The sequence below is a fragment of the Enterococcus sp. BSD2780061688st2 D3 genome (assembly GCF_005844145.1).
Classification (GTDB): Bacteria; Bacillota; Bacilli; order Lactobacillales; family Enterococcaceae; genus Enterococcus_B; species Enterococcus_B durans.
Genome location: NZ_SPHN01000018.1, coordinates 1 through 48,969 on the forward strand (window position 1 = coordinate 1; position 48,969 = coordinate 48,969).

The window sequence follows — 48,969 nt, forward strand, 5'->3', positions numbered from 1 at the left end:
CCGAACACAGAAGTTAAGCTTCTTAGCGCCGATTGTAGTGAGGGGTTGCCCCTTGTGAGAGTAGGACGTCGCCACGCAAATGGTAAAAGCAGATGAACGAAAGTTCATCTGCTTTTTTGTATGTTTTTTTGATTAGAGAAAAAAACGATGGGAACAAATTTTCGGTTTTAGATGAAAAAAACGAAGGAAAATGGTATGATAAATAGGATAGATAGCTCGAAATATCACTAGTTTTATTAAATAGAAAAATGAAAAATGCTCTAGAGGAGCTTACTTTGATCAAAAAGGAGGATTTTCGATGATTCAATTCATTCACGCAGCTGATTTACATATGGACCGTTCATTTGAGGGATTAGTAAATTTGGATAAGCGAGTACAGGAAAGGTTATTAATAGCCAATTTAAATGTTTTATCAAACATTGTGGATGAAGCAATAAAACATGCGGTTGATTTTGTTTTATTGGCTGGAGATAGCTTTCACCAGCCTCGTCCTTCATTGAAAATCCAAAAACATTTCGTTGACCAAATGGAACGCTTGAACCAAAGTAATATTGATGTATATATGATATTTGGGAATCACGATTATTACCAACAGGAAAGGTATTGGTTTAAATTCCCTGATAACGTACATCTCTTTACTTCAGAGAGTGTTGAAACTAAAAAGTTGATCAGTAAATCAAAAGAAGAAGTAGCAATCAGTGGATTCAGCTATCTTCATCAGTGGATCCAGCAGAATAAAGTAGTGGATTTTCCATTGAGGGATTCAGTAGACTATCATATAGGAATGTATCATGGGGAGATAGGAGCAAACGAAAAAGGAAATTATGCTCCTTTTCATGTTTCACAAATGCAGGATAAAGGCTATGACTATTGGGCATTGGGACATATCCATGTGCCTATGGACTTAAATGAGCATGGAACGATCAATTATCCTGGAGCACCTCAAGGACATACACAAAAAGAAACGAGTGCGCGCTCAATTTTACTTGTGGAATTAGACCAAGGGAGAAGTCAAATCGAAACGCTCGAAGTGGCAGAAGTTTATTGGGAAGAGAAAACGATCTCTTTGAAATTGGCGAAAACTACCCAAGACATTTTGAGTATCTTCAAAACACAACTTGAAACTACTTCCACCAAACTGTCTTTGCTAGATATCAAAGTGGTTGATTACACTCATTTGAGTCATGAAGTCATCGAAAGGATCCAATCAGGAGAACTATTGGACTACTTAACAGATAAATTGTCTGCCAATCTGATAAATATCTATGTATGGCGTATTTCTATTGTGAATGAAGAATTGCCGAATCGAGTTTCTTTATCGGTGTCAGAAGATTTATTGGAACAACTATTTGAGACATATCATTCACCTGAGATTTTTCAACAAATCTTAAATGAAATGTACAGCCATTCAGAAGCTCTTCGATTAATCCATGAAATACCAAACTATCAGGAGCAAACATTAAATAGAGCAAAAGAATTACTCGATCGAGATTTTGTGTTCGAGGAGGATAAAGAATGAGAATCTTAAGAATTGAGATTGCTGCTTTTGGCAAGTGGCGACAAAAAAGCTTTGACTTTACTTCTGGGAATCAGTTGATTTATGGGGAGAATGAGGCTGGTAAATCAACAATCTACCAATTTATTCAAGCCATTTTATTTGGCTTTCCTTCAAAGGGAAAGAAGAAAAAGGATTACACTCCTAAAGATGGCTCCGCTTATGGAGGAAAGCTTTGGCTTGAACATCCTGTTTATGGAGAGATCATGGTTGAACGCTACAAGCAACAAAACCGAGGCAAAGCTAAGGTGCGTTTTAATGAGCAGGTAGGCAGTGATGAATTATTAGAAAAACTGATCACGCCTTTAACAAAGGAACTCTTTCAGCAGGTTTTTACTTTTCAACAAGAACAGTTGACCGAGCTGGAATACCTGAGAGAAAAGGAACTACATGATGCTTTGATTTCTTTAGGTATTACTGGTAGCTCGCAAGTTTTCCAAAAAAGACAGGATTATTTTCAAGAAGCCCAGCAGCTATTTAAAAAGAAGGGCCAAAAATTGCTCATTAACCAGAAATTGAATGAATGGAAGTTGTTGCAAGAAAAAGTTCAACAAAAACAAAATCAAGAAGCTTATTTCAGCCAATTAGTGCAACAAGAGCAGAGTTATAGTCAAGAACAAACAGTATTACAAGAAAAACTTCAAAAAATAAATGAAAAAATCAGTCAGATCAAACAGCAAGAACTTAATTATCCTTTATATGAAGAATGGCAAACTTTAAAAAGCAAGTCATTATCAGAAGTTCCAGAAGAAAAATTATTGATAGACCTCGAGGATTTTTCTAAACGGTATCAACAGATGACGGAGCGCCTAGATGAATTAGAAACGACTCTCGAAAAACATAGTGGCATGGATCAACAATCTGCTCGCTATTATTTTTATTTAGAAAATGAAGAAACATTAAAAGAAATACTAAAGCAACAAAATCAAGTGGAACAATCTCTCAAAGAGTGGGAAAGACTTCAAATAGAAGAAAGAGAGACAGAATCTGAACTGAAAATTTTAGAGCAACGTTGGCACTGGTTGAGGCAGCAAGCACCAAAAGAATTCTTGTATACTGAAGAATGGCAGCAACTTTTAACGGAGCACCGATCATTAAGTGAAAAAAGGAATCAATTGTCTATTCGCTCTGAAATCGTAGAAGAACAGCAACTAGCACTTGAAACGGAAATAAATAAAATAGAAGAAGAGCATCCAGAATTGATAAATAGCCAACCGGTAAGTAGTCAGCCAAAGATGAACCTACAATTGATTGTCATTTCGGCAATATTCATAGTGATTGCGTTTTTTATTCCTATGCCTTGGAAGCTCGTGCCGTTCTTATTTGTAGTAGGAAACGTGGCTTATTATTTGTACAAGCAAAGAGAAATAGGACAAAAGAGCAATCTAGCTGAAGTTAAAGGAATGTGGCAAGAAAAACTGGGGCAATTAGACAGTGTACTTGCTCAAATAGAAGAACTTAACCAGAAGAATAAAAAATGCTTCACTGAACAGCAAGTATTCGAAAAAAAAATAGGAGAGTTTTCTTCTAGGAATCACTTGGCACAGATGAATACATTTGAAGCGATGAGAACTTATGGGCAGGAAGTATCCGATTACCAAAGGTTACTGGAGCTATTTGAACAAAAACAGGTACGTGTAAAGGAAATCAAACAAAAGCTATTGCTAGTCGAAAGTAAATTGGAGATCGTGAAGGAATGGCTACCGATACATGATCGGCAGTTGACTGAAAAAATGGGATTACTTGCTCAGTTTGTCGAAACGATGGAACAGTTGAAATTTGCGAGAAGTTATCAACAAAATACCTTATTGAAGCAAGAAATCAATCAGCTTAAAAAGAAACAGAAAACATTGTTGGCTGAGTATAACGGACAATTACAAAAAGCTGGACTTATGTATCCATCAGAAGTACCTGTGTATCTGCAAAAGGCAAAACAAACAAAAACGCATCTTAAGCGATTGACTGAATTAACCGAAATGCTAACGTCTCTTTTTCCAAAGAGCAAGACAAGAGAACAATTGAGCCAAGAATTGCGTACGTATCAGCAAGAACGGTACAGCTATCAATTAGAGGAAAAAGAAAGCATCGAAAAACGCCAACGCTTGAAAATACAAGTAGAGGAACTTCAAAGAGATGGGACACTAGATGAGTTATACCAAGAAGCTAGTTTAGTAAAATCACAATTGGAACAGTTATTCGAAGAGTGGGGTGGCTTAGCGATTGCAGCGACATTTTTAGGTGATCTTTCAACCGAAATGAGTGAACGGCAACTCCCTCAGTTATTAAAAATTGCAGGTGATTATTTAGGAGTATTGACTAAAGACCATTATCACGAAATTTTATTACAAAATGACACATTGACATTAACAGATGGTAGTACGGAGTATCCAATTTATGAGCTATCAACGGGTACGAAAGATCAGCTGATCATGGCTATGCGATTTGCTTATCTATCATTAGAAGCTAAGCGTTCCATTTGTCCGATCATCATAGATGATGGTTGGTTGCATTACGATCATCAGCGGAAGTACCAATTGGCAAAACTTTTAGCCGAATTTGGGGAAAAGTATCAGGTAATTTGTTTTTCTTCTGACCAAGAAATGGTAAGCTATTACCAAGAGCTAAAACAAGCTGTAAATATACTAGAAGGAGCAAATAATGAAAAAAATTCGTGAATTAGTTATTGATGAACAGTTTGAACTGTTTGTTCTAATAAAAAATGCTGATGTTAGAATCGCAAAAAACGGGAAAAAATTTATCGCATTTACTTTTCAAGATACATCGGGAACAATTGACGGAAAATATTGGGATGCCTCCGAAGATGAAATAAAGAAATTTACTGCTGGGACAGTGGTGTTCCTTAATGGTAAAAGAGAAGTTTATCAAGGAAACCCTCAGGTGAAAATTTTACACATGCGTTTAACGAAAATCGATGAACCAAGTGAACCAAGTCTTTATATGGAACGAGCACCAATGAAAAAAGAAGCAATGGAAGAAGAAATCAATCAATTATTGTTTGAAATCACAAATGCGCATTGGAATCGAATTGTTCGTCATTTACTCAACAAGTACCAAAAACAATTTTTTGAGTTTCCGGCAGCTAAACGAAATCACCATGCATTCGCTAGTGGGCTAGCTTATCATACACTGACCATGCTTCACTTAGGCAAATCCATTGCAGATGAGTATCCGGAATTGAATCGGGCACTATTATATGCAGGAATCATTTTGCATGATCTTGGAAAGGTTATTGAACTATCAGGGCCAATGAGTACCGAATATACGTTGGCTGGTAACCTTGTAGGCCATTTGGTATTAGTGGACGAGGAAATTACAAAGGCCTGTGTGGCGTTGAAAATCAATGAGGCGGATGAAGATGTTTTAGTTTTGCGACATATGGTGTTGGCTCATCATGGGTTACTAGAATATGGATCGCCAGTAAGACCTCGGATAATGGAGGCAGAAGTTCTACATCAAATCGATAACATCGATGCTTCAATGCAAATGATGCTGACTTCTATACGACAAACAGAGCCAGGTAAATACACAGATCGTATTTTTGGGATGGACAATCGTAGTTTTTATGTACCTAAAGATATATAAATAGAAAGTACGTAGTCAACTTTGCGGGAATAAAAGGACCACCAAGAGTTAGATTTTTGATTTAACTCTTGGTGGTCCTTTTAGCAGGACACGTGCTTTTATTTCGTCTTAAACATTTTTTGTATTGTAAAACAAGTATGTGTATGATTATACTTATTTAGAGAATCATTCAGTTGGGACGTGGGACGATTGGAACAAGTTATTCAAAGTTTTGATGATCGGAAAAAGTTATTATTGATTTGGCTACTAGGATTATTGTTTGCCCTTTGTCTGCTATACACGGCGTATAAAATCAGAAATCATTCAAAAATCGGACTGATTGCATTGACAACGATAGGGATATTTCTAGGAATCGTAATGACTTTTTCACTCATCGTTACTGTAATGTTAGGAATCAATTGGTAAAAAGAGGTCGAGACAAAAGTCGTTTAGGCTTGAGAAATTGGAAAAAAAAACGAACAATACGTTTTTTGTATTGTTCGTTTTTTTTTTGATATTTCCGAAAGGCTTGACTTTTGAACGCCGTTTACTCAAGAGTTTGTAGCAAAACTGATGTTTAGATTTGTCCTACATTCCCTTTGTTTATTTGCTTGATGATTCTGTAGTGCTTTCTTCAGTATCTGAAGCTTTTGTTGATTCAGTTTCTTTTGTTTCAGAAGATTTAGTTGATTTAGTTGATTCTTTTTCTGAATCGGAAGTGCTCTTGCTACCTGACTCTGTAGTAAATGCACTTAGGACATTTTTGAAGGAATCATCTTTCACTTTAACATTCGCTGCTTTTAATTCTTCTGAAATGACTTTTGTTTGGAAAGCTTGGTCATTCAGTTTTGTATCAGTAGCGATTTGTTTTACTTCATCTTTGTACTTGTCCATATCATTGCCTTTATTTTGGTTTTTCACCATTTTTACTACATAGTAATCAGTTGCGTAAGTACTTGCATTTGTAGCAGTGATGACATCAGATACTTCGCCATCTTTCAGTTTAAATGCAGCTTCTTGTACTTCTGTAGGAACAGTCTTGCTTTGAGAATCAAACTTGACTTTTCCGCCGTCTTCTTTTGTTGTTGTGTCAGTTGATTTTTCTTTTGCTAATTTTGTAAAATCATCACCATTGTCAGCTGATTTTTTCACATCTTTCGCATCATCTTCACTACCTAATTTAATGATTTGAGCTTCTACTTCTGGATGGAAAGATTTCCATGCAGTTTTCAAATCTTCGTCAGTCAGCTTGATGTGATCCTTGATTCCAGCTTGTAAGACTAGATTATTTTTGATTGTTTGTTTGTAGCTGTCTTTTGTATAGCCAGCTGCTTCCAATTGAGATTCAAATGTATCGCCGTAGCTTTTTGCTTGTTTGTCATACTCGGCATTGACTTTTTTGTCAGATACTTTATCTTCATATTTGTTATTGAAAACCTTATAAATGATCATGTTTTGAACTAACTGTTGATTGGCAGAAGAAGTTTTTGCTTCATCGTAAAAATCTGAAACAGTAATGGTTCCACCTTTCATTGTTGCAATATCTTTATCTGTACTACCTGAACAAGCTGCTAGTGCCAACACAGCCAACGCACTAGTTGCTGCTAAAATTATTTTATTTTTTTTCATTCAATTCTGCTCTCCTGTAATTTATTATTATTTTTACATATATAACTATACCACATAAAATTCTCAATAAAACCGTTCTTACGATAGTTTCAAATAAAATTCAAATTTTCATCACATTCACCATTTAAATTTTAAAAAATGATAAAATATGTCCCATGATTATTAAAAAAAACGTATTATTGTAAGTCGTTCGGAAGTTCTTGAGACAATTTTTCTACCTGTTCTTGGATTTGAGCAATCCTTGGTTCTGCTTGAAATTTAAAATTTTCAATATCCTTTTTCATAGCATTTTGGAAAGCAGGAATAACAGAATTTGCGGTTTCTTTTGTTTCTACTAAGGCATGCTTAAAATGATTAAGACTGTTATTTAATTCGTTCGTCAAAGCAGTTGCTTCGTCGACTTCAGTGATTAGTTTTTTTCTTGTCTCATTGCCACTTCTGGGTGCGAATAGTAGACCCGATGTTGCACCTACTGCTGCGCCAAAGATAAGACCTTTGAGAAAATTTTTAATCATGGGTATTCACCTGCTTTTGGATAGCATTTTGGATACTAGCTAAGGTCTCAGCTGTATAATCTTCTTGATGATTGCCAAAATGAATAGAGAAGTCATCCTTTTTGCTGTATCTAGGTACCAAGTGGATATGTGAATGAAAGACAGACTGATAAGCAAGTTCTCGATTATTGTTTAAGATATTTAGACCTTCCATTTCTGGGAAAGCTTTTTCGATTGCGCGGGCAATTTTAGGGATTCGTGAAAAAACATTTGCTGCTAATTCTTCATCATAGTCAAAAATATCTGAAACATGTTTCTTGGGAACGACAAGGGTATGACCTTTTGTTGTTTGAGAAATGTCTAAAAAGGCATATACTTTTTCATCTTCATAGACTTTATAGCTAGGAATTTCTTGATTGATAATTTTGCAAAAGATACAGTTTTCCATTTGAAACATCCTTTCCATTAGAAATAATTCTTTAGTTTAACTTTACCATAAGTTCAAAGGAATGTATGAAAAAAAATAAATTGACTCGATTTTCTTCGTGGTATAATAATAGCAGTATACTTACGGAGGGAAATTTATGAGTTTAATATTAGAAAATGTCACGGGGGGCTACGGTCATCTACCCGTTTTAAAAGATATCAGTTTCAGAGTGAACCCAGGTGAGATGGTGGGAATGATCGGGTTGAATGGTGCTGGGAAAAGTACAACGATCAAACACATTATCGGGCTTTTGGAGCAAAAAAAGGGAACGATCTCAATCAACGATCTTACTTTGAATAAAAATACGGAAGCTTATCGAAAACAAATCGGTTATATTCCCGAAACACCTTCTCTCTATGAAGAACTCACTTTAAGAGAACATATTGAAATTACTGCGATGGCGTATAATATCCCACTTGAAACTGCGATGAGAAGAGCGAAAAAATTATTGCATACTTTCCGCTTAGAGAATCGCTTAGAATGGTTTCCAGCTAACTTTTCAAAAGGAATGAAGCAAAAGGTAATGATTTTATGTGCTTTTTTAATTGAGCCTTCCTTATATATCATTGATGAACCTTTTTTAGGGTTAGACCCTTTGGCAATCAATGCGTTACTGGAATTGATGGTGGAAATGAAAAATGAAGGATCTGGCATCTTGATGTCCACACACATTTTAGCAACAGCAGAAAAATATTGTGATCGCTTTGTGGTGTTGCATAATGGAGAGATACGTGCGAATGGAACGTTGAACGATCTGCAAGAGGAATTCCAACTACCTGGTTCTTCGTTAGATGAAATCTATCTTTCTTTAACAAAGGAGCAGCAAGATGAATAATTTTTTTCAATTACGATTAGCGAAGCATCAGAAGAAAATGATGAAATATATGCGATATGTCCTAAATGATCACTTTGTACTGATCTGTTTATTTCTAATCGGTGGGGTAGGTTTCTATTATTCTAATTGGCTAAAAACGCTAACGACCCCTTTTCAATTAGGCGGAGTGATCCTTTCTGTATTTTGGCTTCTTTGCCTATATTTTGGAAAGTTTGCTTCTTTTACTCGTGCGGCTGATATTGTTTTTCTATTACCTAAAGAAGAAGAAATGCGCGGCTATTTACAGCAAGCCTTTCGCTATTCATGTATTTTTCCGTTCATCTTTTTAGGCTTGATCTGTGGCTTTTCTATGCCTTTACTCGTTGTTTCTACGGGGCGACCTTTTACAGTCTTCTTTTTTTATTTGATCATGCTCTGGTGTATGAAAAGTAGTCAGTTACAAATTAAAAGAGCAGAAGTGTTTCGGATCGACAACCGCCAGTTACTTGTGTGGAAAGCCGCATGGGCTGTATCTAGCTTACTCATGCTCTTTTTCTCTTTTTACTGGATTTGGATAGGACTTGTAGGTGCAATCGCTCAAGCTATTATCTATGGCTGGTTCTTATGGAAAAAAATGGATCGTCGTTTGGATTGGGAAAAAATGGTGCAGATCGAAGAACATCGTTTACATCAAATTTATCAATTCATCAATCTTTTTACGGATGTTCCAGAAATCACTTCCAAAGTTAAAAGAAGAAAGTACTTCGATCCTTTGTTAGAAAGAATCAGTAAAACACCAGCGAACACATATTATTACCTTTATATGAGAAGATTTGTTAGAGGAACTGATTTTAGTGGGCTTGTTTTTCGATTGACGTTGATCGGTGGTATTCTGATAGCCAGTATGTCTGACGTTTATTTTATCAGTGGTATCGGAGCATTATTCATTTACCTGATTGGATTTCAGCTTCTTCCTTTATACAATCAATTTCGCTATATGACACTCGTTAAACTATACCCAGTTCAAGAAGAGCAGAAGAAACGAGCGATTCAAAAATTATTATTAGGAGTACTTCTTGCAGTAGCAATTCTTTTTGGGTTGCTGGCTGCCATTGTCCTAAGTGGAGTAGAAAAAGTGATCCCTCTGATCATTTATCTAGTGGTTGCGGGACTGTTTGTTGGGCTGTATGCTCCCGCTAGACTCAAAAAAATGGATGATTGAAGAGATACAAGAATAAAAAACGGAAAAAAGAAGATGAAAGAGAGCATGGGACAAAAGTAAGAAATACTTTTGTCTCATGCTTTAAAAACGAATAAACGGTGGGAGCAGAAGCAACTCCTTCTTAAATAAGCCGAAATCCACAAAAATTTGAAAAGCCATTTTCGTTGATTTCTTCTTATTTCTCAGAGTTAAACACTTCTGTCCCAACCTCTTTTCGTTCTCTTTTTTTGATAAAAGATGGTTTTTTGAAGCTGAATGATGGAAAAAGAACGTATATGTGCTTGACGTTCGCGGCTTAGGCGACTAGAATAATAAGTACTGCAAAACATAGAGTTAAGAGGACGGGAGAATGCATGATGGAGTTTCAGTTAGACCAAGAATGGCGTTTACGCCCCATCAAAGGTGATACGGGAAAAACATACATAGGCATGCGTGATGAAGACAAGGTCTTTATTAAACGAAACACGACTCCAATGCTTGCTGCACTATCCCGAGAAGGAATCACGCCAAAGCTAGTATGGACAAAACGTACTGGGAATGGGGATACTTTAACAGCACAAGAATGGTTAGAAGGACGTTTATTGACACCCAATGAAATCGGGCAAAGAAATGACGTCATTGATGTATTGTATCATTTGCATCACTCAACATCATTGAAGACAATGCTGACACGTATTGGCGGTAAAGTAATGACTCCAGAAAAAATGTTGAAGCACTATGAATTAGATTTACCTGAGATGCTTAAAAACAATCAATTCTTACAAATTGTTCATCAGTTTTTACGTCAACAGCTTCCACATACGGATAAAGAAGATTTTGCAGTGGTGCATGGAGATGTGAATCATCGTAACTGGTTAGTATGTAAAAATTATTTATATCTAGTTGACTGGGATTCAATCATGTTTGCGGATCCTGCGGTCGATCTCGCCACGATTTTAGGGAATTATGTACCGTTGTCTAATTGGAATCAGTGGCTTATCAGTTATGGCATCAGACCGACAGATGAAATACTTGAGAAATTGCATTGGTATGCTGCAATGAATCTGCTTCAAGAGATCACTAGATATTGTAAACGGGATGATCATCGGAGAATGAACGAAGAAATTCTACAGCTGAAGCGGGTATTCAGCGGTTGATAAAAGTCGTAAATACCGATGCATCACCAGAAAAAAACAAAAATAAAACATGTGTATTTTTAATTTGAGATCAGAAGAGTTTAACTTCACTTTGTCTGATCTTTATTTTTTTAACTAAGAAAGGAATGGAAAGTTTCATGCGCGTACGAAATCGCCCAGGAGCTGCAGAAATGTTAGCAGCACACCCAGATCTTGTCATCAGTGAGCCTACCAAATGGAAAGGGAAATGGCACGAACTATTTGGAAATGATCAACCAATCCATATCGAGATTGGTATGGGAAAAGGACAATTCATCACAGGAATGGCAAAAGCACATCCAGAAATCAATTATATCGGGGTGGAGATGCAAGTGAGCGTTGTGTCGATCGCTTTAGACAAGCTTCTTGAAGAACCATTACCTAATTTGAAACTATTGCATGTCGATGGCTCAGCACTGACGGAGTATTTTTCAGATAGTGAAGTAGACCAAATCTACTTGAATTTCTCTGATCCATGGCCTAAAAAAAGACATGAAAAGCGTCGCTTGACCTACAAAACTTTTTTAGCTGTGGATGAACAGATTTTACGTCCTGAAGGGGAGATCCACTTTAAAACAGACAATCAAGGGTTATTTGAATATTCACTAGCAAGTTTTTCTCAATATGGAATGGTCATCAAGCAAGTATGGCTTGATCTGCACCAAAGTGATTTTGCAGGAAATATCATGACTGAATATGAAGAAAAATTTTCTTCAAGAGGACAAAGGATTTATCGAGTTGAAGCACAATTTAAAGATAAAACAAAATAAGTTGAAGTATCGTTTATCATGATTTAGCGGTACGGAAAAATATAAAGTGGTCGAGAAAAAAGTCGTTTAGGTTTGAGAAATTGGAGAGAAAAGAGGTTGGGACAAAAGTGTTTCTTACTTTTGTCCCACGTTTTTTTTGAAATTTCCGAAAAACCTGATTTTTAGATTTGTCCCACCTTGTTTGTATTTTCAATTTTTATTTATTAAATACCTAGAAAAGTAGATTATCCTTTTTTGATCGAAGGTTCGATCAAATTGAATTTAGAAAAGGAGAACAACCCTTTATCAGTGATTTTTAACTCGGGAATGACAGACAAAGTTAAAAAAGAAAGAGTCAAAAAGGGATCGAAGGCTTGACTTGCTCCTAATTTATAGGCTTCTTTGGTTAGAGAAACCAACTGTGTGGTCACCTCTAAAAAAGGATCTTGGGACATTAGGCCGGCAATTGGTAATGGGAGGCAAGCTAATTCTTTTTCAGCTTTGACAGCAATCATTCCTCCACCTTTTTTGATCAACTGGTTTGCCGCATAGAGCATATCCTCATCGTTCGTTCCTACCACAACTATATTGTGGGAGTCATGAGCGACTGTCGTTGCAAGCGCACCGTCTTTCAATTGGAATCCTTTGACGATACCGACACCGATATTTCCTGTTTGATGGTGGCGTTCAATAACTGCGATCTTTAACCAATCATTTTCGATCGAAGGTTCAAAGAATCCGCCTTTTACAGAAACCGTTTCTATCAAATCATTCGTCAATAAGCTGTTGGGAATGATTTCAATCACATGTGCTTGCTCTGAGTGTATCGGTAGAGCAAAAGAGGTGTTAGATAAGGGTTTGACATTCATTGCTGGTAAGTTATCTGTAAATGGATTTGGTTGTGTGGGAAATCTATCTTGGATTATCTCGCCTTGTTCCACTACTAAATTTCCTTGGGTGAAGACATCAACGATCGGTAAAGTAGTTAAATCATCGGTTAAGAAGAAATCAGCTTGATATCCAGGAGCAATCGCCCCTAAATGGTCAAGTCCAAAGCATTCTGCTGCATTTAAAGTAGCCATCTGGATAGCTTGTAGTGGGTCCATTCCCAATTGGACCACCTGCCGAATAATATGATCGATCGATCCTTCAGAAACGAGATCGTCAATCAATTTATCGTCAGTGACAAATAAGCAGCGACGTGAATTTTCGGGAGTGATTGCCGGATATAATGCGTGAAGATCTTTTGCAACGGTTCCTTCACGAATCATCAAATACATGCCTAATGCTAGACGTTCTCTTGCTTCCTCAGCAGTTGTTGCCTCATGGTCTGTACGGATTCCAGCTGCCAAGTAAACATTTAGATCGTCTCCATGGATACCAGCAGCATGACCATCGATTTTTTTATTTTTATTCTTCATTAATCGTAATTTATCGATGATTGTTGCCTCGTTCGTTGCGACTGCTTGATAATTCATGACTTCTGCAAGACCGAGGACTTCCGGCCGTTCCAGAAATGGGATAAATGAAGCAGCATCGAGAGTCGCTCCATTTGTTTCAAATGGTGTGACTGGGACGCAAGAAGGCAACATGACAAATATATTCATCGGAACACTTCTAGCATCATCGATCATAAAATCAAGGCCTGTACTTCCAGCAACATTTCCAATTTCATGAGGATCAGTAACCACGGAAGTAACCCCGTGGATCAGTGAAACTTTCGCGAATTCTTTTGGTGACAACAAGGAACTTTCAATGTGTACATGGCCGTCGATTAGACCTGGTACCAGATATTTATTTTTTGCATCATAAATTTGTTTTCCCTCGTAGTCTCCTACTCCAACAATCATCCCATCACAGATAGCAACATCAGCCTCCATGACTTCTTTTGTAAAAACATTGATAATTTTTGCGTTTTTTATGACTAGATCTGCGAGTTGTTTTTTTCCAGCGATTAAAATATGTTTTTCGAGTAATGAATCCACTTTAGACCCTCCAAAATAAATTTTTACTAGTATAACATAAATTCGGATTTTGCCAATGATTTTTAAAAGAATAATTCAGAATACAAATAAAAGTTGGAAAAAGACGTATGTTTTTTATGGAGGGAAGCGAATGGACATAAAAGTTTTTTCGAATGAACTAATCAAAGAAAGTTTTGAAAAAAATGTACAAGATATCTATATTTTACCAAGTGGATCAGGGTTTACGATTTATTATCGATATAGTAAAAAGCGAACATTTCAACAAGAAGTATCTTTTGAATTAGGACAACAATTGATTTCTCGATTTAAGTATTTAGGAGAAATGGATATTGGTGAAAAGCGAAAATCACAACTAGGTTCGTTGACCTATCCGTTGGAAGAAAGACAAATTAGATTACGTTTGTCTTCGGTGGGTGATTATTTACAAAGAGAAAGCTTAGTTATTCGTTTATTGTACGATTTGTCAGCAAAGCATTTTCGTTGTTTTTGCCCACGTGATTTCAAAATGATCGATACTTATACGAAAGAAAGAGGTCTCTATTTATTCAGTGGTCCTGTTGGTTCAGGAAAAACATCCTTGATGTATTATTTAGCACGTGAAACGACCCTCCAAGTCATTACAATTGAGGACCCAGTAGAAATCGAAGAACCATTATTTCTGCAATTACAAGTTAACAATAAAATCGACCAAACGTATGAACAACTCCTAAAACTTTCATTGCGGCACCGTCCGGACTTATTGATCATAGGGGAGATAAGAGATAAACAAACAGCGGATACTGCGGTAAGAGCAGCATTGACTGGACATCGTGTCTATGCTACTGTACACGCCCGTTGTCTAGAGGGAGTAGAAGCCAAGATGACTGAATTGATGGGAAAGAACCAAGATTTATTTGAATGTTTAGCAGGAGTGATCTATCAAGAAATTTTGTTGGATCAATTTCAATCGGCAGCAGTTTTGTGGGCCTATGATTTCTCATATAGTGGATTTGTAAAGAAGGGGTGGGAAGAAAGTCGTGAAGAGGCAAAAAAAGCGTGTTGGCAGACCACAACGTTTTAAAAAAATGTCTATCAAAGAACAAGCAAAATATATTCAATTGATGGGAGAATTACTCTTGAATGGATTCAGTATCCAAGAGGCAATAACGATCCTCTTAAAAATCCAAGCAATAACCCAGATCCATTTACAAAATGCACAGCGGTTGCTACAGGAAGGACATCCATTTTATGATGTATTGCAACAAATGGGATTCAGCTCTGAAAAATTAGTGCAAGTCGAGTTAGCAGAGACGCATGGGAATTTAATTGAAACATTGAAAGGAATAGCTGAACAATTTCGATTGGTTGAAGAATTTCGTAAAGAATTGAAAAAAATGATCAGTTATCCCTGTCTATTATTGATTTTTTTACTGGGAATACTTGCTGCTTTACGGCAAATGGTTTTGCCACAACTCCTTGCTACGGATATGGTCGCAGCTTCACATTGGGGGATAGTATTTCTAAAAACTTTCCATTGGTATTTGCTTGGAACATTTTTGGTCGGGGGACTTCTACTGATTTTTATTCAGGTTCGATTGACTAAAATGGATGTTATACAAAAATATACTTGGTTTAGTCAACTAGTATTTTTCGGGCGAATGTTCTCACTCTATCAATCTTCTTATATTGCTCTTGAATTAGGAAAATTATTCTATGAAGGATTAGAATTACGTCAAATCATTTATTGCTTGAAGGAAACAAGACAAGGAAGTTTGATCCAATTACTGGCTTTTCGACTAACTAAAGGACTTGAATTAGGGATTCCTTTGGCTGAACAATTTCAAAGTTATACATTCTTTACCGAAGATTTTAGTCAAATTATTTTACAAGGTGAAGCAAAGGGACAACTTGGAAAGGAGTTATTATTTTATAGCTCATTGACCAGACGGCATTTTTTTCAAAAGATCAATCGAATACTCCATTGGATACAACCACTGTTTTTTTTCGGGATCGCTGGTTTGATCCTACTGATTTATGCTGCAATTCTACTGCCTGTATATGGAAACATCGAGGAGGTTTTATTATGAGCGTGACCAAGAAAAAAAGACTTTTTCTTAATCGGGAACTTGCCAGTTTCACACTGATAGAAATGCTTATTGTGTTACTAGTGATCAGTGCTTTAGTTTTGTTATTTATTCCTAATATTTCGCGGTATCGGGATCATGTAAATAAAGAAGGAAGGGCGGCTGTGCTTCAATTGATCGATGCACAAAAGGAGCTATACTCGTTACAAAATAACGGAAAGGTCCCTACGATAGCTGAGTTATTGAAAGAAGGGTATATCAAACAAGAACATGCAGATGCTTATAATAAAAAGTAAGCATGACCCACCTGGGCACACATTACTAGAAACTCTACTTGTTCTATTCATTATATCAAGTTTGTTTATCTTTCCATTCGTTTCTATTTCATCGTGGCAAACACGATTAGCTGCCTATCAGTTCTTTGATCAATTTGAAAGAAGAATTTATGCCACACAAAAAGCAGCAATCGTTAACCAGGAAAACACAACGATCGCCTATGATAACAAACAAGCTCAGATCATTTTTACAGTTCCACAGCAAATGAGCAGTTGGACAATATTGAAGATACCTAAAGAAATTGAAGTGAGAAGGGCCCCAACACTTATATTTGCTGCAAAAACTGGAAACGAAAGTTCCTTAAATGCGTATCAGTTTTACTGGAAGGAAGAAAAACAGTTGATCAGCTATCAATTCCAAATGGGAAGTGGTCATTATCTTAAAAAAGTCGAATAAAAGTGGTTTTGTATTATTAGAAACGCTGATGGCGTTAACAGTCACAGTTGCCTGTATCTATTTGGTAAGTTCAAGCAATCGATTTTTATTACAGTTAGACAAGCAGAACAATCGAAGAGTTTTGCTAGTACGTAGATTATATGAAGATGTCAAAACTTTTCGGAAACATCAACAGTTACCTAGTAGGACAATCGTTGAGCCGAAAAGTAAAACAGTGATTGAGTCAAACCAAAATGGGATACAACAAGTGAAAATCACGCAGGAGGAGGATACCATTGAGATCCTCCAAAAATAAACCTACCTTTACACTGATCGAATGTCTGATTTCATTAGTTGTTTTAAGCAGTATCTTCCTATCGATGACTTTGTTGATCAATCAAGCAAATCAAGTAAATAAGTATTTACAAAGAAAAGACCAAAAAGAATGGTTGATTTTTTTAGTGCAGTTTGAAGAAGAAATAAAACATGGTGAAAATATCCTAGTCAAAGATGATCGTGTCTATTATGAAATCTCCGATAAAGCTTATTCTATCGAGCAATACAAAAATATGATACGCAAACGAGGTCGAAATGGAGGCCATCAACCCATGCTGACAGCTGTCAATACATGGATCGTAAAAGAAAATGAGACGACAGTGTCTTTTTTGATATCTTTTGAAAATGGGGAGGAGTATGAAGGCGTTTGGACAAAAAGCAAAGATGGAACGGCATAATCAAGCGAATATCTTGATAACTACACTTTTGATTTTCTTAGTGTGTAGTTCCTTGATGTTAGTTATTTTAGAAAATTATCGGCTGACTATCGATATCAATCAGCGAACTGAGAAATATTATATAGCCAAAATAATGAAACAAATAGCATTATCAAAAATCACCAATGAAAAAGTAAAAGGGAAATATCAATATTCTACTGGTATCGTTTTTTACACTCAACAAAATAACGAAGTAGAGTTCCACATTGAAGTTCTACCATATACCTTCAAATTTACGGAAAAGTTAAATAATGGTACAGATTGTGATACAGTTTGTGACTAAATGTATGAAAACGCCCTCTTTTCTGTTATAGCGCTGTTTTTCTGATATATGTGTTTATTATTTCACAAATAAAAAAGTGTGAAAACGATTGAAATTTTGTCGATTCTTCGTTAAAATTAAACAGGTAAAATAATTGTTATAATATATCTAGAAATGAGGTGCACCATGTTACCAGAAAAAATGGAACAGGGTTTTGAACAAAACCTAAAAGCGATTCAGCTTTTACAAAATGCATTGGGAACTTCCTTTTTAGAAGCCTATGTCGAAAATGCTGAGAACTTAATCGACAACTATCAAGTACGTGTGGTGGATGGGGTGCCGACTGAAGAGATCACAAAACAGATTTCAGCGATCTATGAAGAATTCAGTCAATTATCTTTTGAGCCAGAAGAATGGCGTCGTCTGTCTCAACTACTGTTACTAAAGGGGGCACAGACTGAACATCTGCAAGCAAATCACCAGTTGACTCCAGATAGTATTGGTTTTTTATTCGTCTTCTTAATTGAACAACTGTTCACAAAAAAGACAGAGCCAGTCAGAGTTTTAGACATTGCGGCAGGAATGGGTAACTTGTTATTAACAGTTCTTTTAAATCTAACGAACGCAGGATATCAAACGGAAGGGTTTGGTGTAGAGATCGATGATACATTGCTAGCAGTTGCTGCTTCAACGAGCGATTTGACCCAAGCAAATGTACAATATTTCCACCAAGATGGATTACAAGATTTACTGGTTGATCCAGTTGACGTTGCAATCAGTGATTTACCGATCGGTTATTATCCGAATGATCAAAAAGTAAAAGAATTTTTAACAAGCGCCAAGGTAGGCCACAGCTATGCACATCATCTGTTATTAGAACAAGCGATGAAATATGTCAAACCAGATGGATTTGGTCTATTTTTGATGCCAAGTAACTTTTTAGAAACAGAACAAAGTGAAAATGTGAAGAAATGGTTTAAAGAGGAAGGTTATCTACAAGGGATGATTCAATTACCAGACGAATTGTTCCGCAACAAGCAATCACAAAAAAGTATTTTGATTTTACAAAGAAAAGGGCCAAATGCAAAACAAGCACAAGAAGTGTTGCTTGTAAAACTTGATTCACTAAAGAAACCAGAGAAGGTGACCGAATTTTTTAAAGAATTTGAAACATGGAAATCGTCTTCTCTGTAATCATTCAACTAGAAGGAGAGTAATATGTCTAAAACAATTGCAATCAATGCTGGAAGTTCAAGTTTGAAATGGCAGTTATATCAAATGCCAGAAGAGACCGTAGTCGCTAAAGGAATTGTGGAAAGAATTGGTTTACAAGATTCTATTTTTACTATTAAGTATGGCGAAGATCAAAAATTCGAACAAATCATGGATATTGAAGACCATGAAATAGCAGTAAAAATGCTATTAGATCATTTGATTGAACTGCATATTCTAAGCTCGTATGATGAAATCACTGGTGTAGGACATCGTGTCGTACATGGTGGTGAAACTTATGGAGATTCTGTGATCGTTGATGAAGATGTCATGAAACGAATCGAAGTATTAGCAGAATTTGCACCTTTGCATAATCCAGCAAATCTAATGGGGATCAAAGCGTTCAAAAAAATATTACCAGACATTCTTAGCGTAGCTGTTTTTGATACATCATTTCATGCAACAATGCCAAAACACAATTATTTATATAGTTTACCTATTTCTTATTACGAAGATTACAAAGTTAGAAAATATGGTTTCCATGGAACGAGCCATCGATATGTTTCTGAACGAGCAGCTAAATTACTCGACAAACCGATTGAAGAATTGAAGTTGATTACTTGTCACCTCGGAAATGGTGTATCGATCACAGCCGTTGATGGTGGGAAATCAGTAGATACTTCTATGGGATTTACACCACTCGCAGGAGTAACGATGGGTACACGTTCTGGTGATATTGATCCAGCTGTCATACCGTATTTGATGGAGAAATTAGAGATCGATATCGATGGAGTGATGGATATCTTGAATAAAAAATCAGGTCTTTTAGGTTTAACAGGTTTATCAAGTGATATGCGTGATCTTGAGAAAAACTATGAAAAAGAACATATTCGCTTGGCCTATGACATTTTCGTCGACCGTATACGTAAATACATTGGTGGTTATGTTACAACCATGAATGGTGTAGATGCAATTATTTTCACTGCCGGAATCGGTGAAAATGATGGACATGTTCGTAGTGAAATCATTAAAGGAATGACATGGTTTGGCTGTGAAATCGATCCTGAATTGAATAAACTCCATGGTGAAGATTTGGATATTTCAACAAAAGACTCAAAAGTAAAAGTATTAGTGATTCCAACAGATGAAGAACTAATGATTGCTCGTGATGTTGAACGCTTGCGAAAATAAGCTTGATTTTAAAAGCGAATGCTCATCAATGAGTGAAGGTAAAATGCAAAAAAAAAACTGTTTGATGGGAGAATAATTCTCTCACCAAACAGTTTTGTGCTTATTTATCCTTTTTCTTGGGTAATTGGTTCTCTAAATCAGTACGTACAACAAGGACATCGCAAGCAGCGTTGCGAATAACGAATTCTGAAACAGAACCTATAAATAGTCGTTCAACAGCATTTAATCCTGTCGCACCTAACATGATAAGGTCTACTTGGTTATCCTCAGGAATTTCTTTTGCAATAATTTGTTTAGGAGACCCGTACTCGATGACTGTAGTCACCTTACTCAACCCAGCTTTTTTAGCATTGGTTTCATAATCAGCAAGAGTTTGTTTAGCCATTTCAGTTGCTTGCTCAGCCAACATCCCATCAAATGAAGAGACTGTTTGGAAAGAACGAGTATCGATGACGTGTGCTAATAATAGCTCCCCGTTGTTTCTTATAGCGACGTTAACAGCCTTTTGAAAAGCTAATTCTGCTTCCTCAGAGCCATCTACGGCGACCATGATTTTTTTGTATTGTTGTAACATATGCGTTCACTCCTTCAGATAAAACATCTTTACACACCTATTGTAAAACAATTCTGAAAAAAAGAGAATTATTTACTGTTTGGTTTAGCCATTTTTTTCGCAAAATTGATACTGAACACGGAAGCTACGAGAATGACGAGGATCAAATAGGATAGAGCAATAAACCGTTGATTGAAAAAAGCCACGGCTATACCTAAGATTCCTAAAAAGGCATAAATGGCGCCAAAAAATTGCAAGAAACCTTGATTTTTTTCTGTTTTTTCGATTAATACAAAAAAGATAGGCTGTTTTTTTAATAAATAATAGCTGACAAATAATAATAGTAATGCGGCAATGCCCATTAACAGTTGGATCATATGAATTCCTCCAAAATTCTAACTATCGCTCATAGGTTAGATAGTTTTCAAAGATGAAAAAGGGAGCTGTACCAAAATGGCATAGCCCCCTAAATCTTAAAAAAATGGTAATCTCCGTTAATGCCGGTGTTCGTCCTGTAGTATTGATCCCGCGAATTCAAGCAGGTGGGTCCCATGGTCGTAGCATCGAACTACCAAATGATAAGGCGTGTTACCAGCTGTGACACAAGACAGGTCCCAAGATATCAATAAAAATGTTCGGTCAACACACAAAGAGGACAATTCGAACATCACAGATTTCCCACTCCTATAGTAGCACAGGAAAATAAAAAGAGCAATGAGAGCGCTCAGGAAAATAGAATACACACTTAGTCATGTTTAGGAAGTTCTTTTTTCCAGTCTTTGATACGGTAATATTGTTGTCCTAGTGCCTGTTCATACTTTCCAGTATCTTTTGGATGATAATATTGCGCATGTTTCAGTTTATCAGGTAGATATTGTTGATTCGCCCAAGCATTTTCAAAGTTATGTGGATATTGATAGCCCACTCCTCGATTCAATACTTTAGCGCCTTGATAATGACTATCACGTAAATGGTCAGGGACTTCGCCAGCATTTCCGGCGCGGATATCAGAGATTGCTTCATCCAACGCAGTATAAGCAGAATTGGATTTAGGTGACAAACATAGATCGACAACAACATCTGCTAATGGAATGCGCGCTTCCGGAAGTCCCAGACGTTCCGCAGCTAAAACAGCATTGACCGTTCGAGCAGCTGCTGCAGGATTCCCCAAACCGATATCTTCATAACCAATGACCATCAGACGCCGACAAATACTTGCTAGATCTCCTGCTTCGACTAAGCGGGCAAGATAGTGAAGGGCGGCATCTACATCACTTCCGCGTATAGATTTTTGGAATGCAGAAATCACATCATAATGGGCATCACCGTTCTTGTCATGGGTCAATGCTTTTTTCTGCACACATTCTTCAATGACAGGAAGAGTTAGGTGGATCATCCCTGATTGATCCGGTTTAGTTGAACGTGCAGCAAGCTCTAATCCGTTCAACGCACTTCGAAGATCTCCGTTCGTGGCGCGTGATAAATGAAGCAATGCTTGATCGTCCAACTCTATGCTAAGCTGACCAAGCCCACGATCTTTATCATGCAGAGCTGTATGGATTGCTTTTTTAATATCTTGTTCATCTAGAGGTTTGACTTCAAAAATCTGGGTTCGACTACGGATAGCGGGATTGATAGTGATATATGGGTTTTCGGTTGTGGCACCGATCATTATGATCCGCCCATTTTCTAAATGAGGAAGTAAAAAATCTTGTTTTGTTTTATCCAGACGGTGGACTTCATCAAGTAAAAGGATGACTGTACCGCTCATTTTTGCTTCCTCTGCAACGATCTGCAAATCTTTTTTTGAATCTGTGGCCGCATTCAGCATTCGAAAAGCAAATTTCGTTGAACCAGCAATCGCACTAGCAATACTAGTTTTTCCGGTTCCAGGCGGGCCATACAAAATCATGGAAGACAACATTTTTGCATCAACCATTCGGCGAATGATTTTGCCTTCACCGACTAAATGCGTTTGCCCAACAACTTCGTCAATCGTTCGAGGCCGCATGCGATAGGCTAAGGGTTGTTGCATAAAAAACTCCTCCTTTTGATTTTCGTACGTTAATTATAGCATAGTGGAAAAGATACTGTGAATTAGGTAAGTTCAGATGCTAAAGAAAGGATGAGGTCGAGACAAAAGTCGTTTAGGTTTTCGAAATTTCCGAAAAAACCTGACTTTTGGCCGCCGTTTATTCGAAGTTAGAGTCTGTGGCAAAACTGATTTTTAGTTTTGTCCCACGCTCATAATTGTTGGAAGGTGTGAGTGATTACATAGAAAAACAGAATCCGTTCTCTTTTATTTTCTTTGGTGTAAAATAGAATAAACAAATAAAAAATGTATCAGGAGGGAAACAATGGGGAATACACGATTTGAAACCAAACTATTGGAAAGAGCGCGTGAACGTTTTGAAGAAACATTGGATCAAATGGATTTAACCGAAGCAAACACGATGCCTCAACCATTGATCAAATCAGTTACATGGCTGATCTGGCATACGGCTCGAGAAATTGATTATCAAATTTCAGACTTGAACGGAAGCAAACCACTCTGGATAAGTACTGGGTGGAATAAAAAATTTTCATTGGATTTATCTGATGATACTCAGGACTGGCGCCATACACCTGAAGAAGCGAAAAAAGTGGTCGTAAAAGAAAAACAATTGCTTATTGATTACTTAAATGACAGTATCCACTTGGCGAACGATTATTTAGAGAATGTAGATGAAGCAAGCTTTAGCGAAGTGATCGATACGAATTGGACACCTCCAGTAACAAGAGGAGATCGAATCATTTCTATCATTGATGATGCAGTGATGCATTCAGGACAAGCCGTGTATACTAGAAGATTAGTGATAGGTAAATAGTAGAGGTTTCTTTGAATAAAGGTAGATCAGCATAGATCAACGAATAAGGAGAGCGCATATTTTTATGCATCTCCTTATCTTGTTTTCCCAGATATTCTCAGTAGAAGAAAGAGGTTGGGACAGAAGTGTTTAACTCCGAGAAATAAGAAGAAATGAACGAAAATTGCTTTTCAAATTTTTGTGAATTTCGGCTTATTTCCGAAGGAGTTACTTCTGCTCCCACCGTTTATTCGGAGTTAGAGTCTGTGACAAAACTGATTTTTAGTTTTGTCCCACGCTCCTACGCCTCTGTTTTCATAGCTTATCCGATTAAATTTGTGTATGATAAGGGAGGTGAATAGAATGATGGATAATCGGAATTTAGATGAACTTTTAGGGAGTAAGTCAACACCTGAAGTGGCAAGAGATTTACTAGGTATGTATTTAGAATATTCTACACCTAAAGGAATTGTTGGCGGATATATCGTAGATACGGAAGCTTATCTTGGACCAGATGATGAGGCTGCACACAGTTTTGGTATGCGAAGGACACCACGAGTAGCGGCAATGTATGAAAAGCCAGGAACGATTTATCTTTACACGATGCATACGCACCGCATTTTAAATATTATTACGCAACCTGAAGGAATTCCTCAAGGGGTCATGATCCGAGCAATCGAGCCTGTGACAGGAATCGAACAGATGAGTGCCAATAGAGGTGGAAAAATAGGTCCGGACATCAGTAATGGACCGGGAAAATTAGTTGCCGCATTAGGAATACCGCAAGAACTTTATGGAAAATCAATTATAGATAGTCCATTACATTTGGTTTATGAGAAAAAAAGAGAACCGAAAAAAATTAGTGCGTTGCCTAGGATTGGAATACCTAACAAGGGAGAATGGACAGCAATGCCATTACGATTTGTTGTTTCCGGGAATCCGTACGTTTCGTTACAAAAAAAGAACCAGATCGATGAAGACTGGGGTTGGAGGAAGTAAAATGAAAAAAGAAAACTTACTTGATTATTTAGATCAGGCGATTGAAAAAACGATTACTGATTATGATGTAGCACTTGATTGGGATACGAAAAATCATACGATTGAGATTATTGTGCGTCTATTTGCTGAGAATAAAGCACACTTTGAGATTGATGATGCAGAAGGTGTCGTATCAGAAGAAGATGTCATTGAATTTGAAGATGGTATCTTATTATTCAATCCACAAAAATCTAATTTTGATGAAGCAGACTATTTGGCAGTTATTCCTTATGAAGGGAAAAAGGGCTTGAAAAAATCTGTGGTTGATGCCTTGATCGAGTACTTAAATGAAGTATTAGCTGAAGGACAAAGCGATTTATTGGATTTTCTAGATACAGATGATGAAACTGCTGTTTTTGAATTGACATTCGATAACCAAAAATTAGCTGAACTAGTCGAAGAAAAACAACAAAATCAGGCAGATGCATATTTACCGTATCCAAGTTACTAAGGAGTGAATTTCATGAAGTGGAATGAAGTAAAAGTAGAAACAGCGAGTGAAGCAGTAGAAGCAGTTGCGAACATACTAATGGAAGCAGGAGCTAGCGGTGTAGCAATTGAGGATGCACTGGACATTGAAAATTTTCAGTCAGATCAATATGGAGAAATCTTAAATAAAGAAGATTTTACTTATTTAAAGGAAGGAGCCATTGTGATGGCTTATTTTCCTGAGACGATTTTTTTACCAGAAATTGTGCCCTTTATTAAGGAACGTGTAACAAAATTACCAGAATATGGGTTAGCGATAGGTAAAAATAGCGTGACAGCTAGCGAGGTGGAAGAAAGTAATTGGGCGACTGCTTGGAAAAAATATTACCATCCCGTACGCATTACCAGAATGTTGACAATTGTTCCTAGTTGGGAAAACTATCAAACAAATGATCCATTAGAAAAAATCATCACACTAGATCCAGGTATGGCATTTGGTACAGGTACACATCCGACCACTTCTTTAACTTTGCAAGCGTTAGAGACTGTATTGCGAGGTGGGGAAACTGTCTTGGATGTGGGAACAGGTTCTGGGGTGTTAAGTATTGCCTCAAAATATTTAGGTGCAAAAGATGTCTATGCTTATGATTTAGATGAAGTAGCTGTACGCTCAGCAAAAGAAAATATGGATATGAATGAAGTGGCAAAAGATGTCCACGTAGCGGCGAATGATTTATTAAAAGGAATCGAGATCGAAAGTGATGTCATCGTGGCTAATATCTTGGCAGATATTATTTTGCTGATGATCCCTGATGCTTGGCGTTTGTTGAAACAAACAGGCTCACTTATCGTTTCAGGTATTATTGAAGATAAAAAGCAAATGGTGATTGATGCAATGGAAAAACAAGGATTTGTTGTCGAACAGATCTTCCAGCAAAAAGATTGGTATGCCATTATTTTAAAAAAGCCTGAGGTGGAATAAATGCAACGATATTTTTTAGAAGAAGCCTATCAACCATCTGAAAAATTTGAACTTTCGGCAGAAGCTTTTCACCATATCGTACATGTGATGCGCATGAAACCGAAAGACCGAGTCTACTTGGCTTTCAGTGACCAACAAGTGATCATTGCGGAAATCACAGAAATCACTGAGGAAAAAGTTTACTTGACTGAAATCGAAAAAGAAGAAATGGAAAAAGAATTGCCAAGTATGATCACGATTGCTAGCGGCTATCCTAAAGGTGACAAATTAGAGTGGATCGTTCAAAAAGGTACGGAGTTAGGAGCGCATGCATTTATTGGTTTTCCAGCAAAGACTTCGGTAGTGAAATGGGATGCGAAAAAAAGAAAAAAACGACAAGAACGTTTAATCAAGATAGCTCAAGAGGCGGCAGAACAATCGCACCGCCAAATTGCACCACGAGTAGAGTTATTAGATACAGAGAAAGAATTGTTCACGCAGCTTTCTGACTATGATGTGATTTTGGTCGCATATGAAGAATCTGCAAAACAAGGCGAACTGGCGAATCTGGCGAAAGTATTCAACTCTGTGACCGCTGGCAGTCGAATTTTGGCGATTTTTGGTCCAGAGGGCGGATTGATGGCAGAAGAAATCAACCAATTTGTTGATGCAGGTGCTATTATTTGTGGTTTAGGACCACGGATTTTGCGCACAGAAACAGCACCACTTTATTTATTAAGTGCAGCAAGTTATCATTGGGAATTAAACAAGTGAAAAAAATGTGAAAAAATATATGATAAGATCAGGAAAAATTGAAAATAACCCCAACAATCTGTATAATAAAAGCAATTATTTATTGTAAACAGGCACTATTTTTGTTTGAGAATGAAAGAAACAGTCCATAAGAACTGTTTTATAACCTTTGAAAGGGGGATTTCCTATGCCAAAAGAAGAAATTTTAACAGGCCCTGGTGTAATCAAACTGGTTAGTCAATACATGGGACCAGAACATGTTGCATTTGTCCAAAAAGCATGTGATTACGCTACTGCTGCTCATGATGGACAATTTAGAAAATCAGGAGAGCCTTATATCATCCACCCGATCCAAGTTGCAGGGATCTTAGCCGATTTAAAAATGGACCCCCACACGGTCGCTACGGGTTTCTTACATGACGTGGTAGAGGATACAGAGGTTACACTAGATGATTTGAAAGAGGAATTTGGCCCAGACGTTGCGATGCTTGTTGATGGCGTAACGAAGCTAGGTAAGATCAAATACAAGTCACATGAAGAACAATTAGCAGAAAACCACCGCAAGATGCTGTTAGCTATGGCACAAGATCTACGTGTAATTATGGTGAAATTAGCCGATCGACTACATAATATGCGTACGTTGAAACATCTTCGGGAAGACAAGCAACGACGTATTGCTCAGGAAACGTTGGAAATTTATGCACCGTTAGCTCATCGTTTAGGGATCAGTCGTATCAAATGGGAATTAGAAGATACAGCATTGCGGTATTTGAATCCTAAACAATATTATCGGATCGTGCACTTGATGCAAACAAAGCGTGAAGAACGAGAAAAATATGTGAATGGAACAGTAGAAGACATCCGTTTAGCTACAGAAGAACTAGGAATCTTCGCAGAAATCTATGGGCGACCAAAACACATTTATTCTATCTATCGGAAAATGAAAGATCAAAAGAAACAATTCAATGAAATCTATGATCTATTAGCTATTCGTGTCATCGTAGATTCAATCAAGGATTGTTATGCTGTTTTAGGGGCAATCCACACAAAATGGAAACCAATGCCTGGCCGCTTCAAAGACTACATTGCGATGCCTAAAGCGAATATGTATCAATCATTGCATACGACTGTTATTGGACCAGCCGGAAATCCGGTGGAAATCCAAATTCGTACCCAAGAAATGCATGAAATCGCAGAATTCGGGGTAGCTGCTCACTGGGCATACAAAGAAGGAAAGAATGAAAAAGTAGAGCCAGACGGCATGACAAAACAATTAAGCTGGTTCCATGAAATCATTGAACTTCAAGATGAAAGCTATGATGCCTCTGAGTTTATGGAAGGCGTCAAAGGAGATATCTTTAGTGATAAAGTATACGTGTTTACTCCTAAGGGGGATGTAACGGAACTTCCTAAGGGATCAGGTCCGTTAGACTTTGCGTATAGTATCCATACGGATGTCGGGAATAAAACGACAGGTGCCAAAATCAATGGAAAAATGGTGCAATTGGATTACAAGCTCAAAAATGGAGATATTATAGAGATTTTGACCTCGCCTAATTCATTTGGACCAAGTCGAGATTGGTTGAAACTAGTTGCTACGAGTAAAGCTAGAAATAAAATCAAGCGTTTCTTCAAAGCGCAAGACCGAGAAGAAAATATTACTAAAGGTCATGAAGCAGTAATAAAATGTATCGCTGACTTGGGCTTCACTCCTAAAGAGATCTTGTCTAAAGCTAAATTGCAAGATGCGCTGGAACGTTTGAATTATCAAACGGAAGACGATATGTATGCAGCTATTGGATATGGTGAAGTTAGTCCGTTGACTATGGCGAATCGTTTGACAGAAAAAGAACGAAAAGAACAAAAAATAGAACAACAAAAACAAGAAGCAGAAGAAATCATGAACCAGCCCAAAAAAGAGCCGGAAAAAATGAAAGTTCGTCATGAGGGTGGCGTGGTCATCCAAGGTGTCGAGAATCTGCTGATACGTATCAGTCGTTGCTGTAATCCAATTCCTGGTGATGATATCGTTGGGTATATCACAAAAGGTAGAGGGATTTCTATCCATCGAAGAGATTGTCCAAATGTCCAAGCAGACAAGCCAAATGTAGCGGAACGCTTGATTGAAGTGGAATGGGAAGATACTTCAAATACTAAAAAAGAATATGATGCGGATCTGGAAATCTATGGCTATAATCGTTCAGGTATGTTAAATGATGTCTTGCAGACAGTGAACACCATGACTAAAAATTTGAATAGCGTAGAAGCTAGAACAAATAAAGATAAGATGGCGACCATTCATTTAACTGTAGGCATCCAAAATCTTTCCCACTTGAAGAGTATCGTGGATAAAATCAAAGCCGTGCCAGATGTCTACAGCGTACGTCGAACAAATGGCTAGGAGGTACAAGTATGAAAGCAGTGATCCAACGTGCAAGTAAAGCTTCTGTTTCCATTGAGCAACAGGAAGTTGGTAAAATCGAACGTGGATTAGTCGTTTTATTAGGTGTCCATGAGGGAGATACGCAAGCGGATGTCGACTATTTAGTAAAAAAAGTTGCACAACTGCGTATCTTTGAAGATGAACAAGGAAAAATGAATCGAAGTATCGAAGATATTCAAGGAGAGCTACTGAGTATCTCACAATTTACGCTCTTTGCAGATACGAAGAAGGGAAACCGTCCAAGTTTTATTGCAGCAGCACGACCAGAAACGGCAATTCCGCTCTACGAAGCGTTCAATGAAGGAATCAAGCAAAGAGGCATTCCTGTAGCAACAGGAAAATTTGGTGCAGATATGGCTGTTTCACTGGTAAATGACGGACCAGTGACGATCATTATTGATTCGCAAAACAAATAGTGCAAAAGAGAGAGTGGGACAAAAGTAAGAAACACTTTTGTCTCATTCTTTAAAAACGAAACGGTGGGAGCAGAAGCAACTCCTTCTTAAATAAGCCGAAATTCACAAAAATTTGAAAAGCAATTTTCGTGAATTTCTTCTTATTTCTCGGAGTTAAACATTTCTGTCCCAACCTCTTCTATATTCGATAAGTCGGTAAACTTGAAAAATCAGTCAGTGATTTTCAAGAGTATCGACTTTTTTTTTACATCGAACAGGGCAGCTTATCTTAGTCACTTTGCTTTTTTGATACTAGAACTAGAGTAGAACTTGGAGGAAATCACGGAATACTTCTGAGCCAATCGTTTCTGCAGACATTGTTAAAAAACAATAAAAATAGCTGAATAGCTACTTTAGCAAGATAAATAGAGAAGGTTCCATTTATTCTTAACTAGTAGCCATCAGCTGTTTTTTAGTGGATTAGGTTTGATTATTCAAACTGTTGAAATAGTTGGTCGATTGTTTGGTAATCTTCATTCGCTAAATGGAGATCCAACGCTCGAGCATTATCCGCAACTTGTTCCGGTCTTTTTGCGCCTGGTATGACAACAGAGATCCGTGGGTTCTTCATATACCAAGCTAACACAAGTTGTGCGATTGTTGCTTGATATTTTTCAGCCAACCGATGAAGTTGATCCACAGCTTGAATGATCTTTTCAAAACGTTCGCCCTGAAAATCAGGTCTATTTTTTCTTGGGTCATGAGCACCAAATTCTTGGGGACTATTTAGATGATACTTGCCAGTCAACAATCCAGAAGCAAGTGGGAAGTAAGGTACGAAGCTGATGTCGTTTTCTTTAAGATAAGGAAATAATTCTTTTTCCGCTTCTCGATAGATCAAACTGAACTTATCTTCCACAACATCTACATAGCCATCTAAATTGGCTTCTTTCAACTGTTCTAGTGAGAAGTTAGAAACACCGATCGCACGAATCTTACCAGCTTCTTTTAGTTGGTGTAATGCTGCAATTGCTTCATTTTTAGGTGTGTGCTCATCTGGAAAATGGATATAAAAAATATCGATGTAATCTGTTTGCAAACGGCGTAGCGCATCTTCGACCGACTGCGTCAAAAATTCTGGGGAGTTATCAAAAACACCTTTCTTATTTGGTACATGTGCTGCTTTCGTTGCAATCACAATACGCGAGCGATCATATTCTTCTTCTCGTAAGACTTCACCAATCAACTCTTCTGAACGACCATTACCATAAGCAAATGCTGTATCGATCAAGTTGATCCCATTATTTAAAGCAGTGCGAACAACTTGTTTTCCAGTTTCATCTTCTAAGCCAGTAAAGAGATTGTGACCACCTACAGCGTTTGCCCCTAATCCAAGTTGTTCTGCGTAAACTTGTGAGTGTCCGATTCTTATTTCTGCCATTGTACAGGCCTCCTTTTCGTCTAGTCTAAAACAAAATTGGAAAAAGCTGAACTAAAAGGTCTCTCTGAAAGGAAAATGAAAAAGTGTCATGGAATATAGTTGTTCGGCATAAATTTCTTTGGTGTTTCTGACCTATTCTTTCGATTTTACTTGACTTTAAGACTTGTTTTTAGTAGGTTATAGTTAATATTGAAAATATCGATGAAAGAGCGAGTAGGTTTCTGAGACTTTACAAGAGAGGATCATCTGGGCTGAGAATGATCTAAAGGGGCGATTCTGAAAGACACTCTGGAGATGAACGTGTAAAAAGCCGTTCCGTGTACGAGCGTTAATCGTAAGAGGAAAGAGCAATCTTTCAAAATTAGGTGGTACCGTGTATGAATTAGTCATTCGCCCTTGTTCAAGATGAACGAGGGCGGATTTTTTTTTACATAGAAAATAAAAGGAGAGAAAAAAATGAGTTTCCAAAGACCAAAAGGAACAAATGATATTTTACCTGGTGAGTCAGAAAAATGGCAATTTGTAGAAGAAACTGCCCGCTTGTTATTTAGAGATTATCAATATAATGAAATCCGCACGCCTATCTTTGAACATTATGAAGTGATTTCTCGAAGTGTCGGTGATACGACGGATATTGTGTCAAAAGAAATGTATGATTTCTATGATAAAGGTGAAAGACATGTGACCCTTCGACCAGAAGGAACAGCTCCAATCGTGCGGTCTTTTGTCGAACACAAGTTATTTGGACCAGAGTACACAAAACCGTATAAAACTTTTTACATGGGACCAATGTTTCGTTATGAACGTCCGCAAAAAGGGAGACTGCGTCAATTCCATCAAATCGGCGTAGAAGCGTTTGGTTCTGAAAACCCAGCGACTGATGTTGAAAGCATGGTGATGGCACTTGATTTCTTCAAACAATTAGGAATCAACCAAATCCGTTTAGTCATTAATTCTTTAGGAGACAAAGAAACACGTCAAGCGTATCGTCAAGCCTTGATCGACTATCTTGTTCCCTTTGAAGAGCAATTAAGTGAAGATTCAAAACGAAGACTACACGAAAATCCTTTGCGTGTACTAGATAGCAAGGACAAACGCGATCAACGATTTGTAGCAGAAGCACCTTCTATTTTGGACTTTCTAAGCGAGTCAGCCCAAAAACACTTCGATACAGTGGTGACAATGCTAGACGCATTGGATATTCCTTATGAAATCGATCATAATATGGTACGTGGTTTAGATTATTACACACATACGATTTTTGAAATCATGAGTGATGCACCAAAAATGGGCGCTCAAGCAACGATTTGCGCAGGAGGTCGTTATGACAATCTTGTCGAAGAGTTAGGTGGTCCAGAAACACCTGGATTTGGGTTTGCGATGGGTATCGAGCGCTTGCTGTTGACAATGGAAGCAGAAGAAGTAGTGATCCCTGCATTTAATGAATTAGATGCCTATGTTGTAGCGTTAGGTGAAGAAACAAACATCGAAGCATTGAAGCTCGTACAAGTAATTCGGAATTTCGGCTTTTCTGCGGATCGTGACTTCATGAATCGTAAAGCAAAAGCCCAATTCAAAACGGCAGATAAAGCAAATGCAAAATTGGTTTTAGTCATTGGAGCAGATGAATTGGAAAATCAGACAGTGACTGTCAAAGCCATGGCAAATAGAAAAGAAAAAAGCTTCCCATTAACAGAAGTTTATGAACATTTTGATGAAGTCTATGATGAAATGACTTTATTCGAGTAGGAGGAAATGAAAAAATGACACAAAGAACAACATATTGTGGTTTGGTATCTGAAAAAGAATTAGATCAAACTGTCACATTAAAAGGATGGGTCCAAAAACGCCGGGATCTTGGAGGCGTGATTTTTATTGATCTACGTGACCGTGAAGGAATCGTCCAAATCGTCTTTAACCCGGAAGTAAACAAAGAAGCATGGGAAATCGCTGACAAATGTCGTAGTGAATATGTCATTGAGATCACTGGTGTTGTGAAAAAACGTGAAGAACTAGCAATCAATCCAAAAATGGTAACAGGTGAATTTGAAGTATTTGCTAGCGAGATCGTTATTTTGAATAAAGCAAAAACACCACCATTTTTAATCGAAGATGATCAAACAGTCGGTGACGAAATCCGTATGAAATACCGTTATTTGGATTTGCGTCGTCCAAAAATGACAAAAAATATCAAAATGCGCAATGAAACAACGAAAGCAATCCGTCACTATTTAGATGATAACGACTTTTTAGATATCGAAACACCATATCTAGGTAAATCAACACCAGAAGGAGCGCGTGACTATCTAGTTCCTTCTCGTGTCCATGCAGGTCATTTCTATGCGTTGCCACAATCTCCGCAATTATTTAAACAATTACTGATGAATGCTGGTTTTGACCGGTATTACCAAATTGTTCGTTGTTTCCGTGATGAAGACTTACGTGGTGACCGCCAACCTGAGTTTACCCAAGTCGATATCGAAACAACTTTCTTAACAACTGAAGAAATCCAAACGTATACGGAAGGATTGATTGCCAAAGTAATGAAAGATGTTCGTGGCATCGATGTTACTTTACCATTTCCTCGTATGACGTATGATGAAGCAATGGACCGTTATGGGAGTGATAAACCAGATACACGTTTTGACATGGAATTGATCGATTTGAGCAATATCGTGAAAGATGTTGATTTTAAAGTATTCCAAATGGCACTTGAAAAAGGTGGCGTGGTGAAAGTTCTGAATGCGAAGAATGCTGCAAGTAAGTATTCCCGTAAAGATTTAGATAATCTTGGTCAGTATGCTAGTCAATTCGGTGCAAAAGGCTTGGCATGGCTAAAAGTGGAAGAAGATGGATTGAAAGGACCAATCGCTAAATTCATGGGTGATGCAACGGAAGCAATCGTTGCAGCAACAAACGCTGAAGTCGGCGATATCCTATTGTTTGGTGCGGATAAGAAAGAGATCGTTGCAGCAACTCTAGGTGCGATCCGTTCTCGTTTAGGGAAAGAATTAGGCTTGATCGATGAATCAAAATTCAATTTCTTATGGATCACAGAATGGCCTCAATTTGAATATTCAGAAGAAGAAGGACGGTATGTCTCTGCGCACCATCCATTTACAATGCCTAAAGCAGAAGACGTAGAATTATTAAGTACTGATCCAGGAAAAGTATATGCAGAAGCGTATGATATCGTTTTGAATGGCTACGAATTAGGCGGTGGTTCTATCCGTATCCACACACGCGAATTACAAGAAAAAGTATTAAAAACATTAGGATTTTCTCAAGAACAAATGGAAGAACAGTTTGGCTTCCTATTGACAGCTTTAGATTACGGATTCCCTCCACACGGCGGTATCGCTCTAGGACTAGATCGTTTCGTCATGCTGCTTGCTGGTGAAGAAAATATTCGTGAAGTAATCGCATTCCCTAAAAACGGAAAAGCTGCAGATGTAATGAGTGACGCACCAAGTACCGTTTCCGATGCACAATTGTTCGATTTGAATATTGACGTAACAAGTGTAGAATAAATGTAATTAAAATGAGAAGCATGTGTGTCGCGGGAAAGCAAACTCTTAGAAATAAGTTAGAAGTTTTTCAACAATGAAAAGTCGTTGAACAAAATTCTTTCTTGCTTATTATTGGAATTGAGCTGCTTTTTCAAAACTTCTTTTAGAGGGTGAGACAAGATTGTTTGTCCACTCTCTTTTTTGAGTAAACGATATGGAGAAACATAAGCGATAAGAAGAAATTTGCTTGAGAGAAGTCGAGATTTTCAAAGATTTGAACAGTGATTTTCGTCAATTCTTGCTTATTTTTTTCGAGAGTATATTCCTTTGGTTCTAGCCGCTTTTTTGTGTCGATGTTTTCTTGATTTAATTCTAAAACCCTTTATAATTAAGCCATAACATATAAAGTGAGGCTTTTTCATGAAAAAAACTTTCGAAAATTGGACGTACCATGATTATACGACCAAACTTTCGGCATCTATCGTGTATGCATTGATTGCATCTGTAGCACTAAACTTCTTTTATCAACCTGGGCATATCTATTCAAGTGGTATTACGGGATTAGCTCAAATACTGACGACTTTATCGAAATCATTGATTGGTTTTGAAGTACCAGTATCAACAACTCTTTATCTCTTGAATGTTCCGTTATTCATCTTGGCTTGGTTAAAAATCGGAAAGAAGTTTACTATTTTTACCTTTATCACTGTAACTTTGACTTCGCTTTTTATCCATATTTTACCGCAAACAGTTCTTTCAACTGATCCAATCATTTGTGCGTTATTTGGTGGAGCTGTTATGGGACTGGGTATCGGCCTAGTTTTAAGGAATGGGATATCTTCTGGCGGATTGGATATCGTAAGTATCACAATTCGTAAGAAAACTGGTAAATCTATTGGCTCCATTTCGATTTATTTCAATGCGATGATCGTGTTTGTGGCAGGACTTCTTTTTGGATGGCAGTACATGTTCTATAGTACGCTTTCTATTTTTGTCAGTGGAAAAGTCACGGATGTTGTCTACACGAAACAAAAGAAAATGCAAGTGATGATCGTAACAAAACATCCAGAAAAAGTGGTCAATGAAATCCAAAAATGCATGCGTCGCGGAATCACGATCATCAATGAAGCAGAAGGTGCATATAAGCATGACAAACAAACTGTATTGATGACTATTGTGACACGATATGAATTACCACTATTAAGAGAAGCAATGAAAGCCTCTGATCCGCATGCGTTCGTTAGTATCGCGGAAAACGTCCAGATCCTTGGACGATTTTATGAAGATGGTATTTAGAGTGAACAACGAATAAAACGCTGTAGACAGTCGTAAGGCTGTTTACGGCATTTTCTATGAAAGAAGTTCTTCTTGATTGCTATCGTTATTTTTGAAATTTTGTTAAAATTATTAAAAATATGTTCTTTTTTTTTAAGTTTATGGGATGATAGGAAAAATAGTAAAATGGCTGGAATTTATTTTGCTATTTTCACTTAACACACGTATATTATGAATGAAAAAAGTTTATGAAAAGTTGGAATATTGAATGGAAAAAAAGAAAAGGTTAAAAAAAAGTCGCTATATTACTGGCTTTGATGGTATTCGCTCTTTAGCCGTTGTAGGGGTCATTTTATACCATTTATTACCAACCAGTATGAAAGGCGGCTACTTGGGTGTTCCAATATTTTTTGTTGTATCAGGTTACCTGATTACTGATTTGTTGCGACAAGAATGGGAACAAAATGGAAAAATCAACATTTGGCAATTTTATGTCCGGCGAATGAAACGGCTCTACCCCGGCTTAGCATTTCTATTGATTACTGCATCGGCGTACATCACCTTATTTCAACGAGGGTTATTGAACAATCTGCGAGGGGTCGTTGTAAGTAGTTTGCTCTATGTCAATAACTGGTGGCAAATCAACAATGGACTATCTTATTTTGATCGATTCGCCAACGAATCCCCGTTTACACACATTTGGTCGTTGGCAGTAGAAGCACAGAACTATCTGATCTGGCCGGTTATTTTTGTTTTATTGATGGTTTTTGTTCGTAAAAGAAAATGGATTTTCTATACGGTTTTAGGGACCTCTGTTTTATCAGCAATCTTGATGATGATCTTGTACACTCCAGGTGGTGATCCTACACGTGTGTATTATGGAACCGATACACGTCTATTCTCTATCTGGATGGGAAGCGCTCTTGCGTTTGTCTGGCCGAGTACGCGCTTAAAGAAAAATATTCCAAAGCAAGCAAAACGTATTTTGAATCTAGCTGGATTGATTTCGTTACTTGCATTGATCCTTTTCTTTTTCTTCTTAGATGATCATTATAGTTTTGTCTATTATGGTGGGATGTTCTTAGTAAGCATCTTTTGTGTCATCTTAGTTGCTGTAACGGCTCATCCCGGTGCAAGCTTAGATCGTTGGCTGACAAATCCAGTATTTACATGGATCGGAAAAAGAAGCTACGGAATCTATTTATATCAATTTCCAGTGATGATTTTTTATGAAGCAAAAGTGTCAGATATTGCCGACCATGTCTTGATCCACACGGTGATCGAGATATCTTTGATTTTGATCATCAGTGAATTGTCATATCGCTATATTGAACGACCATTAGCTCGATTTGATTACAGTAGAACACTTCAAGTAGTCAAAGGTTGGTTCAAAACACCGATCATCAGCAAACAAAAACCATGGCTTATCCCTGCAACTTTGGTAGTTATCGTTGCTTTAGTTGGTTTTGTGACTGCGCCAAAAGACTCAGTGACAGCAGACCAGAAACAGTTACAAGCAAAAATTGCTGAGAGTAAAAAATTGGCAGAAGAAAGCCAAAAAGATTCTGAAAAGAATGACGGGACAGTGGATCAAGCAATTCTTGATAAGTACGAGCTAACTGTAGAGCAAGGGAAGAAAGCACAAAAATTACAACTGACTGCTTTCGGAGACTCTGTTATGCTAGATGCAGCAACAGATTTGAAAGAGGTATATCCGCATGTCGTTGTGGATGGAGATGTTGGTCGCCAACTTTATGCGAGTGAACCATACATTGAAGAACTTAAAAAACAAAATCTGTTAAAAGATACTGTATTGATCGGACTTGGTACAAATGGAGCATTTACGGAAGCTCAATTCGATACCATCATGAGCGCTCTAGGTGATCGCAAAGTTTACTGGGTAAACGTTCGCGTACCTACGAAACGTTGGCAAAATGATGTAAATGCGATGCTAGCGGATATGGCGAAGAAGTATGACAACCTCACTTTGATTGATTGGTATGACTATAGTAATGGCCATAGTGACTGGTTCTACGATGATCAGGTCCACCCAAACCCAGAAGGAATGAAACACTATATCCATCTGGTCAGTGAAACGATGCTAGGTAAAAGCAAAACAGACACGAAAACAACGAAAGATACAACCAATGGAAATAGTAATACAGATGTTTCTACCAGTGGAAACAATATAAATGAACAATAGTAAGAAGAAACCGGAATAGAAGAATTTCACTCCGAGAATTAAGAAGGGATTCACGAAAATTGCTTTTCAGATTTTTGTAGATGTCAACTTATTATTCGAAGGAGTAGCTTCTGATTCTACCGTTCGTTTTTAGAGCATGAACAAAAGTAGGAATACTTTTGTCCATGCTCTTTTTTTATTTGAATACGAGCTCAAATCACCTGATTAGGTACATTGAATTGGCGTCTTGAAATCAATAGGATCAGGATTCTCACAAAGTCAGAAAAGAGCATCTGATTTACTTGCTTTCTTCTGGTAGGGGACAAGAAGAGTGAGAAGTTAAGTAGCGCTCTTTTTGTAGACGAGTTAATTTTTTGAAAGCTGCCTCAGCTTTTGTTGCTTCACTGCGAGAAGCGAATACTTCGGCATGGATCATTTTGACAGGACGACGTTTTTGCAATCGTGTGTATTTAGCTCCAACACCACGATTGTGTTCTCCTAGTCTTCTAGTCAAATCAGTCGTGTAGCCCCCGTAAAATGTGTGGTCCTTGCAATACAAAACATAAAAGTAGTGTTCATTGGCCATAAAGCATCGCACGTATTTCCGCAGTGTATTCACCACTTGAATCATAGGTAGTCAAAGGGGGAGCTACTTTGAATCCATCTAATTTTCCTTCTTTGATTCCCTCAACTAATAAAATGTTTGCTTCTTTCCCAGTTTTAGGGTAGACGAACTGGATTTTTTTGGGAGCGATTCGCTGTTTCTCCATTACTTTTATGATTTCCAAAAAGCGATCTGGTCGATGGACCATCGCAAATCTGCCATTTGTTTTTAAAAGCTTACTAGAGATCGAAATGACTTCTTCCAAGGTGGTATAGATTTCATGACGAGCTATTGCCAGATGTTCATTAGGATTTTTTTTATTCGTGGGTAATCCCTTGAAATAAGGTGGATTGCAGACAACCAGATCACATGAATTGTGACGTACAACAGAAAGGCTGTCTTTTAAATCAATTGTATGGATCGTCATTTGCTTTTCGAGTTGATTTAAAGCGATACTTCGCCTTGCCATATCTGCCAGTCGTGGTTGGAGTTCGATTGCATCGATGTGGGCGTTAGTCCGCTTACTTAAAAACAGCCCCACAGCTCCATTCCCAGCGCAGAGGTCAACGATTTGGCCTTTTTTTGGTACTCGTGCAAAATTAGCGAGTAAAACAGCATCTAAAGAAAAAGAGAAAACTTCTGAGCTTTGGATGATTTTGATATCCTCCGCATATAATTGGTCGATTCGTTCGTATTCGTGAAGCATAGATTCCCTCCAAAATGAAAAAACTAATTGTTTGTATTATACTATTTTTATAAAAAAGAACAAAGGTAGCTTGTAAAGTCAAATGAATTTAGGCATACTATGACCATAAGCACAGAAAGGAAGAGACTATGTTTTATCGATTTATGAGAGGGATTGTCCGCGTGATTTTAGCTTTGGTCAACGGAAATGCTCGATATGAAAATAAAGAAGTATTGCCACAAGATGAGAATTACATACTAGTTGCTCCGCACCGTACGTGGTGGGATCCCTTGTATCTTGCTGTGGCGGCTGCGCCAAAAGAGTTTAGCTTTATGGCAAAAGAAGAGCTATTCAAAAATCCAGTATTACGTTTTATTTTGAATCATTCCAACGCATTTCCAGTAAAAAGAGATAACCCAGGTCCAAGTGTAATCAAAACACCAGTCAAGATTCTGAAATCAACGAATCTAGGGTTGATCATGTTTCCGAGTGGAACAAGGCATGCAACGGAGCTTAAAGGCGGTATGGCGTTGATCTCTAGAATGTCAAAAGCAAAAATCGTTCCAGCAGTCTATCAAGGTCCGCTTACTTTAGGCGATTTATTCAAACGAAAACGTGTGACCGTCCGCTTTGGCGAACCGATCGATTTATCAGATATCAAAAAAACAGATAAAGAAGGAATGGCGGAAATCGAACGTCGAACACAAGCAGCATTTGATCGTTTAGATAAAGAAGTCAATCCTGATTTCAAGTATGAGATCCAAAAGAAAGATTGATCTAACAAGTGTAGAAATGATTCATCCAAAAACGTCGAGGCAAAAGTCGTTTAGGTTGGAGAAATTGGAGAGAAAAACGAGCAATACGTTTTTTGTATTGCTTGTTTTTTTTTGAAATTTCCGAAAAACCTGACTTTTGGACGCCGTTTATTTGAGAGAGGCTGGGACAGAAGTGTTTAACTCCGAGAAATAAGAAGAAATTCACGAAAATTGCTTTTCAAATTTTTTTGAATTTCGGCTTATTTCCGAAGGCGTTGCTTCTGCTCTCACCATTTATTCGAGAGTCTGTAGCAAAACAGATTTTTTAGATTTTCCCCATATTTCTTTTTACGTCTTTCACAAAATATCACAGGTGTCATGTAGTTAATGGAAGTGTTATAATAGTCAGAAGGACATTTTTTGAGGTGATGAGATGCGTTTTTTACATACAGCCGATTGGCATATAGGGAAAAAATTACAAGGCTATGATTTGATTGAAGATCAAAAATATGTACTGGCACAAATTTTAGAAATTGCAAAAGAAGAAAAAGTGGATGCGATCGTTATTGCAGGTGATTTGTATGATCGAAGCGTGCCTGCTGTTGATGCTATCGAAGTTTTCAATGAGTTGATGGTCGAGTGGAACTTGCACGAAAAATTCCCGATTTTTGCGATCTCAGGAAACCATGATAGTAATATCCGTTTATCTGCGGGAACGCCTTGGTTTAGTCATTCCAATTATTTTTTACAGACACGATTTGAAGAATCATTTCAACCGATCGAATTTAAAAACAGTCAATTTTTTTTATTGCCTTATTTTGAACAGATAGCGGCAAGAATCTATTTTGAAGATGACACGATCAAGACGATTCAACAAGCCATTGAAAAAGTAGTGGACCGAATGCAAGAAGCATTTGATCCGAATAAAAAACATATACTGATTAGTCATTTTTGTGTCATGGGAAGTACAAAATCGGATTCGGAAACAAAGATCGAAGTTGGCGGGCTAGATGCGGTCCCTGGAGAACTACTTGAACCCTTCGATTATGTGGGATTAGGACATTTGCACAATAAGTCAGCGTTGCATCAAAAAAACGCTCGTTATAGCGGTTCTCCACTAAAATTTTCTCTTTCAGAAATCAATCAGCAAAAGGGCGTGTGGATCGTTGATCTGGAGGAAGAATTATCTTTAACTTTTCGCGAGTTGACGCCGCTATTTGAAATCGAAGAAATCACTGCAACCTTCAAAGAATTGTTAGATCCAACATTTTATCAGAAAATCAATCGAGAAAATTATGTACAGATTTATTTGGAAGACCGAACGATCATTCCGAATATGATGAACCAACTACGAAAAATCTATCCGAGGATCCTAGGGGTAGAAAGATCAAATGGTCGTGAAGTTCAAGTAAAAAGGAATTCGAAAAAAGCGGTGACCAAAGATCCGCAAAAATTAGTGCAGGGATTCTTCAAAGAGATGACAAATGAAGAATTGACAGAAAAACAAAACCAGTGGCTGACAGAAACATTACAAGAACTTACGGAAACGGAATGATCAATAATGAAACCTAAAAAATTAACATTAAAAAATTTTGGTCCATTTATTGATGAGACCATTGATTTTTCTAAACTTACGGATGCACCGCTTTTCTTGATCACAGGTAAAACAGGTGCAGGAAAGACAACGATTTTTGATGGTATGACCTACGCACTATTTGGCGAAACTTCGGGTAAAATCCGTTCAGCGAAAGAAATGCGTTCCCTTTTTGCAACACCGGAAGAGGAAACGAGTGTCTTGTTTTCTTTTGAACATCAGCAGATGAGTTACGAAATAGAACGAAAACCAGAACAGGTGCTTGCGAAACGTAAAGGCAATGGTAATCGGAAGCAAGCTGCTAAAGTGTCATTAACGATTTTTGATGCCAAAGGCAAAGAAATCAAACAGTACACGAAGCGCAGTGAAGTCGATCAATTGATCAAAGAATTACTGAATCTGGATGCGAAGCAGTTCTCGCAAATCGTGTTATTACCGCAAGGCGAATTTCGTAATTTTTTGATTTCTTCAAGTAGTGAAAAAGAAGGGGTTCTCCGTAATTTATTTGGTTCACAATTCTTTCAGCAATTTAATGAACAATTGAAAGAAAAGGCAAAGTTACAACAGCAAAAGTTGGACCATCTGGAACAAGAACTAACATTGCTTCGAAAACGTTTTGTGATGATGAATGAAGAGCCAACTGAAAACGTTAGTTATGAAGAAACGATTGCTCTTTGGCAGCATGAACAGACAGCACTTGAAGAAATCATCTTGGCTGAAAAAGCCAAACTTTTGAAATTACAAGAGCAACAAAAACAAATAGAAAATGATTATTACCGCTCAGAATCTTTGAATAAAAGCTACAAAGAAAAAACAAGATTGATTCAACGAAAAAAAGAATTAGACGAAAAAGAGACAGTAATCGCTGAAAAAAGGCAATGGATCAAACAATATGAATTTGCCCAAAAATTACAGGATACTATAGCAAGAAGTCATGAATATGTAAGTGATCAGCTTGAAATGGCAACAAAAGAAAGAGCTTATTTCGAACAACTTACGCATAAAGAGCAGCTCTACAAAAAATGGTTAGAACAAGAAGAAGAACGAATGGCTCTCCAAAAAGAAATCGACGGGTTATCTAAAGATTTTCAGGAGAAAAAAATATTGTTGCCGATCGCTGATCAATGGCAACAAAAGCAAGTAGACCTAAAAGAGTTACAAGAGGAAGAGCAAGCGCTGCAAGAGAAAAAAAGAGTCATCAGCCAAGAAGAAGCGCAGATCCTATTGGAACAACAAAAAATCCAAGAACAACTGGCAGAACAAGAGGAGCTACAAGAAAATCGACTTCATTATGAAAAACTCCGCCAAGAACATGAAAAACATCAAGAGATGATCGAACAATGGAACGAAAAGAAAGAACAGATCGAAAGTTATCGAGTACAGTTAAATGAGATCAAAAGTCAGTATGAAGCAAACCAAGAGTATTTAAGTCAACAGACAGAATTGTTAGACCGCTTGAAAAGTCAGTGGGCGAGCCAACAAATTGCACGACTACAGCTGTTATTACTTCCAGGACAACCTTGTCCAGTATGCGGGGCGACAGAACATCCTAATCAACAGGATCGGCATGAGCTACCAGAAAAAGAAGAAATCGTAGCACTTGAACAAAAATTAGCGCAAACAGAATCAGTGATCGATCAAATCCATCAAGAAATTGGTCGAAACGAAGCAGATCGAACGAAAATTTCTGAGCAACTAATAAAGCTTACTGAATGGTGTTCAGCCAAGAGAGAAGAAATCGCTAAAAACGAAGAAATATTGAAAACGAAAATCAAAAAAACTTTCAGATTTGCGAAGGTGAGCGATCTTGTTGTATCCTTAAAGGAAATCGACCGTGATTTAACGGCTCAGATAAGTGTCATTGCACAGGCAAAGAAAGCCCAACAAGAAATACTGGAGAAATTACCAGAAATCACGGATAGGTTAAAAGAAATCGGACAATACATTGATCAAAATAAAGAAAAAATCCAACAAACACAAGGCGAATCAGCCAGTTTGGCCAAGCAGTTGGAAAAGATCGATACCCATACATTATCGGCGGACGTCAAATACTTAGAAGAACAAATCGCTTCAAAAACGCAGCGGCTATCGAAAGAAATGGAACAAGGTCTTAGTTATTCACAAGAAATCAACTTATTGAAAACACAGCTTGATACGATCCATGAACAGCAGAAAAAAAATGATCAAAAACTTGAAAGCGTCCAAGAGAAAATTTCAGAAAAAATGAAGGAGCAGGACTACTTCAAAGAAACTGAGGAGATTCTTTCTTTTGTGCAACAAGAAGAAGTATACAATGAAGCAGTTCAAACCACCGATGCCTATGAAGAAGAACGCTTGATTGTAGAGGACCGACTTGCACAACTAGCAACGATTTCTCTGGAAGAAGAGCTTCAGGATTTAAATGATTTGAAGGAACAGTTAGAAAGAATAAAAGAAGAAGTAACGAAACAGCAAGAAAGTTGCTATCGATGGCAAGAACAAAAGAATCAGAATCAACAGATTATTGAGGAGTTTTCTTCGATTTATCAAACCAGTCAGAAACAGTTAGATGAACTGATCGAACTGCAACAACTTGCACAAACGATCAATGGTGAGAATCCTCGAAAGACTAGCTTAGAGAGATATGTGCTACAAGTCTACTTGCAAGAAGTACTTCAAGTGGCCAACTCACAGTTGCAACGTCTAACAAAAAATCGGTATCAATTTGAGTTAGCCGAAGAAGTAGGTAGTTATCGTGGTAAAACGGGACTTGAAATCAATATCTACGATGATGAAGCGGGGATGTCTCGAGGTGCGCATACTCTCTCAGGTGGGGAAAGTTTTATTGCCGCCCTTTCATTAGCCTTAGCGTTAGCCGAAGTGATCCAAGCACAAACAGGTGGAGTAACCATTGAGGCCTTATTTATTGATGAAGGTTTTGGTTCTTTAGATGAAGAAGCACTTGAAATGGCTATCGAGGCATTGGAAACGATTGAAAGTGAAGGACGAATGATTGGTATCATCAGTCATGTAAGGGAATTAAAGGAAAGAGTTGTACAACAAATAAGAATCAGTACAGAAGGTAGTGGCCAAAGTAAGGTACGCTATCATCTTGGATAATAGGGGGATGAACAACGATGAAATGGAGTATACCGGAAAAAGTCATTGCAAGAGGACGTCAGTACCTGCAAGAAGGACGGGTGTTATCGGTAGTCCCTGACCAAGAAGAAAAAGTATGGCATGCAGAAGTTTTAGGTAGTGAACTATACATGGTGGATTTGGATGGCACAGCAAAAGAAGTTGATTTTTGTCAATGTCCTTACTGGGAAGAGCATAAGTATTGTAAGCATACTGTGGCAGTGGAGTTGTACTTGCGATCCAAGAATCTTTCACGAATCATTCAAGCAGATCAGGCAATGATCGAACCAGTGAAAAGAAGTAGTGAGGGAGAGATCTTATCAAAAGGATTTTCGCGGCTTAAAATCAAAAATACTGCTCAAAGAATACAACCCTTGATTGTTGAATATCAGGTAGAGGCAATCGAAACAAATCATTATCACCCAGAATTAGCTATCTTAGCGCTCTATTTACGTATTGGTTATTTAGATAATCCAAAGAAAACATATATCGTCAAAAATATTTTTGATTTTCTTCAATCCTTTACTGAAAATGAGAATTATACCGTTAATAAGCAGTATCAATTTCAGTTAGATCATCGTGCGTTCCAGAGTGAGGATCAGGAGATTTTATCTCAATTAGCAGGTTGTGCGCAAACGCAACTTCTTTTAGGCTCAAGTGGGATGCAAGTGAAAGGAAAACTTGATAAACGTTTTCTACTATTGCCGATCGAACAAGCTAAATCGTTGCTGTCACAGATGAATCAAACGACACGCTTGCAAGTGCAAATCAATGAGTTGAAGTTTCAAGGCATCCAATTTTCTGAGAATGAGAAACCATTGGTATTCACAGTAACAAAGCAAAATGAGTCTTATCGATTAGTTGCACAAAATGATTTTGATTTATTTTTGACACATTACCAGTGGGGAATGATCCAAGGCACTTTTTATTCATTAAATAAGCAGCAGCAAGCTGTCTATTTAACTTGGAAACAACTCATGCGAAGATTTACAGAACCAGAAGTATTATTTGAGAAAAAAGAGCTTTCTTCTTTATTTAAAGAGATCATTCCGTTACTTTCCGAGGTTGGTGAGGTAGAGGTAGCTGATGAAGTGAAAGCAGAAGTGACGGATATTCCTGTTGACTTTGTTTTTTACTTCCGTAAATCAAAAGGAAAGATACAAACACGTGTTGATTTCGTTTATGATAAAGTGATTTTTTCAACCGATGCAAAACATGAAGTGAGTGCTGGGGATTCTTCAGAAGTATTGAGGGATAAAGCACAAGAACAACGAGTTCTGGATTTATTCAAGATGTATCGTTACCGAAAAAATGAAACTGGTTATGAACGTGCTTTGCCATCAGGCGAAGAATTGTATGCTTTTTTCCGTACAGAATTGGCAGTTTTCCGTCAATTTGGTGAAGTCAGACTTGGTAAAAAGCTTCGTGAATTGTACTTAGATGCGCAGCGACATCAACCAAAAATAGAGGTAGAAGAAACAAGCTCGTGGTTAGATATACGATTTGACGTGACGGGGATCAATGAACATGAGATTGACCAAGTTTTACAAAGTTTATTACGTAATGATGCTTTTTATACCCTCGAAAATGGTCAAGTATTATCATTTGATTCAGAAGAATTCCAACAAACCAGTCAAGTATTACAACAATTTAGAGAGTCGATCCGCTCAGATTCAGGGACGATACATCTACCGAAAAATCAAGGATTGATCATCCAAGATAAATTGTCAGGTAGTAATGCATCCTTTAGTGATTCATTCCAAAAAATGATCCATGATCTGATCCAACCGGAACAATACCAGGTAGAATTACCTGAAACATTGCATGCTGAGCTCAGAGATTACCAAAAACAAGGGTTTAAATGGTTAAAAATGTTAGGAAACTATCAATTTGGCGGAATCTTAGCAGATGAAATGGGACTTGGGAAAACGTTGCAGACGATTGCGTACTTACTTTCTGAAAAAGAAGAAAAAGGAAATCTATCTGCCTTGATCGTTGCACCAGCAAGTTTGATCTACAACTGGCAAGCAGAAGTGAAAAAATTTGCGCCTTCTTTAAGTATCCAAGTGATCAACGGCAACAAAAAAGAACGTGAAGAGCTATTATCACTTGAAGCAGATATAAGAGTGACATCCTATGCAAGTTTGAGGCAAGATCTAGCAGATTACCAAGAAAAAACAATCAACTATCTGATATTAGATGAAGCACAAATGGTTAAAAATAGTAGTACAAAGACCGCTCAAGCTCTACGAGAACTAAGTATTCCACAACGATTTGCGTTGAGTGGGACACCAATCGAAAATAACCTAGAAGAATTATGGTCACTTTTTGCGACAATCATGCCAGGATTTTTCCCGAACAAAACACGATTTAGGGAATTGACTCCGGAAGAAATTGCGAAGATGATCCGGCCATTTGTATTACGCCGCGATAAACAAACGGTACTCAAAGACTTACCTGAAAAAACGGAGATGAACCTTTACTCAGCATTGACTGAAGAACAAAAAACGGTATATCTAGCCTATCTGCGTCAAATGAGAGAAGAAATCACCTCAATGGATTCTGAAACATTCAAAAAGAATCGAATCGGTATTTTAGCAGGACTGACTCGATTACGACAGATCTGCTGTGATCCGCGTTTATTCATTGATGATTATCAAGGTGGTTCTGGCAAATTAGAGCAAGTAAAAGATCTACTTGTAGCAGCAAAAGAAAATAATCGTCGTGTCCTATTGTTTTCACAATTCACAGGAATGTTGACAATTTTGCAAGAGGAATTAGCTGAATTAGGACTTTCCACATTCTATTTGAGAGGAAGTACTAAGCCGCAAGATCGTTTAACGATGGTCGATGCGTTTAATGAAGGAGAAAGAGATGTTTTCTTGATTTCGTTAAAAGCAGGAGGGACTGGATTGAACCTGACTGGTGCAGATACCGTGATTCTTTACGATTTATGGTGGAATCCAGCAATTGAGGAACAAGCAGCTGGTAGAGCCCATCGAATCGGCCAAAAGAATGTCGTTGAAGTGTGGCGAATGATCGCAGAAGGAACGATCGAGGAACGAATGGATTCTCTGCAACAAGAGAAACGAGAATTATTCCAAAAAGTCATCCAAGGGAATGAGGAACAATTGACTAAATTAACAGAAGAAGATATTCGTATGATCCTCAGTGTTGGAGAATTGGAAGAATAGGAAGTATCATAAACTGTTAGATTTAGAAGACAAGTTACTAAAATGAATGAAGCCAAATAATCTAAAATAGCTTTCCCGAAGTGCAATCAAATGATAGAGTGACTATCTTTTGGCTTGCAAATGCTATTTTAAAGATTATTTGGCTTATTTTTTGCGTTATAAAGTTAGGATAACGACATTAGCTAAAGATAGCTTGCATTGTTTCTAACAATTGATCAAAAGAGGTGATTTCGATGTCGCAAGTTGGTGATTCATCAATTTTTCGTTCGCGATGGTTGAACCAAAGAGCTTGCCAGTCTGCTTTTTTTGCGCCTAGCACATCGTTATCGTAGTTATCGCCAACATATAATGTTTCACATGCTGTCATATTGAATTGCTTTTCAGCGAGTTGAAAAATTTCTTTTTCAGGTTTTTGATAACCTGTTGCTTGAGAAACGATCATGTTTTCAGCAGGAATCCATTTTTTTAATTGAAGCTGATTCAATTTTTTTGTTTGATGATCAGTAGGGCCGTTTGTGATGATTCCAAGAGGAACATCTTTTGTTTTCAAAAAATCCAATGTTTTCTTTACTTCTTTATGAAGACAAATATTATCTAACTCTTCTTCATAAACTTGTTGGAAATAAAGGCCATCTTTTTCAGTGATATGGGGATAGTCCAAATCTTTGAGTGATTGACTGATCCGGTGTGCTCGCATGTATTCCAATGTCCAATTACCTGCCATTACTTTAGGGAAATTTTCGTCACTATGATGGCGGAAACGGATATATAATGGATGCATATCTTCATCCGAAACAAGCGGAACGACTCTTTTTACCGCATTTCTAAATGGTTGTTGCTGATCGTACATCGTATCATCAACATCAAACACAACTGATTTAATCAAATTTTACACGCCTTTCGGTTTTCATCATTTTTTTCACAAATCCTCGACTATTGTAACAGAAAAATAAGCTTTAAAAGCTTGTTAAATAAAGGTTTTTATTACTATATTTCAAATTAGTTGACAGGATAAGGTTTTTAAATTTCAGTTTTTTTCACTAAAAATAGAAAAATGATTCATAGTTTGATGAACAAACTAATCATTATTGACTAAAGTCGATCAAGAATTTTAATTCAAGAAAGGGTATATTTACAGTTACACTTGTTTTTCTAATACAGAAAAAATAAATTAATTAAAAAATAAAATAACGATAATATGCAAAAATAAGTAAATTTTATTCTGTATGATACATAGTCAAGTCCATAATCCTGTGTAAAATACTATACAATGTTTTACCGGTCTCTCATTGATCAAACTTAATATATTTTC

At 37.4% G+C, this 48,969-nt stretch carries 43 protein-coding genes, 1 rRNA gene, 1 other RNA gene and 1 other annotated feature; of the genes, 33 read left to right on the forward strand and 12 right to left on the reverse strand.

Annotated elements, in window-relative coordinates; genetic code table 11:
* From rrf to FGQ66_RS12470, 5 genes are all read left to right on the forward strand, one after another.
* Positions 1 to 77 (forward strand): 5S ribosomal RNA (gene rrf / locus FGQ66_RS15855); the annotation flags it as partial.
* A gap of 221 nt (positions 78 to 298) precedes the next feature.
* Positions 299 to 1,519, forward strand: a complete 1,221-nt coding sequence (locus tag FGQ66_RS12455) for a DNA repair exonuclease (RefSeq protein ID WP_081134870.1) — start codon at positions 299 to 301, stop codon at positions 1,517 to 1,519.
* On the forward strand, positions 1,516 to 4,230 hold the full coding sequence (locus tag FGQ66_RS12460; protein ID WP_138302529.1) for an ATP-binding protein: 2,715 nt from the start codon (positions 1,516 to 1,518) through the stop codon (positions 4,228 to 4,230). The genes FGQ66_RS12455 and FGQ66_RS12460 overlap by 4 nt, the downstream gene beginning before the upstream one ends.
* Positions 4,214 to 5,158: a 3'-5' exoribonuclease YhaM family protein gene (locus FGQ66_RS12465; protein WP_005877368.1), complete on the forward strand. Its 945-nt coding sequence runs from the start codon at positions 4,214 to 4,216 to the stop codon at positions 5,156 to 5,158. Before FGQ66_RS12460 ends, FGQ66_RS12465 begins: the two co-directional genes overlap by 17 nt.
* Before the next feature lie 180 nt (positions 5,159 to 5,338).
* Entirely contained in the window at positions 5,339 to 5,563 is a 225-nt protein-coding gene (locus tag FGQ66_RS12470; RefSeq protein ID WP_227644961.1) for a hypothetical protein, read from the forward strand.
* Positions 5,564 to 5,740: 177 nt separating this feature from the next.
* Here the strand turns inward: FGQ66_RS12470 and FGQ66_RS12475 are convergent, their stop codons facing one another.
* From FGQ66_RS12475 to FGQ66_RS12485, 3 genes are all read right to left on the reverse strand, one after another.
* Entirely contained in the window at positions 5,741 to 6,766 is a 1,026-nt protein-coding gene (locus tag FGQ66_RS12475) for a peptidylprolyl isomerase (protein ID WP_005877363.1), read from the reverse strand.
* Between the two features lie 176 nt (positions 6,767 to 6,942).
* The gene (locus FGQ66_RS12480) at positions 6,943 to 7,281 is read right to left on the reverse strand and encodes a YtxH domain-containing protein (RefSeq protein ID WP_016176900.1); all 339 of its coding nucleotides are present in this window, start codon (positions 7,279 to 7,281) and stop codon (positions 6,943 to 6,945) included.
* Positions 7,274 to 7,708 carry an HIT family protein gene (locus FGQ66_RS12485; protein ID WP_005877359.1) on the reverse strand — a complete coding sequence of 145 codons (435 nt, stop codon included), beginning with the start codon at positions 7,706 to 7,708 and terminating at the stop codon, positions 7,274 to 7,276. The genes FGQ66_RS12480 and FGQ66_RS12485 overlap by 8 nt, the downstream gene beginning before the upstream one ends.
* A gap of 136 nt (positions 7,709 to 7,844) precedes the next feature.
* On the opposite strand from FGQ66_RS12485, the gene FGQ66_RS12490 reads away from it, so the two are divergent.
* From FGQ66_RS12490 to trmB, 4 genes are all read left to right on the forward strand, one after another.
* Positions 7,845 to 8,582 carry an ABC transporter ATP-binding protein gene (locus tag FGQ66_RS12490; protein WP_138302530.1) on the forward strand — a complete coding sequence of 246 codons (738 nt, stop codon included), beginning with the start codon at positions 7,845 to 7,847 and terminating at the stop codon, positions 8,580 to 8,582.
* Positions 8,575 to 9,783: an ABC transporter permease gene (locus tag FGQ66_RS12495; RefSeq protein WP_138302531.1), complete on the forward strand. Its 1,209-nt coding sequence runs from the start codon at positions 8,575 to 8,577 to the stop codon at positions 9,781 to 9,783. The genes FGQ66_RS12490 and FGQ66_RS12495 overlap by 8 nt, the downstream gene beginning before the upstream one ends.
* A gap of 353 nt (positions 9,784 to 10,136) precedes the next feature.
* Positions 10,137 to 10,919: a phosphotransferase family protein gene (locus FGQ66_RS12500; protein ID WP_016176902.1), complete on the forward strand. Its 783-nt coding sequence runs from the start codon at positions 10,137 to 10,139 to the stop codon at positions 10,917 to 10,919.
* A gap of 137 nt (positions 10,920 to 11,056) precedes the next feature.
* Complete coding sequence (gene trmB, locus FGQ66_RS12505; protein ID WP_005877350.1) at positions 11,057 to 11,707, forward strand: tRNA (guanosine(46)-N7)-methyltransferase TrmB; 651 nt, start codon at positions 11,057 to 11,059, stop codon at positions 11,705 to 11,707.
* Between the two features lie 224 nt (positions 11,708 to 11,931).
* On the opposite strand, the gene ade is transcribed toward trmB, so the two are convergent.
* Complete coding sequence (ade, locus tag FGQ66_RS12510; protein ID WP_249361102.1) at positions 11,932 to 13,671, reverse strand: adenine deaminase; 1,740 nt, start codon at positions 13,669 to 13,671, stop codon at positions 11,932 to 11,934.
* Positions 13,672 to 13,801: 130 nt separating this feature from the next.
* On the opposite strand from ade, the gene comGA reads away from it, so the two are divergent.
* The 9 genes from comGA to FGQ66_RS12555 all read left to right on the forward strand — a co-directional run bounded on the left by comGA (position 13,802) and on the right by FGQ66_RS12555 (position 19,883).
* The gene (gene comGA, locus FGQ66_RS12515) at positions 13,802 to 14,731 is read left to right on the forward strand and encodes a competence type IV pilus ATPase ComGA (protein WP_138302533.1); all 930 of its coding nucleotides are present in this window, start codon (positions 13,802 to 13,804) and stop codon (positions 14,729 to 14,731) included.
* Positions 14,688 to 15,737 carry a competence type IV pilus assembly protein ComGB gene (gene comGB, locus FGQ66_RS12520; protein WP_138302534.1) on the forward strand — a complete coding sequence of 350 codons (1,050 nt, stop codon included), beginning with the start codon at positions 14,688 to 14,690 and terminating at the stop codon, positions 15,735 to 15,737. The genes comGA and comGB overlap by 44 nt, the downstream gene beginning before the upstream one ends.
* Positions 15,734 to 16,030 (forward strand): competence type IV pilus major pilin ComGC, encoded by a 297-nt coding sequence (comGC, locus tag FGQ66_RS12525; RefSeq protein ID WP_005877344.1) that lies wholly within the window; start codon positions 15,734 to 15,736, stop codon positions 16,028 to 16,030. The genes comGB and comGC overlap by 4 nt, the downstream gene beginning before the upstream one ends.
* Positions 16,005 to 16,466, forward strand: coding sequence for a competence type IV pilus minor pilin ComGD (gene comGD / locus FGQ66_RS12530; RefSeq protein WP_138302535.1), 462 nt, complete (start codon positions 16,005 to 16,007; stop codon positions 16,464 to 16,466). The genes comGC and comGD overlap by 26 nt, the downstream gene beginning before the upstream one ends.
* A 28-nt stretch (positions 16,467 to 16,494) precedes the next feature.
* Positions 16,495 to 16,761 carry a hypothetical protein gene (locus FGQ66_RS12535; protein WP_192918935.1) on the forward strand — a complete coding sequence of 89 codons (267 nt, stop codon included), beginning with the start codon at positions 16,495 to 16,497 and terminating at the stop codon, positions 16,759 to 16,761.
* Positions 16,742 to 17,179: a competence type IV pilus minor pilin ComGF gene (comGF, locus tag FGQ66_RS12540; RefSeq protein ID WP_138302536.1), complete on the forward strand. Its 438-nt coding sequence runs from the start codon at positions 16,742 to 16,744 to the stop codon at positions 17,177 to 17,179. Before FGQ66_RS12535 ends, comGF begins: the two co-directional genes overlap by 20 nt.
* Positions 17,166 to 17,501, forward strand: coding sequence for a competence type IV pilus minor pilin ComGG (gene comGG / locus FGQ66_RS12545; RefSeq protein WP_249361103.1), 336 nt, complete (start codon positions 17,166 to 17,168; stop codon positions 17,499 to 17,501). Before comGF ends, comGG begins: the two co-directional genes overlap by 14 nt.
* 165 nt (positions 17,502 to 17,666) lie before the next feature.
* Positions 17,667 to 18,674: a class I SAM-dependent methyltransferase gene (locus FGQ66_RS12550; RefSeq protein ID WP_138302537.1), complete on the forward strand. Its 1,008-nt coding sequence runs from the start codon at positions 17,667 to 17,669 to the stop codon at positions 18,672 to 18,674.
* A gap of 24 nt (positions 18,675 to 18,698) precedes the next feature.
* A complete protein-coding gene (locus FGQ66_RS12555) occupies positions 18,699 to 19,883 on the forward strand; it encodes an acetate/propionate family kinase (RefSeq protein ID WP_005877332.1) in 1,185 nt (394 codons plus the stop codon).
* A gap of 100 nt (positions 19,884 to 19,983) precedes the next feature.
* On the opposite strand, the gene FGQ66_RS12560 is transcribed toward FGQ66_RS12555, so the two are convergent.
* The 4 genes from FGQ66_RS12560 to FGQ66_RS12575 all read right to left on the reverse strand — a co-directional run bounded on the left by FGQ66_RS12560 (position 19,984) and on the right by FGQ66_RS12575 (position 22,471).
* On the reverse strand, positions 19,984 to 20,457 hold the full coding sequence (locus tag FGQ66_RS12560) for a universal stress protein (protein WP_005877330.1): 474 nt from the start codon (positions 20,455 to 20,457) through the stop codon (positions 19,984 to 19,986).
* A 68-nt stretch (positions 20,458 to 20,525) separates the two neighbouring features.
* A complete protein-coding gene (locus FGQ66_RS12565; RefSeq protein ID WP_005877328.1) occupies positions 20,526 to 20,813 on the reverse strand; it encodes a hypothetical protein in 288 nt (95 codons plus the stop codon).
* Between the two features lie 107 nt (positions 20,814 to 20,920).
* Positions 20,921 to 21,115, reverse strand: a non-coding RNA gene (gene ssrS / locus FGQ66_RS12570) — 6S RNA.
* Positions 21,116 to 21,181: 66 nt separating this feature from the next.
* Complete coding sequence (locus FGQ66_RS12575; RefSeq protein ID WP_138302538.1) at positions 21,182 to 22,471, reverse strand: replication-associated recombination protein A; 1,290 nt, start codon at positions 22,469 to 22,471, stop codon at positions 21,182 to 21,184.
* Positions 22,472 to 22,793: 322 nt separating this feature from the next.
* Between FGQ66_RS12575 and FGQ66_RS12580 the strand changes: the two genes are divergently transcribed.
* The 7 genes from FGQ66_RS12580 (at position 22,794) to dtd (ending at position 29,322) form a co-directional block, all read left to right on the forward strand.
* Positions 22,794 to 23,303 (forward strand): DinB family protein, encoded by a 510-nt coding sequence (locus tag FGQ66_RS12580; protein ID WP_081134889.1) that lies wholly within the window; start codon positions 22,794 to 22,796, stop codon positions 23,301 to 23,303.
* Between the two features lie 342 nt (positions 23,304 to 23,645).
* A complete protein-coding gene (locus FGQ66_RS12585; RefSeq protein ID WP_081134891.1) occupies positions 23,646 to 24,281 on the forward strand; it encodes a DNA-3-methyladenine glycosylase in 636 nt (211 codons plus the stop codon).
* Between the two features lies 1 nt (position 24,282).
* Complete coding sequence (locus FGQ66_RS12590; RefSeq protein ID WP_138302539.1) at positions 24,283 to 24,771, forward strand: DUF3013 family protein; 489 nt, start codon at positions 24,283 to 24,285, stop codon at positions 24,769 to 24,771.
* 12 nt (positions 24,772 to 24,783) lie between these two features.
* Positions 24,784 to 25,731 (forward strand): 50S ribosomal protein L11 methyltransferase, encoded by a 948-nt coding sequence (gene prmA, locus FGQ66_RS12595; RefSeq protein WP_138302540.1) that lies wholly within the window; start codon positions 24,784 to 24,786, stop codon positions 25,729 to 25,731.
* Positions 25,732 to 26,484, forward strand: coding sequence for a 16S rRNA (uracil(1498)-N(3))-methyltransferase (locus tag FGQ66_RS12600; RefSeq protein WP_138302541.1), 753 nt, complete (start codon positions 25,732 to 25,734; stop codon positions 26,482 to 26,484).
* Between the two features lie 166 nt (positions 26,485 to 26,650).
* Positions 26,651 to 28,864, forward strand: coding sequence for a RelA/SpoT family protein (locus tag FGQ66_RS12605; RefSeq protein ID WP_005877316.1), 2,214 nt, complete (start codon positions 26,651 to 26,653; stop codon positions 28,862 to 28,864).
* A gap of 11 nt (positions 28,865 to 28,875) precedes the next feature.
* Positions 28,876 to 29,322 carry a D-aminoacyl-tRNA deacylase gene (dtd, locus tag FGQ66_RS12610; RefSeq protein WP_005877314.1) on the forward strand — a complete coding sequence of 149 codons (447 nt, stop codon included), beginning with the start codon at positions 28,876 to 28,878 and terminating at the stop codon, positions 29,320 to 29,322.
* 469 nt (positions 29,323 to 29,791) lie between these two features.
* Here the strand turns inward: dtd and FGQ66_RS12615 are convergent, their stop codons facing one another.
* Positions 29,792 to 30,742, reverse strand: a complete 951-nt coding sequence (locus tag FGQ66_RS12615; protein WP_138302542.1) for an aldo/keto reductase — start codon at positions 30,740 to 30,742, stop codon at positions 29,792 to 29,794.
* Positions 30,743 to 30,934: 192 nt separating this feature from the next.
* Positions 30,935 to 31,143: a binding site (T-box leader), on the forward strand.
* A 55-nt stretch (positions 31,144 to 31,198) separates the two neighbouring features.
* On the opposite strand from FGQ66_RS12615, the gene hisS reads away from it, so the two are divergent.
* The 4 genes from hisS (at position 31,199) to FGQ66_RS12640 (ending at position 37,729) form a co-directional block, all read left to right on the forward strand.
* The gene (hisS, locus tag FGQ66_RS12625; protein ID WP_005877310.1) at positions 31,199 to 32,491 is read left to right on the forward strand and encodes a histidine--tRNA ligase; all 1,293 of its coding nucleotides are present in this window, start codon (positions 31,199 to 31,201) and stop codon (positions 32,489 to 32,491) included.
* 14 nt (positions 32,492 to 32,505) lie between these two features.
* On the forward strand, positions 32,506 to 34,272 hold the full coding sequence (gene aspS / locus FGQ66_RS12630) for an aspartate--tRNA ligase (RefSeq protein WP_138302543.1): 1,767 nt from the start codon (positions 32,506 to 32,508) through the stop codon (positions 34,270 to 34,272).
* Positions 34,273 to 34,671: 399 nt separating this feature from the next.
* On the forward strand, positions 34,672 to 35,547 hold the full coding sequence (locus FGQ66_RS12635; protein WP_005877306.1) for a YitT family protein: 876 nt from the start codon (positions 34,672 to 34,674) through the stop codon (positions 35,545 to 35,547).
* A 247-nt stretch (positions 35,548 to 35,794) separates the two neighbouring features.
* Positions 35,795 to 37,729 (forward strand): acyltransferase family protein, encoded by a 1,935-nt coding sequence (locus tag FGQ66_RS12640; protein ID WP_138302544.1) that lies wholly within the window; start codon positions 35,795 to 35,797, stop codon positions 37,727 to 37,729.
* 277 nt (positions 37,730 to 38,006) lie between these two features.
* Here the strand turns inward: FGQ66_RS12640 and FGQ66_RS12645 are convergent, their stop codons facing one another.
* Positions 38,007 to 38,294 carry a GIY-YIG nuclease family protein gene (locus FGQ66_RS12645; RefSeq protein ID WP_081134901.1) on the reverse strand — a complete coding sequence of 96 codons (288 nt, stop codon included), beginning with the start codon at positions 38,292 to 38,294 and terminating at the stop codon, positions 38,007 to 38,009.
* A complete protein-coding gene (locus tag FGQ66_RS12650; protein WP_138302545.1) occupies positions 38,284 to 39,018 on the reverse strand; it encodes a tRNA1(Val) (adenine(37)-N6)-methyltransferase in 735 nt (244 codons plus the stop codon). The genes FGQ66_RS12645 and FGQ66_RS12650 overlap by 11 nt, the downstream gene beginning before the upstream one ends.
* Positions 39,019 to 39,146: 128 nt before the next feature.
* On the opposite strand from FGQ66_RS12650, the gene FGQ66_RS12655 reads away from it, so the two are divergent.
* The 4 genes from FGQ66_RS12655 (at position 39,147) to FGQ66_RS12670 (ending at position 47,657) form a co-directional block, all read left to right on the forward strand.
* Positions 39,147 to 39,773: a lysophospholipid acyltransferase family protein gene (locus FGQ66_RS12655; RefSeq protein WP_138302546.1), complete on the forward strand. Its 627-nt coding sequence runs from the start codon at positions 39,147 to 39,149 to the stop codon at positions 39,771 to 39,773.
* A 412-nt stretch (positions 39,774 to 40,185) separates the two neighbouring features.
* The gene (locus FGQ66_RS12660) at positions 40,186 to 41,307 is read left to right on the forward strand and encodes an exonuclease SbcCD subunit D (protein WP_138302547.1); all 1,122 of its coding nucleotides are present in this window, start codon (positions 40,186 to 40,188) and stop codon (positions 41,305 to 41,307) included.
* Between the two features lie 6 nt (positions 41,308 to 41,313).
* Positions 41,314 to 44,445, forward strand: coding sequence for an AAA family ATPase (locus FGQ66_RS12665; protein WP_138302548.1), 3,132 nt, complete (start codon positions 41,314 to 41,316; stop codon positions 44,443 to 44,445).
* A 17-nt stretch (positions 44,446 to 44,462) separates the two neighbouring features.
* A complete protein-coding gene (locus FGQ66_RS12670; RefSeq protein WP_138302549.1) occupies positions 44,463 to 47,657 on the forward strand; it encodes a DEAD/DEAH box helicase in 3,195 nt (1,064 codons plus the stop codon).
* 178 nt (positions 47,658 to 47,835) lie between these two features.
* Here the strand turns inward: FGQ66_RS12670 and FGQ66_RS12675 are convergent, their stop codons facing one another.
* Complete coding sequence (locus FGQ66_RS12675; protein WP_138302550.1) at positions 47,836 to 48,543, reverse strand: HAD family hydrolase; 708 nt, start codon at positions 48,541 to 48,543, stop codon at positions 47,836 to 47,838.
* Between the last annotated feature and the right edge of the window lie 426 nt (positions 48,544 to 48,969).

Excerpts from the sequence above, each read along its gene's own strand:
- dtd (WP_005877314.1), top strand. The coding sequence starts at position 28,876 with ATGAAAGCAGTGATCCAACGTGCAAGTAAAGCTTCTGTTTCCATTGAG.
- FGQ66_RS12580 (WP_081134889.1), top strand. The coding sequence starts at position 22,794 with ATGGGGAATACACGATTTGAAACCAAACTATTGGAAAGAGCGCGTGAA.
- FGQ66_RS12460 (WP_138302529.1), top strand. The coding sequence starts at position 1,516 with ATGAGAATCTTAAGAATTGAGATTGCTGCTTTTGGCAAGTGGCGACAA.
- FGQ66_RS12575 (WP_138302538.1), bottom strand. The coding sequence starts at position 22,471 with ATGCAACAACCCTTAGCCTATCGCATGCGGCCTCGAACGATTGACGAA.
- FGQ66_RS12655 (WP_138302546.1), top strand. The coding sequence starts at position 39,147 with ATGTTTTATCGATTTATGAGAGGGATTGTCCGCGTGATTTTAGCTTTG.
- FGQ66_RS12635 (WP_005877306.1), top strand. The coding sequence starts at position 34,672 with ATGAAAAAAACTTTCGAAAATTGGACGTACCATGATTATACGACCAAA.
- FGQ66_RS12640 (WP_138302544.1), top strand. The coding sequence starts at position 35,795 with ATGGAAAAAAAGAAAAGGTTAAAAAAAAGTCGCTATATTACTGGCTTT.
- comGD (WP_138302535.1), top strand. The coding sequence starts at position 16,005 with ATGCAGATGCTTATAATAAAAAGTAAGCATGACCCACCTGGGCACACA.
- aspS (WP_138302543.1), top strand. The coding sequence starts at position 32,506 with ATGACACAAAGAACAACATATTGTGGTTTGGTATCTGAAAAAGAATTA.
- FGQ66_RS12535 (WP_192918935.1), top strand. The coding sequence starts at position 16,495 with ATGGCGTTAACAGTCACAGTTGCCTGTATCTATTTGGTAAGTTCAAGC.
- FGQ66_RS12550 (WP_138302537.1), top strand. The coding sequence starts at position 17,667 with ATGTTACCAGAAAAAATGGAACAGGGTTTTGAACAAAACCTAAAAGCG.
- comGG (WP_249361103.1), top strand. The coding sequence starts at position 17,166 with ATGGAACGGCATAATCAAGCGAATATCTTGATAACTACACTTTTGATT.
- FGQ66_RS12495 (WP_138302531.1), top strand. The coding sequence starts at position 8,575 with ATGAATAATTTTTTTCAATTACGATTAGCGAAGCATCAGAAGAAAATG.
- FGQ66_RS12500 (WP_016176902.1), top strand. The coding sequence starts at position 10,137 with ATGATGGAGTTTCAGTTAGACCAAGAATGGCGTTTACGCCCCATCAAA.
- FGQ66_RS12615 (WP_138302542.1), bottom strand. The coding sequence starts at position 30,742 with ATGGCAGAAATAAGAATCGGACACTCACAAGTTTACGCAGAACAACTT.
- FGQ66_RS12670 (WP_138302549.1), top strand. The coding sequence starts at position 44,463 with ATGAAATGGAGTATACCGGAAAAAGTCATTGCAAGAGGACGTCAGTAC.
- prmA (WP_138302540.1), top strand. The coding sequence starts at position 24,784 with ATGAAGTGGAATGAAGTAAAAGTAGAAACAGCGAGTGAAGCAGTAGAA.
- trmB (WP_005877350.1), top strand. The coding sequence starts at position 11,057 with ATGCGCGTACGAAATCGCCCAGGAGCTGCAGAAATGTTAGCAGCACAC.
- FGQ66_RS12480 (WP_016176900.1), bottom strand. The coding sequence starts at position 7,281 with ATGATTAAAAATTTTCTCAAAGGTCTTATCTTTGGCGCAGCAGTAGGT.
- FGQ66_RS12565 (WP_005877328.1), bottom strand. The coding sequence starts at position 20,813 with ATGATCCAACTGTTAATGGGCATTGCCGCATTACTATTATTATTTGTC.
- FGQ66_RS12485 (WP_005877359.1), bottom strand. The coding sequence starts at position 7,708 with ATGGAAAACTGTATCTTTTGCAAAATTATCAATCAAGAAATTCCTAGC.
- FGQ66_RS12665 (WP_138302548.1), top strand. The coding sequence starts at position 41,314 with ATGAAACCTAAAAAATTAACATTAAAAAATTTTGGTCCATTTATTGAT.
- FGQ66_RS12590 (WP_138302539.1), top strand. The coding sequence starts at position 24,283 with ATGAAAAAAGAAAACTTACTTGATTATTTAGATCAGGCGATTGAAAAA.
- hisS (WP_005877310.1), top strand. The coding sequence starts at position 31,199 with ATGAGTTTCCAAAGACCAAAAGGAACAAATGATATTTTACCTGGTGAG.
- FGQ66_RS12475 (WP_005877363.1), bottom strand. The coding sequence starts at position 6,766 with ATGAAAAAAAATAAAATAATTTTAGCAGCAACTAGTGCGTTGGCTGTG.
- FGQ66_RS12560 (WP_005877330.1), bottom strand. The coding sequence starts at position 20,457 with ATGTTACAACAATACAAAAAAATCATGGTCGCCGTAGATGGCTCTGAG.
- FGQ66_RS12600 (WP_138302541.1), top strand. The coding sequence starts at position 25,732 with ATGCAACGATATTTTTTAGAAGAAGCCTATCAACCATCTGAAAAATTT.
- FGQ66_RS12645 (WP_081134901.1), bottom strand. The coding sequence starts at position 38,294 with ATGGCCAATGAACACTACTTTTATGTTTTGTATTGCAAGGACCACACA.
- FGQ66_RS12650 (WP_138302545.1), bottom strand. The coding sequence starts at position 39,018 with ATGCTTCACGAATACGAACGAATCGACCAATTATATGCGGAGGATATC.
- FGQ66_RS12555 (WP_005877332.1), top strand. The coding sequence starts at position 18,699 with ATGTCTAAAACAATTGCAATCAATGCTGGAAGTTCAAGTTTGAAATGG.
- comGC (WP_005877344.1), top strand. The coding sequence starts at position 15,734 with ATGAGCGTGACCAAGAAAAAAAGACTTTTTCTTAATCGGGAACTTGCC.
- FGQ66_RS12660 (WP_138302547.1), top strand. The coding sequence starts at position 40,186 with ATGCGTTTTTTACATACAGCCGATTGGCATATAGGGAAAAAATTACAA.
- FGQ66_RS12455 (WP_081134870.1), top strand. The coding sequence starts at position 299 with ATGATTCAATTCATTCACGCAGCTGATTTACATATGGACCGTTCATTT.
- FGQ66_RS12605 (WP_005877316.1), top strand. The coding sequence starts at position 26,651 with ATGCCAAAAGAAGAAATTTTAACAGGCCCTGGTGTAATCAAACTGGTT.
- FGQ66_RS12465 (WP_005877368.1), top strand. The coding sequence starts at position 4,214 with ATGAAAAAAATTCGTGAATTAGTTATTGATGAACAGTTTGAACTGTTT.
- FGQ66_RS12490 (WP_138302530.1), top strand. The coding sequence starts at position 7,845 with ATGAGTTTAATATTAGAAAATGTCACGGGGGGCTACGGTCATCTACCC.
- comGA (WP_138302533.1), top strand. The coding sequence starts at position 13,802 with ATGGACATAAAAGTTTTTTCGAATGAACTAATCAAAGAAAGTTTTGAA.
- FGQ66_RS12585 (WP_081134891.1), top strand. The coding sequence starts at position 23,646 with ATGATGGATAATCGGAATTTAGATGAACTTTTAGGGAGTAAGTCAACA.